At 57.0% G+C, this 56,652-nt stretch carries 49 protein-coding genes, 8 tRNA genes, 3 rRNA genes, 3 pseudogenes and 1 other annotated feature (2 of these 64 running past the window's edge); of the genes and pseudogenes, 42 read left to right on the plus strand and 21 right to left on the minus strand.

Annotation, left to right across the window (positions count from 1 at the left end; all coding sequences use genetic code 11):
* Positions 1 to 650, minus strand: the 5' portion of a protein-coding gene (locus SERRSCBI_RS03825; protein ID WP_042783707.1) for an aldo/keto reductase. 322 nt of this gene lie to the left of the window's left edge; only the first 650 of its 972 coding nucleotides appear in the window; it begins with the start codon at positions 648 to 650; its stop codon lies off the left edge, out of view.
* A gap of 12 nt (positions 651 to 662) precedes the next feature.
* Positions 663 to 1,463: an SDR family NAD(P)-dependent oxidoreductase gene (locus tag SERRSCBI_RS03830; RefSeq protein ID WP_049866646.1), complete on the minus strand. Its 801-nt coding sequence runs from the start codon at positions 1,461 to 1,463 to the stop codon at positions 663 to 665.
* A gap of 106 nt (positions 1,464 to 1,569) precedes the next feature.
* Here SERRSCBI_RS03830 and SERRSCBI_RS03835 point away from each other — a divergent pair, with 106 nt between their 5' ends.
* From SERRSCBI_RS03835 to chbG, 6 genes and pseudogenes are all read left to right on the plus strand, one after another.
* Complete coding sequence (locus SERRSCBI_RS03835) at positions 1,570 to 2,463, plus strand: LysR family transcriptional regulator (RefSeq protein WP_042783708.1); 894 nt, start codon at positions 1,570 to 1,572, stop codon at positions 2,461 to 2,463.
* A gap of 416 nt (positions 2,464 to 2,879) precedes the next feature.
* Positions 2,880 to 3,196 (plus strand): annotated as a pseudogene (locus SERRSCBI_RS03840) (PTS sugar transporter subunit IIB).
* Between the two features lie 12 nt (positions 3,197 to 3,208).
* Entirely contained in the window at positions 3,209 to 4,570 is a 1,362-nt protein-coding gene (chbC, locus tag SERRSCBI_RS03845) for a PTS N,N'-diacetylchitobiose transporter subunit IIC (protein WP_033641899.1), read from the plus strand.
* A gap of 43 nt (positions 4,571 to 4,613) precedes the next feature.
* Entirely contained in the window at positions 4,614 to 5,999 is a 1,386-nt protein-coding gene (locus SERRSCBI_RS03850; protein ID WP_042783709.1) for a glycoside hydrolase family 1 protein, read from the plus strand.
* 15 nt (positions 6,000 to 6,014) lie between these two features.
* The gene (gene chbR / locus SERRSCBI_RS03855; protein WP_042783710.1) at positions 6,015 to 6,863 is read left to right on the plus strand and encodes a transcriptional regulator ChbR; all 849 of its coding nucleotides are present in this window, start codon (positions 6,015 to 6,017) and stop codon (positions 6,861 to 6,863) included.
* Between the two features lie 148 nt (positions 6,864 to 7,011).
* Positions 7,012 to 7,773 (plus strand): chitin disaccharide deacetylase, encoded by a 762-nt coding sequence (gene chbG / locus SERRSCBI_RS03860; RefSeq protein ID WP_042783711.1) that lies wholly within the window; start codon positions 7,012 to 7,014, stop codon positions 7,771 to 7,773.
* Positions 7,774 to 7,782: 9 nt separating this feature from the next.
* On the opposite strand, the gene SERRSCBI_RS03865 is transcribed toward chbG, so the two are convergent.
* On the minus strand, positions 7,783 to 9,162 hold the full coding sequence (locus tag SERRSCBI_RS03865) for an MFS transporter (RefSeq protein ID WP_033641904.1): 1,380 nt from the start codon (positions 9,160 to 9,162) through the stop codon (positions 7,783 to 7,785).
* A 243-nt stretch (positions 9,163 to 9,405) separates the two neighbouring features.
* Between SERRSCBI_RS03865 and pncC the strand changes: the two genes are divergently transcribed.
* The 3 genes from pncC to recX all read left to right on the plus strand — a co-directional run bounded on the left by pncC (position 9,406) and on the right by recX (position 11,646).
* Entirely contained in the window at positions 9,406 to 9,894 is a 489-nt protein-coding gene (pncC, locus tag SERRSCBI_RS03870; protein ID WP_042783712.1) for a nicotinamide-nucleotide amidase, read from the plus strand.
* Positions 9,895 to 10,005: 111 nt separating this feature from the next.
* The gene (gene recA, locus SERRSCBI_RS03875; RefSeq protein WP_004932541.1) at positions 10,006 to 11,070 is read left to right on the plus strand and encodes a recombinase RecA; all 1,065 of its coding nucleotides are present in this window, start codon (positions 10,006 to 10,008) and stop codon (positions 11,068 to 11,070) included.
* Positions 11,071 to 11,130: 60 nt separating this feature from the next.
* A complete protein-coding gene (gene recX / locus SERRSCBI_RS03880; RefSeq protein ID WP_042783713.1) occupies positions 11,131 to 11,646 on the plus strand; it encodes a recombination regulator RecX in 516 nt (171 codons plus the stop codon).
* Between the two features lie 40 nt (positions 11,647 to 11,686).
* On the opposite strand, the gene SERRSCBI_RS24885 is transcribed toward recX, so the two are convergent.
* Positions 11,687 to 11,830, minus strand: coding sequence for a hypothetical protein (locus tag SERRSCBI_RS24885; protein ID WP_162180460.1), 144 nt, complete (start codon positions 11,828 to 11,830; stop codon positions 11,687 to 11,689).
* On the opposite strand from SERRSCBI_RS24885, the gene alaS reads away from it, so the two are divergent.
* The 11 genes from alaS to luxS all read left to right on the plus strand — a co-directional run bounded on the left by alaS (position 11,780) and on the right by luxS (position 19,381).
* The gene (gene alaS / locus SERRSCBI_RS03885) at positions 11,780 to 14,407 is read left to right on the plus strand and encodes an alanine--tRNA ligase (RefSeq protein WP_042783714.1); all 2,628 of its coding nucleotides are present in this window, start codon (positions 11,780 to 11,782) and stop codon (positions 14,405 to 14,407) included. The two genes, SERRSCBI_RS24885 and alaS, sit on opposite strands and share 51 nt — an antisense overlap.
* 252 nt (positions 14,408 to 14,659) lie before the next feature.
* Positions 14,660 to 14,845 (plus strand): carbon storage regulator CsrA, encoded by a 186-nt coding sequence (gene csrA, locus SERRSCBI_RS03890; RefSeq protein ID WP_004091602.1) that lies wholly within the window; start codon positions 14,660 to 14,662, stop codon positions 14,843 to 14,845.
* Positions 14,846 to 15,155: 310 nt separating this feature from the next.
* Positions 15,156 to 15,248, plus strand: a tRNA-Ser gene (locus tag SERRSCBI_RS03895).
* Between the two features lie 3 nt (positions 15,249 to 15,251).
* Positions 15,252 to 15,328, plus strand: a tRNA-Arg gene (locus SERRSCBI_RS03900).
* A 61-nt stretch (positions 15,329 to 15,389) separates the two neighbouring features.
* Positions 15,390 to 15,466: transfer RNA gene (locus SERRSCBI_RS03905), tRNA-Arg, on the plus strand.
* A 52-nt stretch (positions 15,467 to 15,518) separates the two neighbouring features.
* Positions 15,519 to 15,595 (plus strand) — tRNA-Arg (locus SERRSCBI_RS03910).
* A 75-nt stretch (positions 15,596 to 15,670) separates the two neighbouring features.
* A tRNA-Arg gene (locus SERRSCBI_RS03915) sits at positions 15,671 to 15,747 on the plus strand.
* 315 nt (positions 15,748 to 16,062) lie between these two features.
* Positions 16,063 to 16,629: a fructose-1-phosphate/6-phosphogluconate phosphatase gene (gene yqaB, locus SERRSCBI_RS03920; RefSeq protein ID WP_042783715.1), complete on the plus strand. Its 567-nt coding sequence runs from the start codon at positions 16,063 to 16,065 to the stop codon at positions 16,627 to 16,629.
* Positions 16,626 to 17,054: a YqaA family protein gene (locus SERRSCBI_RS03925; RefSeq protein ID WP_004932520.1), complete on the plus strand. Its 429-nt coding sequence runs from the start codon at positions 16,626 to 16,628 to the stop codon at positions 17,052 to 17,054. Before yqaB ends, SERRSCBI_RS03925 begins: the two co-directional genes overlap by 4 nt.
* Before the next feature lie 82 nt (positions 17,055 to 17,136).
* The gene (gshA, locus tag SERRSCBI_RS03930) at positions 17,137 to 18,699 is read left to right on the plus strand and encodes a glutamate--cysteine ligase (RefSeq protein ID WP_033641909.1); all 1,563 of its coding nucleotides are present in this window, start codon (positions 17,137 to 17,139) and stop codon (positions 18,697 to 18,699) included.
* 166 nt (positions 18,700 to 18,865) lie between these two features.
* Entirely contained in the window at positions 18,866 to 19,381 is a 516-nt protein-coding gene (luxS, locus tag SERRSCBI_RS03935) for an S-ribosylhomocysteine lyase (RefSeq protein ID WP_033641910.1), read from the plus strand.
* A gap of 65 nt (positions 19,382 to 19,446) precedes the next feature.
* Here the strand turns inward: luxS and SERRSCBI_RS03940 are convergent, their stop codons facing one another.
* Positions 19,447 to 20,736 (minus strand): HlyC/CorC family transporter, encoded by a 1,290-nt coding sequence (locus SERRSCBI_RS03940; RefSeq protein ID WP_016929024.1) that lies wholly within the window; start codon positions 20,734 to 20,736, stop codon positions 19,447 to 19,449.
* A 42-nt stretch (positions 20,737 to 20,778) separates the two neighbouring features.
* The gene (locus SERRSCBI_RS03945) at positions 20,779 to 21,570 is read right to left on the minus strand and encodes an inner membrane protein YpjD (RefSeq protein ID WP_004932506.1); all 792 of its coding nucleotides are present in this window, start codon (positions 21,568 to 21,570) and stop codon (positions 20,779 to 20,781) included.
* A gap of 169 nt (positions 21,571 to 21,739) precedes the next feature.
* On the opposite strand from SERRSCBI_RS03945, the gene ffh reads away from it, so the two are divergent.
* From ffh to rplS, 5 genes are all read left to right on the plus strand, one after another.
* Positions 21,740 to 23,101 carry a signal recognition particle protein gene (ffh, locus tag SERRSCBI_RS03950; RefSeq protein WP_004932504.1) on the plus strand — a complete coding sequence of 454 codons (1,362 nt, stop codon included), beginning with the start codon at positions 21,740 to 21,742 and terminating at the stop codon, positions 23,099 to 23,101.
* A 214-nt stretch (positions 23,102 to 23,315) separates the two neighbouring features.
* Positions 23,316 to 23,564, plus strand: coding sequence for a 30S ribosomal protein S16 (rpsP, locus tag SERRSCBI_RS03955; RefSeq protein ID WP_004932501.1), 249 nt, complete (start codon positions 23,316 to 23,318; stop codon positions 23,562 to 23,564).
* An 18-nt stretch (positions 23,565 to 23,582) separates the two neighbouring features.
* A complete protein-coding gene (gene rimM / locus SERRSCBI_RS03960; protein WP_019455135.1) occupies positions 23,583 to 24,131 on the plus strand; it encodes a ribosome maturation factor RimM in 549 nt (182 codons plus the stop codon).
* Positions 24,132 to 24,183: 52 nt separating this feature from the next.
* Positions 24,184 to 24,951 (plus strand): tRNA (guanosine(37)-N1)-methyltransferase TrmD, encoded by a 768-nt coding sequence (gene trmD / locus SERRSCBI_RS03965; protein ID WP_033641911.1) that lies wholly within the window; start codon positions 24,184 to 24,186, stop codon positions 24,949 to 24,951.
* Between the two features lie 48 nt (positions 24,952 to 24,999).
* Positions 25,000 to 25,356, plus strand: coding sequence for a 50S ribosomal protein L19 (gene rplS, locus SERRSCBI_RS03970; RefSeq protein ID WP_015376707.1), 357 nt, complete (start codon positions 25,000 to 25,002; stop codon positions 25,354 to 25,356).
* A 143-nt stretch (positions 25,357 to 25,499) separates the two neighbouring features.
* On the opposite strand, the gene SERRSCBI_RS03975 is transcribed toward rplS, so the two are convergent.
* From SERRSCBI_RS03975 to SERRSCBI_RS03990, 4 genes and pseudogenes are all read right to left on the minus strand, one after another.
* Positions 25,500 to 25,727 carry an ogr/Delta-like zinc finger family protein gene (locus SERRSCBI_RS03975; protein ID WP_033641912.1) on the minus strand — a complete coding sequence of 76 codons (228 nt, stop codon included), beginning with the start codon at positions 25,725 to 25,727 and terminating at the stop codon, positions 25,500 to 25,502.
* A gap of 64 nt (positions 25,728 to 25,791) precedes the next feature.
* Positions 25,792 to 26,307 carry a lysozyme gene (locus tag SERRSCBI_RS03980; protein WP_033652733.1) on the minus strand — a complete coding sequence of 172 codons (516 nt, stop codon included), beginning with the start codon at positions 26,305 to 26,307 and terminating at the stop codon, positions 25,792 to 25,794.
* Positions 26,291 to 26,512: a holin gene (locus SERRSCBI_RS03985; RefSeq protein WP_033652732.1), complete on the minus strand. Its 222-nt coding sequence runs from the start codon at positions 26,510 to 26,512 to the stop codon at positions 26,291 to 26,293. Before SERRSCBI_RS03985 ends, SERRSCBI_RS03980 begins: the two co-directional genes overlap by 17 nt.
* Before the next feature lie 244 nt (positions 26,513 to 26,756).
* Positions 26,757 to 27,520, minus strand: a pseudogene (locus SERRSCBI_RS03990) (YdiY family protein).
* A 495-nt stretch (positions 27,521 to 28,015) separates the two neighbouring features.
* Here SERRSCBI_RS03990 and SERRSCBI_RS03995 point away from each other — a divergent pair.
* Both SERRSCBI_RS03995 and tyrA read left to right on the plus strand, forming a co-directional pair.
* Positions 28,016 to 29,092, plus strand: coding sequence for a 3-deoxy-7-phosphoheptulonate synthase (locus tag SERRSCBI_RS03995; RefSeq protein WP_016929016.1), 1,077 nt, complete (start codon positions 28,016 to 28,018; stop codon positions 29,090 to 29,092).
* 3 nt (positions 29,093 to 29,095) lie between these two features.
* Positions 29,096 to 30,217 (plus strand): bifunctional chorismate mutase/prephenate dehydrogenase, encoded by a 1,122-nt coding sequence (gene tyrA, locus SERRSCBI_RS04000; protein WP_033641292.1) that lies wholly within the window; start codon positions 29,096 to 29,098, stop codon positions 30,215 to 30,217.
* 54 nt (positions 30,218 to 30,271) lie between these two features.
* Here tyrA and pheA read toward each other — a convergent pair whose 3' ends face one another.
* The 4 genes from pheA to bamD form a co-directional block, all read right to left on the minus strand.
* On the minus strand, positions 30,272 to 31,429 hold the full coding sequence (gene pheA, locus SERRSCBI_RS04005) for a bifunctional chorismate mutase/prephenate dehydratase (protein ID WP_042783716.1): 1,158 nt from the start codon (positions 31,427 to 31,429) through the stop codon (positions 30,272 to 30,274).
* Positions 31,430 to 31,471: 42 nt separating this feature from the next.
* Positions 31,472 to 31,598: a sequence feature (Phe leader region), on the minus strand.
* Complete coding sequence (locus tag SERRSCBI_RS24655) at positions 31,550 to 31,597, minus strand: hypothetical protein (RefSeq protein ID WP_101428074.1); 48 nt, start codon at positions 31,595 to 31,597, stop codon at positions 31,550 to 31,552. It overlaps the preceding feature by 48 nt.
* A 122-nt stretch (positions 31,599 to 31,720) precedes the next feature.
* On the minus strand, positions 31,721 to 32,062 hold the full coding sequence (gene raiA, locus SERRSCBI_RS04010) for a ribosome-associated translation inhibitor RaiA (RefSeq protein WP_004932457.1): 342 nt from the start codon (positions 32,060 to 32,062) through the stop codon (positions 31,721 to 31,723).
* Between the two features lie 312 nt (positions 32,063 to 32,374).
* Positions 32,375 to 33,106: an outer membrane protein assembly factor BamD gene (bamD, locus tag SERRSCBI_RS04015; RefSeq protein ID WP_004932456.1), complete on the minus strand. Its 732-nt coding sequence runs from the start codon at positions 33,104 to 33,106 to the stop codon at positions 32,375 to 32,377.
* Between the two features lie 131 nt (positions 33,107 to 33,237).
* Here bamD and rluD point away from each other — a divergent pair.
* The 9 genes and pseudogenes from rluD to dkgB all read left to right on the plus strand — a co-directional run bounded on the left by rluD (position 33,238) and on the right by dkgB (position 44,421).
* A pseudogene (gene rluD, locus SERRSCBI_RS04020) lies at positions 33,238 to 34,216 on the plus strand (23S rRNA pseudouridine(1911/1915/1917) synthase RluD).
* Positions 34,216 to 34,947 (plus strand): purine nucleoside phosphorylase YfiH, encoded by a 732-nt coding sequence (gene yfiH / locus SERRSCBI_RS04025; RefSeq protein ID WP_033641938.1) that lies wholly within the window; start codon positions 34,216 to 34,218, stop codon positions 34,945 to 34,947. Before rluD ends, yfiH begins: the two are co-directional and overlap by 1 nt.
* A 130-nt stretch (positions 34,948 to 35,077) precedes the next feature.
* On the plus strand, positions 35,078 to 37,651 hold the full coding sequence (gene clpB, locus SERRSCBI_RS04030) for an ATP-dependent chaperone ClpB (RefSeq protein WP_042783717.1): 2,574 nt from the start codon (positions 35,078 to 35,080) through the stop codon (positions 37,649 to 37,651).
* A 510-nt stretch (positions 37,652 to 38,161) separates the two neighbouring features.
* Positions 38,162 to 39,702 (plus strand): 16S ribosomal RNA (locus SERRSCBI_RS04035).
* Positions 39,703 to 39,790: 88 nt separating this feature from the next.
* A tRNA-Glu gene (locus tag SERRSCBI_RS04040) sits at positions 39,791 to 39,866 on the plus strand.
* Positions 39,867 to 40,105: 239 nt separating this feature from the next.
* Positions 40,106 to 43,012, plus strand: a 23S ribosomal RNA gene (locus tag SERRSCBI_RS04045).
* A 100-nt stretch (positions 43,013 to 43,112) separates the two neighbouring features.
* Positions 43,113 to 43,228: ribosomal RNA gene (rrf, locus tag SERRSCBI_RS04050) — 5S ribosomal RNA — on the plus strand.
* The 16S, 23S and 5S rRNA genes sit together here with 2 tRNA genes alongside, the layout of an rRNA operon.
* A gap of 94 nt (positions 43,229 to 43,322) precedes the next feature.
* Positions 43,323 to 43,399 (plus strand) — tRNA-Asp (locus SERRSCBI_RS04055).
* Positions 43,400 to 43,617: 218 nt separating this feature from the next.
* Entirely contained in the window at positions 43,618 to 44,421 is an 804-nt protein-coding gene (gene dkgB / locus SERRSCBI_RS04060) for a 2,5-didehydrogluconate reductase DkgB (protein WP_033650993.1), read from the plus strand.
* Between the two features lie 47 nt (positions 44,422 to 44,468).
* On the opposite strand, the gene yafC is transcribed toward dkgB, so the two are convergent.
* A complete protein-coding gene (gene yafC, locus SERRSCBI_RS04065) occupies positions 44,469 to 45,356 on the minus strand; it encodes a DNA-binding transcriptional regulator YafC (RefSeq protein ID WP_004930183.1) in 888 nt (295 codons plus the stop codon).
* A gap of 105 nt (positions 45,357 to 45,461) precedes the next feature.
* Here yafC and SERRSCBI_RS04070 point away from each other — a divergent pair, with 105 nt between their 5' ends.
* Positions 45,462 to 46,637, plus strand: a complete 1,176-nt coding sequence (locus tag SERRSCBI_RS04070) for an MFS transporter (protein ID WP_033650994.1) — start codon at positions 45,462 to 45,464, stop codon at positions 46,635 to 46,637.
* A 241-nt stretch (positions 46,638 to 46,878) separates the two neighbouring features.
* On the plus strand, positions 46,879 to 47,673 hold the full coding sequence (locus SERRSCBI_RS04075) for an endonuclease/exonuclease/phosphatase family protein (protein ID WP_025160092.1): 795 nt from the start codon (positions 46,879 to 46,881) through the stop codon (positions 47,671 to 47,673).
* Between the two features lie 52 nt (positions 47,674 to 47,725).
* Here the strand turns inward: SERRSCBI_RS04075 and mltD are convergent, their stop codons facing one another.
* Together mltD and gloB are read right to left on the minus strand one after the other, a co-directional pair.
* Complete coding sequence (gene mltD, locus SERRSCBI_RS04080; protein ID WP_033650995.1) at positions 47,726 to 49,108, minus strand: murein transglycosylase D; 1,383 nt, start codon at positions 49,106 to 49,108, stop codon at positions 47,726 to 47,728.
* Between the two features lie 71 nt (positions 49,109 to 49,179).
* A complete protein-coding gene (gene gloB, locus SERRSCBI_RS04085) occupies positions 49,180 to 49,935 on the minus strand; it encodes a hydroxyacylglutathione hydrolase (protein ID WP_042783718.1) in 756 nt (251 codons plus the stop codon).
* A 44-nt stretch (positions 49,936 to 49,979) separates the two neighbouring features.
* Here gloB and SERRSCBI_RS04090 point away from each other — a divergent pair, with 44 nt between their 5' ends.
* Positions 49,980 to 50,699 (plus strand): class I SAM-dependent methyltransferase, encoded by a 720-nt coding sequence (locus tag SERRSCBI_RS04090; RefSeq protein ID WP_042783719.1) that lies wholly within the window; start codon positions 49,980 to 49,982, stop codon positions 50,697 to 50,699.
* Here the strand turns inward: SERRSCBI_RS04090 and rnhA are convergent.
* The gene (gene rnhA, locus SERRSCBI_RS04095) at positions 50,696 to 51,163 is read right to left on the minus strand and encodes a ribonuclease HI (protein WP_033641944.1); all 468 of its coding nucleotides are present in this window, start codon (positions 51,161 to 51,163) and stop codon (positions 50,696 to 50,698) included. The two genes, SERRSCBI_RS04090 and rnhA, sit on opposite strands and share 4 nt — an antisense overlap.
* A gap of 72 nt (positions 51,164 to 51,235) precedes the next feature.
* On the opposite strand from rnhA, the gene dnaQ reads away from it, so the two are divergent.
* Positions 51,236 to 51,979: a DNA polymerase III subunit epsilon gene (gene dnaQ, locus SERRSCBI_RS04100; RefSeq protein WP_033641945.1), complete on the plus strand. Its 744-nt coding sequence runs from the start codon at positions 51,236 to 51,238 to the stop codon at positions 51,977 to 51,979.
* A 144-nt stretch (positions 51,980 to 52,123) separates the two neighbouring features.
* Positions 52,124 to 52,200: transfer RNA gene (locus tag SERRSCBI_RS04105), tRNA-Asp, on the plus strand.
* A gap of 105 nt (positions 52,201 to 52,305) precedes the next feature.
* Here SERRSCBI_RS04105 and SERRSCBI_RS04110 read toward each other — a convergent pair.
* Positions 52,306 to 54,546, minus strand: a complete 2,241-nt coding sequence (locus SERRSCBI_RS04110; RefSeq protein ID WP_042785643.1) for a TonB-dependent siderophore receptor — start codon at positions 54,544 to 54,546, stop codon at positions 52,306 to 52,308.
* A gap of 227 nt (positions 54,547 to 54,773) precedes the next feature.
* Between SERRSCBI_RS04110 and SERRSCBI_RS04115 the strand changes: the two genes are divergently transcribed.
* Positions 54,774 to 55,652, plus strand: a complete 879-nt coding sequence (locus SERRSCBI_RS04115; RefSeq protein ID WP_042783720.1) for a siderophore-interacting protein — start codon at positions 54,774 to 54,776, stop codon at positions 55,650 to 55,652.
* A 48-nt stretch (positions 55,653 to 55,700) separates the two neighbouring features.
* Here the strand turns inward: SERRSCBI_RS04115 and hpxZ are convergent, their stop codons facing one another.
* Both hpxZ and SERRSCBI_RS04125 read right to left on the minus strand, forming a co-directional pair.
* Positions 55,701 to 56,090: an oxalurate catabolism protein HpxZ gene (hpxZ, locus tag SERRSCBI_RS04120; RefSeq protein WP_042783721.1), complete on the minus strand. Its 390-nt coding sequence runs from the start codon at positions 56,088 to 56,090 to the stop codon at positions 55,701 to 55,703.
* A 3-nt stretch (positions 56,091 to 56,093) separates the two neighbouring features.
* Positions 56,094 to 56,652: the 3' portion of an AtzE family amidohydrolase gene (locus SERRSCBI_RS04125; RefSeq protein WP_042783722.1), read on the minus strand. The gene runs 836 nt beyond the window's last position; 559 of the gene's 1,395 nt are visible here — the last part of the coding sequence; its start codon lies beyond the right edge, outside the window — the gene reads right to left on this strand; its stop codon occupies positions 56,094 to 56,096.

Genomic DNA, 56,652 nt, shown 5'->3' on the forward strand with positions numbered 1-56,652 from the left:
CCGCGAGCCAGCGGCGACCAGGGCGTCAGGCTGAGCCCCTCCTCCAGGCACAGCGGGATCAGCTCCTCTTCATCTTCACGCGTCACCAGGTTGTATTGGCTTTGCAGCGAAATAAACGGCGCCAGGCGGTGCTGACGCTGAAAGGCCAGCATTTTCATCAGGCGCCAGGCGTGCAGCGAGGAGGCGCCTAGATAGCGGATCTTGCCCGCCCGTACCAGGCCGTCGAGGGTGTCGGCGGTTTCTTCGATCGGCGTTTCGGTGTCGAAGCGGTGCAGCACAAACAGATCGAGGTAATCCGTCCCCAACCGCTGCAAAGAGGCGTCGACGCTGTGCAGCAGGTGCTTGCGCGACAGCCCTCGGCTGTTCGGCTGCGCGTCCATCGGAAAGTAGGCCTTGGTGGCGATCACCACGTCTTCGCGGCGGGCGAACGCCTTCAGGGCGCGGCCGAGAATGCGCTCGCTTTCTCCGCCGGAGTAAATGTTGGCGGTATCGAAAAAATTGATGCCCGCTTCCAGCGCTTCGCGGATAAAGGGGCGCGCTTCATCTTCCTTCAGCACCCAGGGGCGCCAGGCCGGATCGCCATAGGTCATGCAGCCCAGGCAGAGACGAGACACTTTCAGGCCGCTGTCGCCAAGCCGAACGTAGTTCATGGCATCGTCTCCTCAGCGCATGCCGGCGATGGTGTAACCGCCGTCCACCAGCAGGCTTTGGCCGGTGATGAAGCGGGCCTCGTCCGTCGCCAACCACAGCGCCACATCGCCGATGTCTTCCGATTCGCCCAGGCGGCCGGCGGGCGTATGGGCGATAAAGGGCGCGAACGCCGCGCTGTCGGCCACGCTGCCGCGTGCCATCGGCGTGTCGATGATGCCGGGGTTGATGTTGTTGACGCGGATGCCCTGGCCGCTGTATTCGAGCGCCACCGCGCGGATCATCGCATCGAGCGCCCCTTTGCTGGCGGAGTAGCTGGATGAGCCGGCCAGCGCGCCGTGGGTCAGCCAGGAGGAGGTGTTGATGATCACGCCGCCCGACCGCTGAGCCAGGAAGGTTTCAATCTCGTATTTCATCGCCAGCCAGACGCCTCTGAGGTTAATGGCAATCACCCGGTCAAAATCCTCGCTGCTCTGTTCGGTGATGGGGGCGAAGTTGCCGATGATGCCGGCGTTGTTGAAAGCGACGTCGAGCCGGCCGTAGTGGGCGGTCACCGCGGCGAGCAGCCGGCGGATATCGTCTTCTTGGGAGACGTCGGTCACGATGGGCAGGGCATCGCCGCCAGCCAGCGCGATATCGCGCGCCGTGGCTTCGATCTCCGCCGCGCGCCGGCCGGCCAGCGCCACGTTGGCGCCTTCGCGGGCATAGGCCAGCGCGGCGGCGCGGCCGATGCCGGTGCCGCCGCCGCTCACCAGTACGACTTTGCCCGCCAGACGGCGCGGCGTTTCATGGGTTGGAGCTGTAGCATTAATCATCGCATCGATACCTGGTAATGGGTTCGATCGCAATGCTATGTTGTTAGATGGTGGATAACTATCCGCTAAAAATTCATCTCACTATTAGATAATTTATATCAATAGCATGAAGAAACCCGAACTGTCCGGCCTGGCGGCCTTCGTGGCTATCGCCAGTGAACGCAGCTTCCGCCGCGCCGCCGCCCGATTGGGCGTGACGCCGCCGACGCTGACCCACACCCTGCGCGAACTTGAAGCGCAGGTGGGCATTCGCCTGCTGAACCGCACCACCCGCAACGTCTCGCCGACGGAGGCCGGAGAGCATCTGCTGGCGCAGCTGGTGCCGGCTTTTACCGACATCGACGCCGCGCTGGAGAGCCTGAATGCGTTTCGCGAAGGGCCACGCGGCCTGGTGCGCATCAACGCGCCGCGTTCGGCGATCGATCTCGCCATCGTGCCGCATCTGGGACGGCTGGCCAGCGAATACCCCGGCATTACGCTGGAAGTGGTGGCGGACGAGGGGTTCGCCAACATCGTCGAGCAGGGCTTTGACGCCGGCATCCGGCTCGGCGAGGATCTGCACAACGATATGCGCGCGGTGCGCCTGACGCCGGATCTGCGTTTTGCCATCGTCGCCACGCCGGATTACTTTCAACGGCACGGTGAACCGACGCACCCGCAGGATTTACTGCAGCATCGCTGCATCGGTTGGCGCAAAGCTTCTTCAGGCGAGCGCTACAAATGGGCTTTTCAGCAGGGGGAGCAGCGATTTTCCGTGGCGGTTAACAGCCCATTGATACTCGATGACGGCAGGATGATGGTGCAGGCGGCGCTGGCGAACGTCGGCATCGCTTTTGCCATCGAGCAGGAGGTGGAAGAATATCTGGCGAGCGGACGGCTGCGGCGGGTGCTGGCCGATTGGTGCGCGCCGTTTCCCGGTTTTTACCTCTATTACCCCAACCGCAGAAACCATTCCGTGGCGCTAGCCACGGTGATTGAGTTGCTGCGTCTGCCCACGTAATCCTCTTCACCTGCCATCGCGTTCGGATGGCAGCAGGCGAATCAAGCTTGAACTATTTTTATTCCCTCGCCGTTTGTTCAGACGCAAATAAACCCTTAAATTCCCAGCGAGTTTATAACTTGCTGTTTATAATTGCTATTTGATTATTTATTACGAATATTCTGAGTTTTTATCGGTTGTTTGAGAGCCCGGTCACACTATTTTTTTGTGCGAAATGTGAAGAGGGTCAATCCATCAGGTCAATGAGAGACGGTTCTGTCTCCTTCTGGCTTACCGATCCTTTTTTCATGCTCCGTATACTGTCTGTAACCAGGGCAACGTGACGGAAATTTTCATAAGGAATGTGCGTGAAGCAATCGTGATTGCATCTGGCATACAAATAACACCGGGTTTTTTGATTATCTGAGGTGCTTGGTATGGAAAAGAAAAAAATCTATCTGTTTTGTTCTGCCGGTATGTCCACTTCCCTGTTGGTATCAAAAATGAAGGCGCAGGCCGAAAAATATGAAGTGCCGGTGATCATCGCCGCCTATCCGGAAGCGCTGGCCGCGGAGAAGGGGTTGAAGCGGATCTGATCCTGCTGGGGCCGCAGATCGCCTACACCCTGCCGGAAGTGCAGAAACAGTTGCCCAATAAACCTGTTGAAGTCATCGATCCGCTGCTGTACGGCAAGGTCGATGGGCTGGGCGTGCTGAAGGCCGCGGTGGCCGCCATCAAGAAAGCCAACCAATAACAGGAGGCCGCCGTGAATACCCTCATTGCCTCGCTCGAGAAGGTTATCCTGCCTTTCGCCGTAAAAATCGGTAAGCAGCCCCACGTCAACGCCATCAAAAACGGCTTTATCCGCCTGATGCCGCTGACCTTGACCGGGGCGATGTTCGTGTTGATCAACAACGTGTTCCTGAGCTTTGGCGAGGGATCGTTCTTCTATTCGCTGGGCGTGCGATTGGACGCCTCCACCATCGAGACGCTCAATAGCCTGAAGAGTATTGGCGGCAGCGTTTACAACGGTACGTTGGGGATCATGTCCCTGATGACGCCGTTCTTTATCAGCATGGCGCTGGCCGAAGAGCGCAAGGTCGATCCGCTCGCTTCAGCGCTGCTGGCGGTGGCGGCCTTCATGACCGTCACGCCGTTCAACGTCGGCGAGGCCTATGCGGTGGGCGCCAATTGGCTGGGCGGCGCCAACATCATTTCCGGTATGGTGATCGGGCTGGCGGTGGCTGAGATGTTTGCCTTCATCGTGCGGCGCAACTGGGTGATCAGCCTGCCGGACAGCGTGCCGGCTTCGGTGTCGCGCTCCTTTTCGGCGCTGATCCCCGGCTTCATCATCCTCTCCATCATGGGGCTGGTGGCGTTCGCGCTGGCGCACTGGGGCACTAACTTCCACCAGATCATCATGGACGGCATTTCGGCACCGCTGGCCAAGATGGGCAGCGTGGTGGGCTGGGTATACGTGCTTTTCTCTTCGCTGCTGTGGTTCTTTGGGGTACACGGTTCCATGGCGCTGGCGGCGCTGGACAGCGGCATCATGACGCCGTTCGCGCTGGAAAACGTGGAGCTGTACAACAAATACGGTTCAGTCGAGGCGGCGGTGGCCGCCGGCAAAGAGTTCCACATGTGGGCGAAACCGTTCGTCGACTCTTATATTTACCTCGGCGGCACCGGTTCGACGCTGGGCCTGATCATCGCCATCTTCATCGCCTCGCGCCGCGAAGATTACCGCCAGGTCGCCAAACTGGCGACGCCATCCGGCATTTTCCAGATCAACGAACCGATCCTGTTCGGTTTGCCGGTGATCATGAACCCGGTGATGTTCATTCCGTTCATCCTGGTGCAGCCGGTGCTGACCCTCATCACCTCGCTGGCTTACTACTCCGGGCTGATCCCGCCGATCACCAACATCGCCCCCTGGACCATGCCGGTCGGCCTGGGAGCGTTCTTCAACACCAACGGCAGCATCATGGCCCTGTTGCTGAGCTTGTTCAACCTGGCGGTCGCCACCGTGATTTATCTGCCGTTCGTGGCGATTTCCAACAAGGCGCAAAGCCAGATCGACGCGGCGACGGAAAGCGAAGAAGACATCGCCAAGGCGCTGAAATTCTAACTGTGGGACGGGGCGGCGCGCTCGCCCCGCGAGGGACGCGAATATGGAATATCAATTTGCCGACGGGTTTTGGTGGGGCAGCGCCACCTCCGCGCCGCAGTCTGAAGGGGCGGCCGCGCGCGATGGCAAGAGCCGCAACATCTTCGACTATTGGTACGAGATCGCGCCCGAGCGCTTTCACGATCGGGTGGGGCCGGCCGAGGCCTCGACCTTTTATGACCATTTCCGCACCGATATCGGGCTGCTCAAAACGCTGGGCCATAATACTTTCAGAACCTCGATCTCGTGGTCGCGGCTGATCCCGGACGGCGACGGTGAAGTGAACCCGCAGGCGGTGGCGTTCTATAACGCGATGATCGACGAGCTGCTGGCGCAGGGCATCACCCCGTTTATCAATCTCTATCACTTCGATATGCCGCTGTGCATGCAACAGCGCGGCGGCTGGGAAAGCCGGGCGGTGGTCGAAGCCTATGCGCGTTACGCCGATACCTGTTTCGGCCTGTTTGGCGATCGGGTCACCCACTGGTTCACCTTCAACGAGCCGATCGTGCCGGTGGAAGCCGGTTACCTGAATGACCTGCACTACCCTTGCGTGGTGGACTTCAAACGGGCGGTCACCGTGGCGTATCACAGCGTACTGGCGCACGCCATGGCGGTGCAGCGTTTCAGAGCGCGGAGGCTGCCGGGGAGCATCGGCATCATTCTGAATCTGAGCCCGACCTATCCGCGCTCCGACGCGCCGGAGGATCGGCAGGCCGCACACGACGCCGATCTGCTGCTCAACCGCAGTTTCCTCGATCCGGTCGCCAAAGGGCGTTACCCGGCCGCATTGCTGCACCTGTTGGAGCGACATGGGCTGATGCCCTACTGCGAACCGCAGGACGCGCAGCTGATCGAAGGCGGCGTGGTGGATATCCTCGGCGTCAACTACTACCAGCCGCGCAGGGTACAGGCGAAAGCGGGGCGCCGCGCCGGGGAGCCGATCGCGCTGCCGGAGGACTTGTTCAGTTACTATGCAATGCCGGGCCGCAAAATCAATCCGCACCGCGGCTGGGAGATCTACGAGAAGGGGCTGTACGACATCCTGATGGATCTGAAAGAGAACTACGGCAATCTGCCCTGTTATATTTCGGAAAATGGCATGGGCGTCGAGGGCGAAGAGGCGTTTATCGGCGCCGATGGACGGGTGGAGGACGATTACCGCATCGACTTTATTCGCGAGCACCTGAAGTGGCTGCACCGCGCGCTGGCGGAAGGCTCGCAGTGCAAAGGCTATCATCTGTGGACCTTTATCGACTGCTGGTCCTGGCTGAACGCCTACAAGAATCGTTATGGGCTGGTGCGGCTGGATCGGGCGGATCAGCGGCGCACCATTAAAAAAAGCGGTTACTGGTTTGCCGAGGCGGCCAGACGCAACGGATTTGACTAACGGGAGGCCGGCGCCGTGTCCGATAACCCAATTTCGCTGAGTGCGAACGACGTGAAGCTGATTCGCGAGCAGGATTTCTTTAACTGCAAAGACTTTCACCTGTTTATCTATAACAAGGTGGAAAGCGCCACCGGGCTGCATCAGCACGACTATTACGAATTCACCATCGTGCTGAGCGGCAAATGCTATCAGGAGATCAACGGCAAGCGGGTGCTGCTGGAACGCGGGGATTTCGTCTTTATCCCCATCGGCTCTTACCACCAGAGCTTTTACGAGTTCGGCGCGACGAAAATCTTCAACGTGGCGGTCAGCAAAGCGTTCTTTGAAGAGCATTACTTGCAACAGCTGCCGCGTTGTTTTGTCGCCTCGCAGGCCTACAGCCTGAGAAGCGAGTTTTTGGCCTATATCGAATCGGTGGTGAGTTCCCCGCAGTTTCGTGAGGACGACTTCGCCGAATTCCTCGAAACATTGACCTTCTACGTGATCAGCCGCATCCGACATTATAAAGAAGAAAACGACGGCGGCGATGATATCCCGCAGTGGCTGAAGAACACTCTGGCCGGCATGCATGACAAGGCGATGTTCGGCGAAAAGGCGTTGGCGAACATGGTGGCGCTGTCGGGGAAAACCCAGGAGTACCTGACCCGGGCGATGCGGCGTTACTACCATAAAACGCCGATGCAGGTGATCAATGAGATCCGCATCAACTTCGCCAAGACGCAGCTGGAGGTCACCAACTATTCGGTTTCCGATATCGCCTTTGATTCCGGCTATGGCGACGTCAGTCTGTTCATTAAAAACTTCAAGCGGCTCACCGACGTGACCCCAGGCAACTACCGAAAAAAGTGTTACGGCCCTCTTTAGGGCCGCTCCCGATCAGTATCAACGCCGATATGCCGATGAGCTTCAGGGCGCCGGTCGGTTAATCATTTGATTTATATCTTAGCGAAGGGGAATGCCGCGCCGGTCGGTCGGCCCTCCCTTGCCAAAAATTCATCCCGCGGGAGCCACAATGGAAAAACTACTGATCGTGAATGCCGACGATTTCGGTCTGAGCAAAGGGCAGAACTATGGCGTTATCGAGGCGTATCAGCATGGCGTCGTTTCCTCCACCACGGCGATGGTGAACGGCGGCGGCGCGGAGCATGCTGCAGCGCTCAGCCGGCAATATCCCGGATTGCCGATCGGGCTGCATTTCGTTTTGACCCATGGCAAGCCGCTGGGCGCCATGCCTTCGTTGGTCAACGAACATGGCGAACTGGGCAAATGGCTGTGGCGCCGCGCCGAGGCCGGCGAGCTGTCGCTGGACGAAATTCACGAGGAGCTGCAGCGCCAGTTCGCGCGGTTTGTGACGCTGTTCGGCAGGCCGCCAACGCACATTGACAGCCATCACCATGTGCATATGCAGCCGCAAATTTATCCGCTGGTGGAGGCGTTCGCGCAAGCGCAGGGTCTGCCGCTGCGCATCGATCGCGAAGAGGCGAAACGGCGTGGCATCACGCTGCATGCCCCCTACAGCACGGACGCTTTCGACGCGGGATTCTACGGTGAGACGATTTCCGAAACGTTGTTCCTGCAAAGGTTGGTGCGCGCCGACGAGCAGGGCGCCGAGTCACTGGAAATGATGTGCCACCCGGCCTTTCTCGACGCGACGATCCTGCAGAGCCAATATTGCCATCCGCGCCTCGCCGAGCTGGATGTGTTGACCGCGCCGACGCTGAAAGCGGCGATCGCCGAACGCGGTTTTCTGCTGGGCTCTTTCCGGGATCTGTAACGCAGCCATTTACAGCATGGCGTGCGCCTTTTTCAGACCGGTGTCTTCTTCCGGATCCGCCCCCTGAGCTGAGGGTTCCGCTTCCTGTTCTTCGGGCTGCGGCTCCTCGACATCGGGCGCCGCTTCCGGCGGCGGCATGGTGTCGTGAATGATCTGCTCATCGAAGGTTGGATTGAGCGCCGGTGACAGCGGCGAGCTGGCGAGACTGTCCGGCAGCGCAATATGCGGCACCGGCGCGTCCTGCGCCAGCTGCGGTTCCTCTGCTTTGGCCGTCCGGCTCAGGGCCGCCAGCAGCACGCCGCACAGGGCGAAGAAGGCGTACAGAATATTGCCGCCAAGCGGCTCGATCAGCGCGCCGACCGCCAACGGCCCGATGCTGGCGCCGACGCCGAACGCCATCAGCAGACAGGCGGCCAGCGAGACGCGGCGCTCCGGCTCGATCAGATCGTTGGCCAGCGCCACCGCGAGCGGGTAGAGCGTAAACTGCAGCATGCTGACGACGAATCCTACCGCCAGCAGCAGCGGAAAATCGATGTGCGGCAGCAGCGCCAGCGGCAGCGCCGCCACGATCAGCAGAATGGCGTTGAGGCGCATCAGCAAGGGGCGGTTATAGCGATCCGACAGCCAACTGAGCGGGAATTGCGCCACCAGCCCGGCGAAGATGGAGAGCGCCATGAACAGGCCGGTTTGCTGAGTGGTTAAGGACTGCAGGCTGGCGTAGACCGGCGCCAGCCCGTAAAACGAGCCCACGACCATGCCGATCACCAGCGTGGTGGCCAGTACCTTGGGAATGGCGCCGACAAAATAACGCAGTTCCATCGGCGCCGGCGACATGTGGCGCGCATTGGTGCGGGTAGTCAGAGCGATCGGCACCAGACAGAGCGCGAAGCACAGCGCGATCACCAGCAGCGTGGCGATGCCCAGATTGCTTTGCAGCATCAGCACGATCTGGCCCAGCGACATGCCGAGATAGGTCGCCGCCATATAGAAGCCGAACACCATGCCGCGCTGGTTGGATTCCGCCTGGTCGTTCAACCAGCTCTCCAGCACCATGTACTGACACATCATGCATAGGCCGATCACCAGGCGCAGCGCGACCCAGGCGGGAATGAACTCCGTCAGGCCGTGGCCCAGCACCGCGGCGGTGATGATGCCGGCGCAGGCCACGTAGGCGCGGATATGCCCGACGCGGGCGATGAGAAAGTGGCCGACCTTGCCGCCGATCACCAGCCCGATGTAGTTGGCGGCGATGATGGCGCCGATCAGCGCGCTGCTGACGTGAATGGAGGTCAGCCGCAGCGAGACGTAGGTAGTGAGCAGGCCTGAGCCCAACAGCAGCAGCAGGGTGGTGGTGTACAACGGCAAAAATACGCCCAACGTTTTTTTCACTCTATCATCCTAATCTCTTCTGGTGCGCCCTGAGGCCGCCGCCGCAGCGTGCCGCCTCCGTGATGTTCCTTGTGCTGGTGCGCCGCCGCTCGATGGGGCGCTTCTTTTGATACTAGCAGCTTGGCCGGGCGCTTAAAACCGCACCTCCTGCGAGGCGCTGCGCATTTCTGCGCGCCAGCCGCCGCGCCGCCTTGATAAATGTTACTATCGGGCGCATATACCTGAATTCGCGAGGGAGGGGTTATGAGTCAAAACCAACTGCGCCGGCTCAGCGTGCTGGCAGGGGAAAAACTGAAGGCGCAGGGCCGCTGGATCACCTGCGCGGAATCCTGCACCGGCGGCGGCATCGCCAAGGCCATTACCGATGTCGCGGGCAGCTCCGCCTATTTTGATCGCGGATTCGTGACCTACAGCAATGCGGCGAAGCATGACCTGCTGGGGGTGAGCGAAGCGACGTTGGCGGCGCATGGCGCGGTCAGCGAAGAGGTGGTGCGCGAGATGGCCATAGGGGCGCTGCGGGCGGCGCAGGCCGATCTGGCGCTGTCGGTGAGCGGCATCGCCGGCCCGGACGGCGGCAGCGCGGAAAAGCCGGTCGGCACCGTGTGGTTCGGCTTCGCCGGCAGCGATGGCCGGGGGCTGTCGCGCAAGATGCAATTCGAGGGCGACCGCGATGCGGTGCGGCTGCAGGCGACGATTTTCGCGCTGCAAACCGCCATCGACGAATTTTTGTAAATTAGGCTTGATACTGTATGACCATACAGTATAATTAGTGACATTTCCTGCACAACATACATTCAGTGGCAGTGTGGGGTAACACCGGCATTGCGAAACGAAGGAGCAAAAATGGCTATTGATGAGAACAAGCAAAAGGCGTTAGCTGCGGCACTGGGCCAGATTGAGAAACAGTTCGGCAAAGGCTCCATCATGCGCCTGGGTGAAGACCGCTCCATGGACGTGGAAACCATCTCCACCGGCTCACTGTCACTCGATATCGCTCTGGGCGCCGGCGGCCTGCCGATGGGCCGCATCGTCGAAATCTACGGTCCGGAATCGTCCGGTAAAACCACCCTGACGCTGCAGGTGATCGCCGCCGCGCAGCGCGAAGGCAAAACCTGTGCGTTCATCGATGCCGAGCACGCGCTGGATCCTATCTATGCGAAGAAGCTGGGCGTCGATATCGACAACCTGCTGTGCTCCCAGCCGGACACCGGCGAGCAGGCTCTGGAAATCTGTGATGCGCTGACCCGCTCCGGCGCGGTTGACGTCATCATCGTCGATTCCGTGGCGGCGTTGACGCCGAAGGCGGAAATCGAAGGTGAAATCGGCGATTCGCACATGGGGTTGGCGGCGCGCATGATGAGCCAGGCGATGCGTAAGCTGGCCGGCAACCTGAAAAATGCCAATACCCTGCTGATCTTCATCAACCAGATCCGTATGAAAATTGGTGTGATGTTCGGCAACCCGGAAACCACTACCGGTGGTAACGCTCTGAAGTTCTATGCTTCGGTGCGTCTGGATATCCGTCGTATCGGTGCCATCAAAGAGGGCGACGAAGTGGTGGGCAGCGAAACCCGCGTGAAAGTGGTGAAGAACAAAATCGCTGCGCCGTTCAAACAGGCTGAGTTCCAAATCATGTACGGCGAAGGCATCAACAGCCGTGGCGAGCTGGTCGATCTGGGCGTGAAGCACAAGATGATCGAAAAAGCCGGCGCCTGGTACAGCTATAACGGCGAGAAGATCGGTCAGGGCAAGGCGAACGCCTGTAACTTCCTGAAAGAAAACCCGGCTATCGCCGCCGAGCTGGATAAGAAACTGCGCGACCTGCTGCTGCACAGCGGCGGTGAGCTGGTGGCTGCCTCCGGTGACGACTTCGAAGATGACGAAGCGGAAACCAGCGAGCAGTTTTAATCGCTGAAGATGTGCGCCGCCGTTTATGTGGCGCACATCCCCTGAATTCAGGCTTGAATGATGAATGACTTGCTAAGCCGCGCCATGCGCCTGCTGTCGCAACGCGATCATAGTGAAGCTGAACTGCGCCGCAAACTTGCGGCGCAGCCGTTTGTGGCGAAAGCCCGGTTTGGCGGCAAGGGGCCGCATGCGCCGACATCGCCGCCGCCGGTAGCCGAAGAGCCGGTAGATCCCGCGCTGATCGAGCAGGTTATCGTCTACTGTTACCAGCACAACTGGCTGGACGATAAGCGTTTCGCCCACAGCTACATCGGCAGCCGCAGCCGCAAAGGTTATGGCGCGCAGCGCATCCGCAGCGAACTGATGCAAAAGGGCGTGGATAAAGCGCTGGTGCAGGACGCGTTGGCGGAATGCGATATCGACTGGTGCGAACAGGCGAAACAGGTGGCGCAGCGAAAATTTGGCGATGCGTTGCCAACCGACTGGAAAGAGAAAGCCAAAGTGCAGCGTTATCTGCTCTATCGCGGCTTCTTCCAAGAAGAAATTCAGTCAATTTACCGTGATTTTGCGCAATGAGCGCACACGGGGTTTTACTTCCCTCTGAAGAAAATTTATCTTATCCCCACTTTTTGTTCGTGAGCTGGTTGTCATCGTCGGGATGACGCGCCACCGGCTCACGTGTCGTTATTCTAGCCTTTCCAGGAAAATTATGAGCAAGAGCACCGCTGAGATCCGTCAAGCGTTTCTCGATTTCTTTCATAGTAAGGGTCATCAGGTTGTAGCAAGCAGCTCCCTGGTGCCTAACAATGATCCGACATTGCTGTTTACCAATGCCGGCATGAACCAATTTAAGGATGTTTTCCTGGGGCTCGACAAACGCGCCTATTCCCGCGCCACCACCTCGCAGCGCTGCGTGCGCGCAGGCGGCAAGCATAACGACCTGGAAAACGTCGGTTATACCGCTCGTCACCACACCTTCTTTGAAATGCTGGGCAACTTCAGCTTCGGCGATTACTTCAAGCACGATGCTATCAGCTACGCGTGGGAACTGCTGACCGGTGAAAACTGGTTCAACCTGCCGAAAGAGAGACTGTGGGTCACCGTGTATGAAACCGATGACGAAGCATTCGACATCTGGCAGAAGCAAATCGGCGTACCGGCCGAGCGCATTATCCGCATCGGCGATAACAAGGGCGCGCCTTTCGCTTCAGATAACTTCTGGCAGATGGGTGATACCGGCCCATGCGGCCCGTGCACCGAGATTTTCTACGATCACGGCGATCACATCTGGGGCGGCCCTCCGGGCAGCCCGGAAGAAGACGGCGACCGCTACATCGAGATCTGGAACATCGTTTTCATGCAGTTCAACCGCCAGTCCGACGGCACCATGCTGCCGCTGCCGAAACCTTCGGTGGATACCGGTATGGGTCTGGAGCGTATCGCGGCGGTGTTGCAGCATGTGAACTCCAACTATGAGATCGACCTGTTCCGCACCCTGATCGCCGCCGTGGCGAAAGTGACCGGCGCGACCGATCTGGATAACAAATCCCTGCGCGTTATCGCCGACCACATTCGTTCCTGCGCCTTCCTTGTGTCGGACGGCGTGATCCCGTCTAACGAAAACCGCGGCTACGTGCTGCGCCGCATCATTCGTCGCGCGATCCGCCATGGCAACATGCTGGGCGCGAAAGACACCTTCTTCTACAAGCTGGTGGCGCCGCTGATCGAAGTGATGGGTCCGGCGGCCGACGAGCTGAAACGCCAGCAATCGCTGGTGGAACAGGTGCTGAAAACCGAAGAGGAGCAGTTTGCCCGCACGCTGGAGCGTGGCCTGGCGCTGTTGGACGAAGAGCTGGCCAAGCTGCAGGGCGATACCCTGGACGGCGAAACCGCTTTCCGTCTGTACGATACCTACGGTTTCCCGGTGGATCTGACCGCTGACGTCTGCCGCGAACGCGGTCTGAAAGTCGACGAAGCGGGCTTTGAAGAAGCGATGGAAGCACAGCGTCGCCGCGCGCGCGAATCCAGCGGCTTCGGCGCCGACTACAACAGCCTGATCCGCGTGGACGGCAGCAGCCAGTTCAGCGGCTACGATCACGACGAGCAGCAGGCGACGGTCATCGCGCTGTTCCGTGACGGCCAGCCGGTCGAGCAGATCAACGCCGGCGAAGAGGCGGTGGTGGTGCTGGACGAGACGCCGTTCTACGGTGAATCCGGCGGCCAGGTCGGCGATAAAGGCGTGCTGAAAGCCGCCGGCGCCGAGTTTGTGGTCAACGACACCCAGAAATACGGTCAGGCTATCGGCCATCAAGGCAAGCTGGCGCAAGGTTCGCTGAAGCTGAACGATCGCGTGGATGCGCAGATCGACGCCGAGCGCCGCAACAGCATCCGTCTGAACCACTCCGCGACCCACCTGCTGCACGCCGCGCTGCGCCAAACGTTGGGCGAGCACGTTGCGCAGAAAGGCTCTCTGGTTAACGACAAATACCTGCGCTTCGACTTCTCGCATTTTGAAGCGATGAAGCCGGAACAAATTCGCGCGGTGGAAGATCTGGTTAACCAGCAGGTGCGTCGTAACCTGCCGGTGCAGACCGAGCTGATGGCGTTGGAAGATGCCAAAGAGAAGGGGGCGATGGCGCTGTTCGGCGAGAAGTACGACGACAACGTGCGCGTGCTGACCATGGGCGACTTCTCCACCGAGCTGTGCGGCGGCACCCACGCCAGCCGCACCGGTGATATCGGCCTGTTCCGCATTCTGAGCGAATCGGGCACCGCGGCGGGTATCCGCCGTATTGAAGCGGTGACCGGCGCTGGCGCTATCGCTACGCTGCATCAGCAAAGCGATTTGTTGCAAGACGTTGCTCAATTGGTGAAGGGCGACAGCAACAACCTGACCGATAAAGTGCGCTCGGTGCTCGATCGCACGCGCGTGCTGGAAAAAGAACTGCAGCAACTGAAAGATCAGCAGGCGGCGCAGGAAAGCGCGTCGCTGTCCAGCCAGGCGAAAGTGGTTAACGGCGTGAAGCTGTTGGTCAGCCAGTTGGACAATGTCGAAGCCAAAATGCTGCGCACCATGGTGGATGACCTGAAAAATCAATTGGGTTCGGCCATTATCGTGTTGGCGACGACGGCTGATGACAAAGTCAGCCTGGTCGCAGGCGTGACCAAGGATCTGACTGACCGCGTGAAAGCCGGCGAGTTGATCGGCAACGTGGCGCAGCAGGTCGGCGGCAAGGGCGGTGGTCGCCCTGATATGGCGATGGCGGGGGGGACGGATATCAACGCCCTGCCAGCGGCGTTAAACAGCGTAGAAGCCTGGGTGGCCTCAAAGCTGTGAACATAAATAAATAGCACGGACAAACGCCATAATACTTTGTTGATTATGGCGTTTTCATACTGTGCTAACACAATTTAGTTACAATTGCGGGAACAAAGTTTTTCTGGTCGGCTAAACTTACCATTATCTGAGGTGGGACCAAGTCTGCTTACACTTATTGTGGATTGCGCGGCTTACGTTTTCACCACATATGATGGATAATGACGGGGAAACTGAGAGACCCGACTCTTTTAATCTTTCAAGGAGCAAAGAATGTTAATTCTGACTCGTCGAGTTGGTGAAACCCTCATGATTGGCGATGAGGTTACGGTCACTGTGCTAGGGGTAAAAGGCAACCAGGTGCGTATTGGTGTGAACGCCCCCAAAGAGGTTTCAGTTCACCGTGAAGAAATCTATCAGCGCATTCAGGCAGAGAAGTCTCAGCAGACGACTTACTGATTCCGAAGCAGCGTCTCGTTGCCAGACGAGACGCTACTGCATCGTTTTACCCACTTCTTTCGTTCTCCCCTCTCTTTTTCGTGATTATTTTCCCGGTTAGTTTCCTGCTTTATTGCTGCAGACGTTGCGGTTGCCTGTTGATAAAACGCCCTTTTTGCCGTGAAATCGCCCATGTTGGGTGTGAATTGTGCAAACGCGCATGAGTTGGGAAAAATTGTTTGACTTAAAAGTCGGAGAAAGTAATATGTGCGCCACGCAGTGCCGATGAGCTTCTCCAAAGCAAGTTAGGCACAATTCGAAAGAAGCGTATGGTGAGGTGGCCGAGAGGCTGAAGGCGCTCCCCTGCTAAGGGAGTATGCGGTCAAAAGCTGCATCCGGGGTTCGAATCCCCGCCTCACCGCCATTTGCATCCGTAGCTCAGCTGGATAGAGTACTCGGCTACGAACCGAGCGGTCGGAGGTTCGAATCCTCCCGGATGCACCATATTTTGCAGTATGGTGGGGTAGTAACAACGTACCATACGGTATCAAAAAAGAATTCCTGTGCATCCGTAGCTCAGCTGGATAGAGTACTCGGCTACGAACCGAGCGGTCGGAGGTTCGAATCCTCCCGGATGCACCATTATTCAAGTCTGGCTTTATTAGCAAAGCCGGCACGCGGTAAAAATAGTAATGCATCCGTAGCTCAGCTGGATAGAGTACTCGGCTACGAACCGAGCGGTCGGAGGTTCGAATCCTCCCGGATGCACCATCTAAGAGAAGCCCGCCTTAGCGGGTTTTTGCTTTTCTGTTATTCGTGAAACAGGCAAGCGGCAAAAACAGTCATGCATCCGTAGCTCAGCTGGATAGAGTACTCGGCTACGAACCGAGCGGTCGGAGGTTCGAATCCTCCCGGATGCACCATGTTTAACCTCCCGTATCGTGAAGAGAAATCGTCATGCGGGTGGTAAAAAGAAAGTGTTACCAGGGAGGATAACGTTGCTTAAGCAACGGCCCGCAGGGTGAGGCGTTGGCGCCGAATCATCCTCCCGGATGCACCATCTAAGAGAAACCCGCTTTGGCGGGTTTTTCGCTTTTCAGCATTTAGCCATTCTCTCTTCACCCCTTTCCTTCTTTGCATCCGGTCGATCACAGCACATTCCGCTATGACGCAGTCAGCGACAACCCAACGGCTTTACGCTAAAGTAGTTTTCTTTCCTCAACGATCATGGAGTAACGATGTACGACCGCTATCAGGGTCTTATTTTCGACATGGACGGCACGATTCTGGACACTGAGTCAACGCACCGTAAAGCGTGGCGCGAAGTGCTGTCCCGTTATGGCATGACGTTTGATGAAGCGGCCATGGTGGCGCTGAGCGGTTCACCGACCTGGCGCATCGCTCAGGCGATTATCGCCAGCCATCAGGCCGATCTCGATCCCCATCACCTGGCGGCGGAGAAAACGCGCGCGGTGGAAGCGATGCTGCTGGATAGCGTGCGTCCATTGCCATTGATCGAGGTGGTGAAGTCCTATCACGGCCGCCGTCCGATGGCGGTCGGCACCGGCAGCGAGCACCGCATGGCGGAAATGCTGCTGCGTCATCTCGGCCTGTTCAACTGCTTCGACGCGATCGTCGGTGCGGACGACGTGCAGCGCCATAAACCGGAGCCGGATACCTTCCTGCGCTGTGCCGAACTGATCGGCGTGCCGCCGGAAAAATGCGTGGTGTTTGAAGACGCCGAGTTTGGCATTCAGGCGGCGAAAAATGCCGGCATGGCTGTGGTAGACGTTCGTACGCTGTGAGTAGTACGCTAGCCGTAATATCGTTATTTGGCAGCAGCTTCCTCAGTGCGACGCTGCTGCCGGGAAATTCAGAAATCGTTCTGGTCGCCTTGCTGACCCAGAGTCGCGTCTCGCCGGAGTTGCTGGTGCTGGCCGCGACCCTGGGCAACACTCTTGGCGGGTTGACCAATGTCATTATCGGGCGCCTGTTACCGGCGTTGAAACCACAGCGAGGGTTGGCAACGGCGCTCGGGTGGCTGCAGCGCTTTGGCCCGGCTGCGCTGTTGCTCAGCTGGGTGCCGGTAGTGGGCGATTTGTTGTGCGTGTTGGCAGGTTGGCTGCGCATGCCCTGGGGCTCTGTCGCGCTGTTTCTGTGTATCGGAAAGGCGCTGCGTTACATCGTTTTGGCTATGATAACGGTACAGGGCATCGCCTGGTGGCAGTAACCAAGTGAATATAACTCAATATTCTCTCGGGTGCGGATTCAGTATGCTTACGAGTTATTGTTTTTAGAAGCGGGAGGTCAATTTGATCCCGGACGTATCACAGGCGCTTTCTTGGTTGGAAGCCCATCCCCAGGCATTAAAAGGCATTCGTCGCGGCATCGAGCGTGAAACGCTGCGAGTCACGCCGAACGGCACCTTGGCGACCACCGGGCATCCGGAAAAGCTGGGGGCGGCATTGACGCACCACTGGATCACCACGGATTTCGCCGAGGCGCTGTTAGAGTTCATTACGCCGGTTGATGACAATATCGATCACTTGCTGACGTTCCTGCGCGATATTCATCGCTACGTGGCGCGCAACATTGGCGATGAGCGCATGTGGCCGCTCAGCATGCCGTGCTTTATCGAAGCCGAGCAGGACATCGAGCTGGCGCAGTTCGGTTCGTCGAACATCGGCCGCATGAAGACGCTGTACCGTGAAGGGCTGAAGAATCGCTATGGCGCGCTGATGCAGACCATTTCCGGCGTGCACTACAACTTCTCGCTGCCGCTGGAATTTTGGCAGGCCTGGGCCGGCGTGCAGGACGCAGAAAGCGGTAAAGAGCAGATCTCGGCCGGTTATTTCCGCCTGATCCGCAACTATTACCGTTTCGGCTGGGTGATCCCGTATCTGTTCGGCGCATCGCCGGCCATTTGTTCTTCGTTCCTCAAAGGGCGCGAGACCAATCTGCCGTTCGAGCGCACCGAGCAGGGTATGTGCTACCTGCCGTACGCCACTTCGCTGCGCCTGAGCGACTTGGGTTATACCAATAAATCGCAGAGTAATCTGGGCATCACCTTCAACGATCTGCACAGCTATGTGGCCGGTTTGAAGCGGGCGATCGCCACGCCTTCCGAAGAGTTCGCCAAGCTGGGCGTGAAAGAGGGCGATCGCTACCTGCAGCTGAACAGCAACGTTCTGCAAATCGAGAATGAGCTGTATGCGCCGATCCGGCCAAAGCGCGTGACCCAAAGCGGCGAGACGCCGTCGGACGCGCTGCTGCGCGGCGGTATCGAATACATTGAAGTGCGTTCGCTGGACATCAATCCATTCTCGCCGATCGGCGTGGATGCGGTGCAGGCGCGTTTCCTTGATCTGTTCCTGGTGTGGTGCGCGCTGGCGGATGCACCGGAGATGAGCAGCGATGAGCTGCTGTGCACGCGCAAGAACTGGAACCGGGTGATCCTCGAAGGGCGCAAGCCGGGCCAGACCATCGGCATCGGCTGTGGCGCCAGCCATGAGCCGCTGGAGAAAGTCGGCAAGGCGCTGTTCGCCGATCTGCGCCGGGTGGCGGAAGTGCTGGACGGCGAAGCCGGCGATCGTCAATACCAGCAGGTGTGCGATGAGCTGGTCGCCGCGTTTGACGATCCTGAACTGACCTTCTCCGCGCGCATTCTCAAGGCAATGAAGGCGGAAGGCACCGGGCGCGTCGGTTTGCAGCTGGCGGAGCAGTATCGCCAGACATTGCTGGAAGAACCGTTGGAAATCCTGAACGAAGCCGAGCTGGATAAAGAGCGGGAAGCCTCGTGGCAGCGCCAACGCGACATAGAAGCCAATGATACGCTAAGCTTTGAAGCGTTCCTGAAGCAAAACGGCGGAAGCTGAAAAAGAAAAAGGCCACATCAATGTGGCCAAATATGCATCTCTGATGACAGGGATGATGATAACAAATGCGCGTCTTTCACATACTCAGACTCGCAGGGTTGGAAAAGGTTTCCCGGTTAGGAAAAAAAGTTTCGAAATAAATGCTCTTTTACGAGGAGGTAGCGAAATGCCATTGCTGGATAGCTTTACCGTCGATCATACCCGTATGGCAGCTCCGGCTGTCCGCGTTGCAAAAACCATGAAAACGCCTCATGGCGATACCATCACGGTGTTTGATCTGCGTTTTTGCCGCCCGAACCTGGAAGTGATGCCCGAGCGCGGCATTCACACGCTGGAGCACTTGTTCGCCGGCTTTATGCGTGACCACCTGAACGGCCAGGGCGTGGAAATTATCGACATCTCCCCGATGGGCTGTCGCACCGGTTTCTACATGAGCCTGATCGGCGTGCCGGAAGAGCAGCGCGTTGCCGATGCCTGGAAAGCGGCGATGGCCGACGTGCTGAAAGTGACCGATCAGCGCAAGATCCCTGAGCTTAACGAGTACCAGTGCGGCACCTACCATATGCACTCGCTGGAAGAAGCGCAGGAAATCGCCAAGCACATTCTGGATCACGGCGTGGTGGTGAACCACAACGACGAGCTGGCGCTGCCGAAAGAGAAGCTGCAGGAACTGCATATCTAGTCGTGCGTGGCCCGCAAAATAAAAAAAGACGCGATTTCGCGTCTTTTTTACGTTCTGGCCGAGGGCTAATGATGGCCGACGCTGGACTGCAGCGAGGTGATCGGCGTGACCCGCACCTGTTTAATCATGTTGCCCTGCACGTCGAGGATGTCGATATCGTAATGACCGATGCGCACCCGGGTGCCGATTTCGGGGATCTCTTCCAGCTCTTCCAGCAGCATGCCGTTGACGGTACGGGCTTCATTGGCCGGCAAGGTCCAGTTGAAGGCCTTGTTCAGCTCGCGCACGTTGGCGGTGCCGTCGATCAAGACCGAACCGTCGCTCTGCGGCGTGACTTCTTCCGCCAGCGTGGGTGACATCGAGGTGGTGAAATCGCCCACGATCTCCTCGAGGATGTCTTCCACCGTGACCAGTCCCTGAATGTCGCCGTACTCGTCGACCACGATGCCGACCTTCTCTTTGTTGCGCTGGAATTTCACCAGCTGCACGTTGAGCGGCGTGCCTTCCGGAACGAAATAGATCTCATCGGCGGCGCGCAGCAGGTTCTCTTTGTTGAACTCTTTTTTCTCGGTCATCAGGCGGTAGGCTTCGCGCACGCGCAGCATGCCGATCGCATCGTCCAGCGAGCTGCGATACAACACGATGCGGCCGTGCGGCGAGTGGGTCAGCTGGCGCATGATCGACTTCCAGTCGTCGTTGACGTCGATGCCGACGATCTCGGTGCGCGGCACCATGATGTCGTTGACCGTCACCTTTTCCAGATCCAGCACCGAGATCAGCATGTCCTGATTGCGGCGGGAGATCTGCGACTGGGATTCGCGCACGATGGTGCGCAGCTCGTCCTTGCTGACGGCGTCGCTGATGCGCACGTTGGTGCGAATGCCGAACAGGCGTAAGGTCAGGCTGGTGATGCCGTTGAGCAGCCAGACCAGCGGGAACATCACCTTTTGCAACGGGGCCAGCAGGACGCTGCTGGGGAAGGCGATACGTTCCGGATAGAGTGCGGCGAAGGTCTTCGGCAGCACTTCGGCGAACAGCAGCACGGCGAAAGTCAGTATGCCGGTCGCAATCGCCACGCCGAGATCGCCATACAGCCGCATGCCGACGATGGTCGCCAGCGCCGAAGCGAGGATGTTGACCAGGTTGTTGCCGATCAGCACCAGGCCGATCAGCCGATCCGGTTTTTGCAGCAGCTTCTCGACCCGACGCGCCGAGCGGTTGCCCTGTTTGGACAGGTGACGCAGGCGATAACGGTTGAGCGTCATCATGCCGGTTTCGGAGGCGGAGAAGTAAGCGGAGACCACGATCATGATCACCAGGATAATGATGAGGGTCCCCGTCGACACATGCTCCAATGCAGTATTCCTTATAGAGAGGGAGAATTGAGCCAGGCTGGCCTAGCGCACCATCACCTGCTGAATCAGACGGCTGCCGAAGTAGGCGAGCGTCAGCAGGAAGGCGCCGGCGAAGCTGAACCAGACGACGCGGCGGCCGCGCCAGCCCTCATGGTAGTGGCCCCACAACAGCACGATATACACGAACCAGGCCATGATCGACAGCACGGCTTTATGCACGTTCTCTTTGCTGAACAGATTATCCATGTACAGCAGGCCGGTGCACAGGGTGAGCGTCAGCAGCACCACGCCGATCTGGGTGATATGGAACATCTTGCGTTCAATGCTCATCAGCGGCGGCATGTCGGCGCTGAAGGTCAGCTTCTTGTTTTTCAACAGGTAGTCGAGCCAGGCGAGCTGCAAGGCATAGAGCGCGGCGATGATCAGGGTGGCGTAAGAGAACAGCGCCAGGCCGATATGCACCATCAGTTCCGGGCTGGCCTCCAGGTGAGTGATGAACTCGCCGGGCATAAAGCTGGCGAAGGCCAGGTTGATCATCGCGAAGCTGTAGACGATTGGCAGCAGGAACCAGCCGCGATCGCGCGAAGCGACGAAGGTCATCACCGAGCAGATGATCAGGCTGACGATGGAACCAATGTTCAGCAGGCTGAGATTCTGCCCGGCGCTGACGTCAAAGATGCGCTGCTGCAGCGCGATGGCGTGGCAAATCAGCGCCACCACCGCCGAGACGAGGGCAAGCCGACGGTATGCGCTGTTCTTCCGCAACAAACTGGGAATGATCAGTCCAAGGCTGAGCAGGTAGGCCATCAAAGCCACAATGGAGAAAACTGGCATAGCGTTTAATTTTGCTTCGGCGTGGTTAATTGGAGTGTCAGTATAACGTTGCGCGCGTTTCACTCCAACCTATCTCCAACGCTGAGGCAGAGATCCTGCTCGCTTCGTGTTATCATCGGCGCAATTGTGTCGCCGGAGCGGCCTGTCATTACACGTTGAGCATGAGACGATGTTTGAAAATTTAACCGATCGATTGTCGCGCACGTTGCGCAATATCAGCGGCCGCGGGCGGCTGACCGAAGAAAATATCAAGGAAACCCTGCGTGAAGTGCGTATGGCATTGCTGGAAGCGGACGTTGCGCTGCCGGTGGTGCGCGACTTCATCAACCGCGTAAAAGAGAGCGCGGTTGGCCATGAAGTCAACAAGAGCCTGACGCCGGGGCAGGAGTTCGTCAAGATCGTCAAGGGCGAGCTGATCGCCGCGATGGGCGAAGTCAACACCGAGCTGAATCTGGCGGCTCAGCCGCCGGCCGTGGTGCTGATGGCGGGCCTGCAGGGCGCCGGTAAAACCACCAGCGTCGGTAAGCTCGGCAAGTTCCTGAAAGAAAAACAGAAGAAGAAAGTGTTGGTGGTTTCCGCGGACGTTTATCGCCCGGCGGCGATCAAACAGCTGGAAACGCTGGCGGAAGGTGTCGGCATCGATTTCTTCCCGTCCGACGTCAAAGAAAAACCGATCGACATCGTCAACCGCGCGTTGCAGCAGGCCAAGCTGAAGTTCTATGACGTACTGATCGTCGATACCGCCGGCCGTCTGCACGTTGACGAAGCGATGATGGACGAGATCAAACAGGTGCACGCGGCCATCAAGCCGGTGGAAACCCTGTTCGTGGTCGACGCCATGACCGGCCAGGACGCCGCCAATACCGCCAAGGCGTTTAACGAAGCGCTGCCGCTGACCGGCGTGGTGCTGACCAAGGTCGACGGCGATGCGCGCGGCGGTGCGGCGTTGTCCATCCGCCACATCACCGGCAAGCCGATCAAGTTCCTCGGCGTCGGCGAGAAGACCGAAGCGCTGGAGCCGTTCTATCCGGATCGCGTGGCGTCACGCATCCTGGGCATGGGCGACGTGCTGTCGCTGATCGAAGATATCGAAAGCAAGGTCGACCGCGAGCAGGCGGAGAAACTGGCCAACAAGCTGAAGAAGGGCGACGGTTTCGATCTGACCGACTTCCTGGAGCAGCTCAAGCAGATGCGCAACATGGGCGGCATGGCCAATATGCTGAGCAAGCTGCCGGGCGCGGGCCAGCTGCCGGATAACGTCAAGTCGCAGATGGACGACAAAGTGTTGGTGCGCATGGAGGCGATCATCAACTCGATGACGCTGAAAGAGCGCGCCAAACCGGAAATCATCAAGGGCTCGCGCAAGCGCCGCATCGCGATGGGGGCCGGCATGCAGGTGCAGGATGTCAACCGCTTGCTGAAGCAGTTCGACGAAATGCAGCGTATGATGAAGAAGATGAAGAAAGGCGGTATGGCGAAGATGATGCGTGGCATGAAAGGTATGATGCCGCCGGGCTTCCCAGGCCGCTGACGGGCCTCCGCACGCCGAGTGCGGGCGCTTTCAGCATTCGCCGTTCGCGGTGAAAACCGCCCGAAATTTGACAGGCTGCAAAAGTTGTCCCCTGCGATCGACGCTTTAGATTGCTTTTTGCGCCAAAATGAGTAAAATTTTCGGGCTTTTTATATTGCAACCGGGCCCCGTCCCTCAATGGGGCCCGGCTGTTTTATTAACTAAAGAGGATGTTATGGTAACAATTCGTTTGGCACGTGGCGGCGCTAAAAAGCGTCCGTTCTATCAAGTAGTAGTGACCGACAGCCGCAACGCTCGTGATGGTCGTTTCATCGAGCGCGTAGGCTTCTTCAACCCGATCGCTTCCGGTCAGGCTGAAGCACTGCGTCTGGACCTGGACCGCATCGAGCACTGGGTTGGTCTGGGTGCAACCGTTTCTGATCGCGTTCACGCGCTGATCAAAGACGCTAAGAAAGCAGCTTAATCTGTCGCGGTGGTGGCAATGAGCAAGCAACTCAAACCGGTAGCGCCTAAGCAGCCGATTGTACTCGGTAAAATGGGGTCCGCTTACGGCATTCGTGGTTGGCTCAGAGTGTTTTCATCCACCGAGAACGCCGAAAGCATTTTTGACTATCAGCCGTGGTTTATCCAGCAGGCGGGTCAGTGGCAGCATATCGAGTTGGAAGACTGGAAGCGCCACAGTCAGGATCTGATCATCAAAGTCAAAGGCATTGACGATCGGGACGCGGCGAATCTGCTGACCAATCGCGAGATTATGGTGGATTCTGAGCAACTTCCTCCGCTGGAGGGTGACGATTACTACTGGAAAGACCTGATGGGCTGCCAGGTAGTCACCACCGCCGGCTACGAGCTGGGTAAAGTCATCGATATGATGGAAACCGGCTCGAACGATGTGATGGTTGTGAAAGCGAACCTGAAAGATGCGTTCGGCATGAAGGAGCGGTTGATTCCGTTTCTTCATGGGCAGGTTATCAAGAAAGTCGATCTCACTGCCCGCGTGATTGAGGCAGATTGGGATCCTGGTTTTTGACCCCCGGATCAAACGGTCGAAGCAAGTGGAATAACGGTAAGGGGATTGGCTTGTGTTCATCGGTATTGTAAGCCTGTTTCCTGAGATGTTCCGCGCTATCACCGATTACGGGGTGACTGGCCGGGCAGTAAAAAATGGCCTGCTGAGCGTGCAGTGTTGGAGTCCTCGCGACTTCACCTACGACCGGCATCGTACCGTGGACGATCGCCCTTACGGCGGCGGCCCGGGAATGCTGATGATGGTGCAACCTTTACGGGAAGCCATTCATGCGGCGAAAGCAGCGGCAGGCGAGGGAGCAAAGGTGATTTATCTGTCACCTCAGGGGCGCAAGCTGGATCAAACCGGCGTGTGCGAACTGGCGGCCAATCAGAAGATGATTCTGGTGTGCGGCCGTTACGAAGGGATAGACGAGCGCGTAATCCAAACCGAAATTGACGAAGAATGGTCAATCGGCGATTACGTTCTCAGCGGCGGGGAACTGCCGGCGATGACCCTGATTGATTCAGTCGCCCGTTTCATACCGGGTGTGCTGGGCCATCAGGCCTCAGCGGAGGAAGACTCTTTCGCCGATGGATTGCTGGACTGCCCGCACTATACCCGCCCCGAGGTGTTGGAAGGAATGGAAGTACCGCCGGTTCTGCTGTCGGGCAACCATGCCGAGATACGTCGCTGGCGCTTAAAGCAGTCGCTGGGCCGAACCTGGCTTAGAAGACCTGAACTTCTAGAAAGCCTAGCTCTGACTGACGAGCAAGCGGTGTTGCTGGCTGAGTTCCAACGGGAACATCAGACCAGGCAACAGGACTATGAAGGAAACGTCTGACATCAGACGGGACCGATATATCAGTTTACCTAGGGTAAGAGACATATTATGAGCAACATTATTAAGCAACTTGAACAAGAGCAGATGAAACAAGACGTACCTGCATTCCGTCCGGGTGATTCCGTGGAAGTGAAGGTATGGGTCGTTGAAGGTAGCAAAAAACGTCTGCAGGCATTCGAGGGCGTGGTTATCGCTATCCGTAACCGCGGTCTGCACTCTGCATTCACTGTTCGTAAGATTTCCAACGGCGAAGGTGTTGAGCGCGTATTCCAGACTCACTCCCCAGTAATCGACAGCATTACTGTTAAACGTCGTGGTGCCGTTCGTAAAGCTAAACTGTACTACCTGCGTGAACGTACTGGTAAGGCTGCTCGTATCAAAGAGCGTCTGAACCGCGTTAACTAACGCTGCATCCAAAAGTTAATAGTTATCAGGGGTTGGCCTATGCCAACCCCTTTTTTTATCTTAAAACCTCGACAGGTTGCATTTGCGAGATTTCATCTGCGCATCGCCAACTTAATAAAGCCTGCATAAGCAGGCTTTTTGCATTACAGCGCCGCGGCGCTTTGTTTCTGCTGACTCTCCGGCGGGTGAGGCTGCGCCGGGATAATGTCATCGCCAGGTTTGACGATCACCCTCGCGACGGATTCGTGCGTGGCGAACGTGCAGCTGCAATTGATGTTGCGGCATTGATGGTAACGCTCTTTGGTCGACTCGCTCAGATAGCGGCTGGAGCGAGTGTGGGCCACGTGACCGCATAATGGACAGTGCATCATAAGAACCCCCTTGAACAAATTAAGTGAAATTGTTGTGGCATCACTACTTAGGCGAGCGAGCCCGTCATGATGAGGCAATACCTTGCAAGCACAGTGCGCGTTCCATGGCGCGTCGCTGTTCCAGCCCCTTGTTTTTCTTTCCATTTACATAAACCCAGCGTGGCAACTGATCGCAGGCCTGCTGCCACTGACCCTGCTGCAGCAGCGCGACCAGCGTGGAATGGCAGGCGGCGCTGATACCCACGTTGAAGGCGAAGGCGATCACCGCATCATAGGTTTCTTGCGAGAGCGTTTGCGGTAGACAGGCGGCCATGCCGCGCTCGGTGCGGCGAACATCGTCTACCAAATCCGCAGCGGCTTTCCGTTCATCTATCGCCTTGCCAGGGATGACGCCGGCGGTGTGCCCAATGCCCTGTGTCCATACCCCGGCGTTGCACTGGTAAGGAGACAGTCGGCAACCTTCGAGATCGGCGATCAGCCTGAGGCCGGTTTCTGAGGTTTGCAGCTCGCCGAACGACGGCAACAACACGGCGATGGCTAAAACGGCGGCGACGCTGCAGCGTTTAACGATTGCACTCATCGAAAATTTTCCTCCGTGATGCCGCATTGCGCTCAATAGCCTTCAAGATCTGCAGGCTTTTACGTCGGTAATACCAGTTCACCAGGAAAGTGCCGATGCCTACTGCGGCGCCGACTAAAAAGGCAATGTCCTGCGGAGACAGTTTGCCCAGCCAGGCGAGGAACAGCGCCATGGCATAGGTGATGAATGAGGTGATTTTCTCCATAGCTTATGCTCGCTTCGTTTACAGAACCTCGGGATCCGAAGGCATCGATGCTTGGCAGCTCGCTATCGATATCCGTCATGCTCCTGACCTGTATAATAATTACTGTATATGCATACAGTATTAAGCTATTTGCTAAAGTCGTCAATGGGTGGGGTGAATATTTTTAGCAGATTGTGCAAAAGGTGACTGCGCGCATAAAAAAAGCCCATCGATGATGGGCTTCGAGAAATCATGGGCGGGCAGGTTACAGGCCGTAGACCAGCGTGACCGAGGTTGTCGTGTCGGTGTTCTTCGGCGCGGAGGCCGGTGGCTTGCTGTTGTAGGTCACGGTGTAAGCTACGCGCAGTGAAAAGCGATCGTTGATCGCCACGTTCAACGCGCTTTCCGAGTTCAGCGTGGTTTCTTCGTTCGCCAGTGCGGAGACGCCCTGAATGAACTTGGTGTTGTCGGTGAGCTGATAGGAATAGTTGGCCGCGCCATAGGCCAGCCCTTTGGTCGAGCGGCCGCCGCCATGGTATTCGTCATGGCGCACGCCGGGACCGAATTCCACCCGCAGGTCGCTGAGCGGCCCGTTGAGGATTTGACGGCCATAGCCGCTGGTCAGCGTGGAGCGTGAGTCGTAACCGTTGAAACGGTCGCTCAGCCAGCTGGCCTGGCCGAACAGGTAGTTGCGATCGGTCAGGTTATAGCGCGTACGGCCGCCGGCCTGATACTTTTCGGACGAGCGCACGTTGGAAGAGGTGGTGTTGTTGGCCGCCCCCACAGGCTGTACGCCGCGTCGGTGTTGAACCAGGTCATGTTGGTATTGGCCAACAGAGTGGAACTCTGCGAGTTGCCGGACTGGGCGTTGTAGCCCGCCTGCACGTTGCCTTCGAACGGTTTCTTGGCGGTGGCCGGATCGTCCATCGCGGTGAAAAGCGTATTGTCGGCAAGGGCTGAAACACTGGTGAAAGTCGTTAAGCAGCAAATATACAGCGGAAAAGCGCGACGAGCGCGGGAAGAGAGCATCTTGGATCCAGTTGTTAAGGGTGATTATTGTTGATGACGGTCACATTATATCGGTTCATTTCGGCGACAAAAATAGCCGCCATTAGCTTAAGTTTTTAATTTTTATCCCTCATTTATTCGCTTTTCTTCTACTTAAATTCATCGCTTTCGACGGCATTCCGTGCTGATCCTGCTTCGCCCGGCCGCCGGTGCCGAGATGGGGCGTGCATCCTCGCTGTAAAATATAATGTACAAATATGTTTACGATAAATGGCTTTGTTAGGCAGGAGGGGTTACAGCGTGATGATGGGCTGTTTAATTGTTTAATATATTGTATTTGTTGAGTTTAAATCTACTTTCGCAACCCTGACTCAAAGGTGGTTTAAGCAAGATAATGACGGTAATCTTTTATTTACGGAAAATGGATTGAAAACTTTACATATCATGATAGGGTAGACCCCTGAAACGCTCAATGTTCCATTTCAACGCATAACGCCAAACGACAGGAATAGCATCATGCAAAAAGACGCGCTCAATAACGTACACATCAGTGCAGAACAGGTTCTCATCACGCCGGAGGAGCTGAAGAACCAGTTCCCGCTCAGCGCCGACGACGAAAATGAAATCGCCACTGCGCGTAACACCATCGCCAACATTTTGCAGGGGCGCGATCATCGCCTGTTGGTGGTGTGTGGGCCTTGTTCGATCCACGATCCGGATGCGGCGCTGGACTACGCCCGTCGTTTGAAAACCCTGGCGGCTGACTTGAGCGATCAGCTGTATATCGTTATGCGCGTCTACTTTGAAAAACCCAGAACCACTGTCGGCTGGAAAGGTTTGATCAACGATCCGTACATGGACGGTTCGTTTGATGTTGAAGCAGGCTTGCATATCGCGCGTCGCCTGTTGCTGGATCTGGTGGGCATGGGCTTGCCGTTGGCTACCGAAGCGTTGGATCCGAACAGCCCGCAGTACCTGGGCGATTTGTTCAGCTGGTCGGCGATCGGCGCGCGTACCACCGAATCTCAGACCCACCGAGAAATGGCATCCGGCCTGTCGATGCCGGTCGGGTTCAAAAACGGCACCGACGGCAGCCTGGGTACCGCCATCAACGCCATGCGCGCCGCTGCCATGCCGCATCGCTTCGTCGGCATTAACCAGGCAGGCCAGGTTTGCCTGCTGCAGACTCAGGGCAACCCGGATGGGCACGTGATCCTGCGCGGCGGCAAAACGCCGAACTACAGCGCTGAGCACGTTGCGGCCTGTGAAAAACAGATGCTTGAGGCGGGACTCCACCCGTCCTTGATGATAGATTGCAGCCATGGCAACTCGAATAAAGACTATCGCCGTCAGCCGGCGGTTGCCGAGTCCGTGGTGGAGCAGATCAAGGCGGGTAACCGCTCAATCACCGGCATTATGCTGGAGAGCCATCTGCATGAGGGCAATCAGTCTTCCGAACAGCCGCGTGCAGACATGCGTTACGGTGTGTCCGTCACCGACGCCTGCATCAACTGGGAGAGTACGGAAACCCTGTTGCGCCATATGCATCAGGAACTCGGCGCTGCGCTGACGGCCCGCACGGGAGAAAAGTAAGTTATGGTGGCAGAACTGACCGCGCTGCGCGATCAAATCGATGAGGTGGATAAAGCGCTGCTGGATCTGCTGGCGAAACGCCTGCATCTGGTAGCGGAAGTGGGCGAAGTCAAAAGCCGTCATGGCCTGCCGGTTTACGTACCGGAGCGCGAAGCCGCGATGCTGGCCTCGCGTCGCCAGGAGGCGGAAAACCTCGGGGTGCCGCCGGATCTGATCGAGGACGTCTTGCGCCGCGTGATGCGCGAATCGTACGTCAGCGAGAATGATAAAGGCTTTAAAACTCTGTGTCCGCAGCTGCGGCCGATCGTCATCATCGGCGGCAACGGCCAGATGGGCCGGCTGTTCAACCGCTTGCTGACGCTGTCGGGTTATCAGGTCAGGGTATTGGATCAGGAAGATTGGCCGCAGGCGGAACAGCTGCTGGCAGACGCCGGCATGGTGATCGTCAGCGTGCCGATCCATGTGACCGAGCAGGTGATAAGCCGCCTGCCGACGCTGCCTGCCGACTGTATTCTGGTGGATTTGGCGTCGGTGAAGAACCGTCCGCTGCATGCGATGTTGGCGGCGCACAGCGGCCCTGTGGTGGGATTGCACCCGATGTTCGGCCCGGACGTGGGCAGCGTGGCGAAGCAGGTAGTGGTTTACTGCGACGGCCGCCAGCCGGAGGCTTACCAATGGTTGCTTGAGCAGCTGCAGGTGTGGGGCGCGCGGCTGCATCGCATCAGCGCGGTCGAACACGATCAGAACATGGCGTTTATTCAGGCGCTGCGGCACTTCGCCACCTTCGCCTACGGGTTGCATCTGGCGGAAGAGAACGTGCAACTGGAGCAGTTGCTGGCGCTCTCCTCGCCGATCTACCGGTTGGAGCTGGCGATGGTTGGCCGCCTGTTTGCGCAGGATCCGCAACTTTACGCCGATATCATCATGTCGTCGGAAGAAAACGTGGCGCTGATTAAGCGTTACTACCAGCGCTTCGGCGAGGCGATAAAGTTGTTGGAGCATGGCGACAAACAGGCGTTTATCGACAGTTTCCGCAAGGTGGAGCACTGGTTCGGCGATTACGCCCAACGCTTCCTGGTGGAGAGCCGCACGCTGTTGCGGCAGGCTAACGACAGCCGACAGTAAAACGCGGGCGGTAAACGTAAAGGGTTCGGCTTGGCCGAACCTTTTTTTATGGTTTCAGGATGGGTTGACCGGCACCACGGTGTCGCTTGGGTAACAGCCCAGTACCTTCAGCGAGCGGGTGATTGGCGCCAGATCGCGCAGCGCTTTTTGCATCGCGTCGGCACGCAGATTGGCTTGCACATCGATATAAAACATCTCTTCCCACGGATTGCCGTTGATCGGGCGTGATTCCAGTTTGGTCATGATGATGCCGTTGTCGCGCAGAACCAGCAGCGCTTCGACCAACGCGCCGGATTGCTGGCCGGTTGCCATGATCAGCGTGGTTTTTGCCGGCACCTGTTCGGAGACATCGATCGCTTTGCGCGCCAGGACGATAAAGCGGGTGATGTTTTGCTGCTGGTTGGCGAGATTGTGTTCCAGCACCTGCAGCCCGTACAGCGCGCCGCCGGCCTCGCTGCCCAGTGCAGCCACCTTCGGTGAATTCAGCTTGGCGACTTTCTCCATCGCGGCCGCCGTGCTTTCGGTGTATTCGATTTTCCAGTGCGGGAAGCGGTTAAGGAACTGGCTGCACTGTTGGAACGGCTGCGGATGGCTGTAGACGGTTTCTATCTGGCTCAGATCGCTGTCGCCGGCGATCAGAACGCAGTGGTTGATAGGGTTAGTCAGTTCGCCGACGATCGACAGGCTGGTGTGTTGCAGCAGATCGTAGACCTCGTTTATCGAACCGGAGCTGGTGTTCTCGATCGGCAAAATCGCGTAGTCCGCCTGGCCGGTTTCCACCTGGGCGAAAATATCTTGAAACTTCTGGCAGCCGCATTCGATCAGCCGATCGAAGTGGCGGGCAGCGTATTGGCGCGCCGCCAGATGTGAATAAGAGCCTTTCGGGCCGAGGAAAGCGATGCGGGCGGAATGCTGGCTGACGGGGTTGAGCTGGTGCTGCAACAGCGCCTGCTGGGTCAGAACGGAGTCTTCAATGATCAGTTGGAACAGGCGGGTGACGTAGAAACCGTCCAGGTCGTAAGGCTTGGCGGCGGCGATCAGCGCATCCAGCAGATCGCGTTCGCGCTCTTTGTCACGGATCGGGCGGTGAGAGTGCAGCTTGGTCTTGCCGACTTCGATCGCCAGCTCACGGCGTTCCGCCAGCAAGGCCAACAGTTTCAAGTCCAGTGCGCTGATGCGCTCGCGCAGCACCAATAACGGGTTGTCAGTCATAATCAGCTTCCGCCTTCAGTTCTTATTCGTTGTAAAACAGCCATAAAAAAAGCCCCCTGTTTCCAGGAGGCCTTGTTGTTCGTCTTCGCATTCTTTCTCACACGACGAAACGCCTCCCAGTCAGGGGAAGGTAAAAAAGAATGCGAAGAAAAACGGTGTGCGTGGCATGGTCTACCTAAGGTTAATGCGAACAGGTTTTAAAGTAACCGCTGGCTTTTACCTCGTCAACAAAAATACCCGACAAAAAACGCGCCCCTGGGCGCGTTTGATGCGGCAATCGCTGTCGGACGGTTATTCCTGCTCTTGCGTGACTTCCGGCACAATGTCTTTCACGCTGGCATTGCAGCGGCGCGCTTCGCCTTTGTGCTGCACTTTGTTCAACTGGCGCTCCAGTTTGGCGATCAGCTCATTAACGGCGGTATACATGTCATCATGTTTGGCGCTGGCGACCAGCGGGCCGTTAGGCGTAGTAATGGTAGCGTCGGCGACAAACCCTTGCGGCTCTTTGGATAAGACGATATGCGGGTTAATCAGCTGGGTCTGCCATTTTTCCAGTTTGGTGAGACGGTCTTCGACGTGATTGCGGATTGCGGGAGTGATATCCATTTGTTTGCTGGTAATGTTCAATGTCATATAACTTACCTCTCTGTCTTTCCGTCTTGGTGAATCCAGCATACCCCGCTTTTTGTTTAAATGCGTGATGTAAATCACGATTTTTTGTCACTTTTTGCAAAGTTAGTTCAATCTGTGATTCAGCATCTGAATTGGCTATCTAATGCTTGAGAGTTGCCGCCGGATGGCGCATTATTGATGAGTTGACCGGTGAGGAGCGCTAGCTAACACCGTGTTTTTACTTGTGTATTTTTCCAGTAAAAACCAGGTCGACGCCAATGAAAACGGCAGCCTTGGCTGCCGTTTGGTTTTTCTGCCGGTGCCGACGCGCGCTTATTGCGGGTTGGCGGCGATCACTTTGGCCACTTTGTCAGCCTGGCCGTTCAGCTGCAGCTGCTTGTAGGCATTTTCCATCAGCGGCAACACGTCATGCGTCGCTTTGGTATCCGGGAATTCACGCAACATCTGCTCGGCGCGATTAACGACCGCGACGTAAGCACCACGTTTAGTGTAGTATTCCGCCACCGAAAGCTCATACTTGGCCAAACGATCTTTCAGATACACCAAACGCTTGTTGGCGTCGGTCGCGTATTGGCTGTTCGGGTATTGCTGAATCAACTGGCTGAAGTCGCGGAACGCAGCGCGAGCGTGCTGAGGATCGCGGTCCGAACGGTCAACCCCGAAGAAGCCCTGCAGCGCGCTGTCATCAAGCGCCATGTCGGTCAGGCCGCGCATGTACATCACGTAATCGATGTTCGGGTGCGTCGGGTTCAGACGCATGAAGCGATCGATGGATGCCTGAGCCATCGGCAAGTCGGCGGCCTTATAGTAGGCGTAAATCAAATCCAGCTGGACCTGCTGGGAATACGGCCCGAAAGGATAGCGGTTATCTAACGCTTCGAGTTGCGTAATCGCGCCCTTGAAGTTACCGTCCTGCAGTTTTTGCTGCGCGGTAGCATAGATTTCCGAAGGTGGGTTGTCGGGAACCGCATCCTTGGATGTGGAGCAACCTGCCAGCGCCAGGCTCAACGTGGCTGCCGCCACCAGATATTTCATACGCGTCATGACGTTTTGATTATCCTCAGGGTGTTATTCCGGGAGACTGTCCGTTAAGCTCCCGACAAAGACCAGGTACAATAGCACATTATATTAAACGGCATCGCCGTGAAAACCCAACGTTAACGAAGAAGCTGCATATGGCACAACAAGTACAACTCACCGCAACGGTGGCCGAATCTCAACTCGGACAACGTTTAGATCAGGCTTTGGCCGAATTGTTCCCTGATTATTCACGATCTCGCATAAAAAGAGTGGATCCTGGGCGATCGGGTGAAGGTCAATGGCAAAACGTCAAATAAACCGAAAGAGAAGGTGCTGGGCGGAGAGACAGTCGCCATCGATGCACAGATTGAAGAAGAGGCGCGTTGGGAGCCACAGGATATCGCGCTGGATATCGTCTATGAAGACAGCGACATCCTGGTGATCAACAAGCCACGCGATTTGGTGGTGCACCCTGGCGCCGGTAACCCGGACGGCACGGTGCTCAATGCGCTGCTGCATCACTACCCGGAAATCGCCGACGTGCCGCGTGCCGGCATCGTGCACCGTCTGGATAAAGACACCACCGGCCTGATGGTGGTGGCGAAAACCGTGCCGGCGCAAACCCGGCTGGTGGAAGCGCTGCAGGCGCGTGAAATCACCCGTGAATACGAAGCGGTGGCGATCGGTACCATGACCGCCGGCGGTACGGTAGAAGAGCCTATCGCGCGCCATTCCACCAAGCGTACCCACATGGCGGTGCACCCGATGGGTAAGCCGGCGGTGACGCACTATCGCATTATGGAGCACTTCCGCACGCACACTCGTCTGCGCCTGCGCCTGGAAACCGGCCGTACTCACCAGATCCGCGTGCACATGGCTTACATTAGCCATCCGCTGGTGGGCGATCCGCTGTACGGCGGCCGTCCGCGTCCGCCGAAAGGCGCTTCGGAGGCCTTCATCAACACGCTGCGCGGCTTTGACCGCCAGGCGCTGCACGCTACCATGCTGCGTTTGTATCACCCGATCAGCGGCATCCAGATGGAGTGGCATGCGCCGCTGCCGCAGGACATGGTTGATCTGATCAACGCGCTGAAGGCGGACACCGAAGAATTCAAAGATCAGATGGACTGGTAATGCGCTCGCTCATTCTGCCCGACTGGCCGTTGCCTCCCGGCGTTAAAGCTTGCAGCACCACGCGCGATGGTGGCGTCAGCCTGCCACCTTATGACTCGCTGAACCTCGGCGCTCACGTGGGTGACGAGGCGCAAGCGGTGAAGCGCAATCGGGAACGGTTGGTTACCGCCGCCGGCTTGCCGCAGATGCCGGTATGGCTCGAGCAGGTGCACGGCACCCGCGTGGTGACGTTGACGGGACAAGCGCCCGCCGATCTGCGGGCGGATGCGGTGTACAGTAACGTGCCGGGTCAGGTGTGCGCAGTGATGACGGCGGATTGTCTGCCGGTGCTGTTCTGCTCGCAGCAAGGCGACGAAGTGGCCGCCGCTCACGCCGGTTGGCGTGGGCTATGCCACGGCGTGCTGGAGCAAACCGTGGCGGCGTTCAGCGCCGCACCGGGCCAAATCAGCGCCTGGCTGGGGCCGGCGATCGGCCCGCAGCAGTTCGAGGTCGGGCCGGAGGTGCGCGCCGCTTTCATGGCGGAAGACGCTGAGGCCGCAGCGGCATTTACCCCGCACGGCGATAAATTTTTGGCTAATATCTACTTGCTGGCTCGCCAACGCTTGTTGCGTGCGGGCGTTCAGGCCATTTATGGCGGCGACCGCTGTACGGTTAACGAAATGAGCCATTTTTTCTCCTATCGACGCGATGGAATAACCGGACGTCTGGCAAGTTTAATCTGGCTGATATAACCTATTGAATTAGGACGATCCAACGACGCATGGCGTTGTACCGAAAATTTAGCGTCGAGATAACCTTGAAAATTTGAGGGATGACCTCATTTAATCTCCAGTAGCAATTTCGACCCATCTTGGAGGTGTTATGCGTCTGGATCGTCTTACCAACAAATTCCAGCTTGCCCTCGCCGATGCCCAGTCACTAGCCCTTGGGCACGACAACCAGTTTATTGAACCGCTACATCTGATGAGCGCCCTGCTCAATCAGGAAGGGGGCACGGTTCGTCCACTATTAACTTCCGCAGGTATCGATGCCGGGCGTGTGCGCACCGAGATCGAACAGGCGCTGTCCCGTTTACCGCAGGTAGAAGGCACCGGTGGCGACGTTCAACCGTCCCACGAGTTGGTGCGCGTTTTGAACCTGTGCGACAAGCTGGCGCAAAAGCGTGCGGACAAATTCATTTCTTCCGAGCTGTTTGTGCTTGCGGTGCTGGAAGACCGCGGCTCGTTGACCGACTTGTTGAAAGCGGCCGGCGCGACGGCCGATAAAATCAGCAAAGCCATTGAACAAATGAGAGGCGGTGACAGCGTGGAAGACCAAGGCGCCGAAGACCAACGGCAGGCATTGAAGAAATACACTATCGATCTGACCGAACGTGCTGAGCAGGGCAAGCTTGACCCGGTGATCGGCCGTGACGAAGAGATCCGTCGCACCATTCAGGTGCTGCAACGCCGTACCAAAAACAACCCGGTGTTGATCGGCGAGCCTGGCGTGGGTAAAACCGCCATCGTCGAAGGTCTGGCGCAGCGCATCATTAACGGCGAAGTGCCGGAAGGACTGAAGCACAAGCGCGTATTGTCCCTCGATATGGGCGCCTTGATCGCCGGCGCCAAATATCGCGGCGAGTTTGAAGAGCGTCTGAAAGGCGTGCTCAACGATCTGGCCAAGCAGGAAGGCAGCGTTATCCTGTTTATCGACGAACTGCACACCATGGTCGGCGCCGGTAAGGCGGATGGCGCGATGGACGCAGGCAACATGCTGAAGCCGGCGCTGGCGCGCGGCGAGCTGCACTGCGTCGGTGCCACTACGCTGGATGAATACCGTCAATATATAGAGAAGGATGCGGCGCTTGAACGTCGTTTCCAGAAAGTGTATGTGGCTGAGCCGAGCGTGGAAGACACCATTGCTATTCTGCGCGGCCTGAAAGAGCGTTACGAACTGCACCACCACGTGCAGATAACCGACCCGGCCATTGTGGCGGCGGCAACGCTTTCGCACCGCTATATCGCCGATCGTCAATTGCCGGACAAGGCTATTGACCTTATCGACGAAGCGGCGTCCAGCATTCGCATGCAGATGGACTCCAAGCCGGAGTCGCTCGACAGGCTTGAGCGCCGCATCATCCAATTGAAACTGGAACAGCAGGCGCTGAATAAAGAGTCTGATGACGCCAGCAAGAAACGCCTGGACATGCTGAGCGATGAGCTGGGGCAGAAAGAGCGCGAATACTCGGAGCTGGAAGAAGAGTGGAAAGCGGAAAAAGCGTCGCTCTCCGGCACCCAGAACATCAAGGCAGAACTCGAGCAGGCCAAAATCACCCTGGAGCAGGCGCGTCGCGTCGGCGATCTGGGGCGGATGTCGGAACTGCAGTACGGCAAAATCCCTGAGCTGGAAAAACAGCTCGCCGCCGCCACGCAGGCCGAAGGCAAGAGCATGAAGCTGCTGCGCAACCGGGTGACCGATGCGGAGATTGCCGAAGTGCTGGCGCGTGCGACCGGGATCCCGGTCGCAAGAATGCTGGAAGGCGAGCGCGACAAGCTGCTGCGCCTGGAACAAGAACTGCATTCGCGAGTGATTGGCCAGGACGAAGCGGTCAGCGCAGTCTCCAATGCGATCCGCCGCAGCCGTGCGGGGCTGTCCGATCCTAACCGACCGATCGGTTCGTTCCTGTTCCTCGGTCCGACCGGGGTAGGGAAAACCGAGCTTTGCAAGGCGCTGGCTTCGTTCCTGTTCGACAGCGACGACGCCATGGTGCGTATCGATATGTCCGAGTTTATGGAGAAACACTCCGTTTCGCGTCTGGTCGGCGCGCCTCCGGGCTATGTCGGTTATGAAGAGGGCGGCTACCTGACGGAAGCCGTACGTCGCCGGCCTTATTCGGTGATTCTGCTGGATGAAGTCGAGAAAGCGCACCCGGACGTGTTCAATATTCTGTTGCAGGTGTTGGATGACGGCCGCCTGACCGATGGTCAAGGCCGCACCGTCGATTTTCGCAATACCGTGGTGATCATGACGTCCAACCTGGGTTCCGATCTGATCCAGGAACATTTCGGTCAGATGAACTACGCGCAGATGAAAGAGTCGGTGATGGAGATGGTGAGTCACCACTTCCGTCCGGAGTTCATCAACCGTATCGACGAAGTGGTGGTGTTCCACCCGCTGGGCGAGAAACACATCGCCGCGATTGCCAAGATTCAGTTGTCGCGTCTGTACAAGCGTTTGGAAGAGCGCGGTTACGAAGTGACCATGACCGAACCGGCCCTGGCGCTGTTAAGCAAAACCGGCTACGACCCTGTATATGGCGCGCGCCCGTTGAAACGCGCTATTCAGCAGGAAATCGAGAACCCGCTGGCACAACAAATCCTGTCCGGCAAGCTGTTACCTGGCAAGCTGGTGACGTTGGATGTGGAAAACGACCATATCGTTGCCCGCCAATAACGGCGATTAAGGATAATAAAGATGAAAGGGAGCGGGGGACCGCTCCCTTTTCTTTATCTTCGTTTGTCCCTATTTACAGGGGTTGCCGCTATTACTGCCCTAAAACTGGTATTTTTTGACTAATAAATATCCTAAAAAGTCGTTTTTGGTGATTAGGGGAACGCTTGAAAAGTTTTTTGCATTTAGGGGTTGCGGCCTGCCGAGAACTCCCTATAATGCGCCTCCACTGACCGGGAACAACGACTGACAAGCCGCCGGGTCAGCGAGAAGAAAGCGAAATAAACGCTTGACTCTCCGGGTGAAAAGCGTAATATACGCAGCCCGCGCCGATGAGTTTCTCGGCACTGCTCTTTAACAATTTATCAGACAATCTGTGTGGGCACTCCACAAGACGATATCCAGCATCTTCGGATGCAAAAAATATCAAGTCTTGAAGAGTGACTAACTGAAGTAAAATTCATGCAGTAAATCTTTGAGCATCGCTTCTCGAGTGGAAGCACATCAAGCTTTTAATTGAAGAGTTTGATCATGGCTCAGATTGAACGCTGGCGGCAGGCTTAACACATGCAAGTCGAGCGGTAGCACAGGGGAGCTTGCTCCCCGGGTGACGAGCGGCGGACGGGTGAGTAATGTCTGGGAAACTGCCTGATGGAGGGGGATAACTACTGGAAACGGTAGCTAATACCGCATAACGTCGCAAGACCAAAGAGGGGGACCTTCGGGCCTCTTGCCATCAGATGTGCCCAGATGGGATTAGCTAGTAGGTGGGGTAATGGCTCACCTAGGCGACGATCCCTAGCTGGTCTGAGAGGATGACCAGCCACACTGGAACTGAGACACGGTCCAGACTCCTACGGGAGGCAGCAGTGGGGAATATTGCACAATGGGCGCAAGCCTGATGCAGCCATGCCGCGTGTGTGAAGAAGGCCTTCGGGTTGTAAAGCACTTTCAGCGAGGAGGAAGGTGGTGAACTTAATACGTTCATCAATTGACGTTACTCGCAGAAGAAGCACCGGCTAACTCCGTGCCAGCAGCCGCGGTAATACGGAGGGTGCAAGCGTTAATCGGAATTACTGGGCGTAAAGCGCACGCAGGCGGTTTGTTAAGTCAGATGTGAAATCCCCGGGCTCAACCTGGGAACTGCATTTGAAACTGGCAAGCTAGAGTCTCGTAGAGGGGGTAGAATTCCAGGTGTAGCGGTGAAATGCGTAGAGATCTGGAGGAATACCGGTGGCGAAGGCGGCCCCCTGGACGAAGACTGACGCTCAGGTGCGAAAGCGTGGGGAGCAAACAGGATTAGATACCCTGGTAGTCCACGCTGTAAACGATGTCGATTTGGAGGTTGTGCCCTTGAGGCGTGGCTTCCGGAGCTAACGCGTTAAATCGACCGCCTGGGGAGTACGGCCGCAAGGTTAAAACTCAAATGAATTGACGGGGGCCCGCACAAGCGGTGGAGCATGTGGTTTAATTCGATGCAACGCGAAGAACCTTACCTACTCTTGACATCCAGAGAACTTAGCAGAGATGCTTTGGTGCCTTCGGGAACTCTGAGACAGGTGCTGCATGGCTGTCGTCAGCTCGTGTTGTGAAATGTTGGGTTAAGTCCCGCAACGAGCGCAACCCTTATCCTTTGTTGCCAGCGGTTCGGCCGGGAACTCAAAGGAGACTGCCAGTGATAAACTGGAGGAAGGTGGGGATGACGTCAAGTCATCATGGCCCTTACGAGTAGGGCTACACACGTGCTACAATGGCGTATACAAAGAGAAGCGACCTCGCGAGAGCAAGCGGACCTCATAAAGTACGTCGTAGTCCGGATTGGAGTCTGCAACTCGACTCCATGAAGTCGGAATCGCTAGTAATCGTAGATCAGAATGCTACGGTGAATACGTTCCCGGGCCTTGTACACACCGCCCGTCACACCATGGGAGTGGGTTGCAAAAGAAGTAGGTAGCTTAACCTTCGGGAGGGCGCTTACCACTTTGTGATTCATGACTGGGGTGAAGTCGTAACAAGGTAACCGTAGGGGAACCTGCGGTTGGATCACCTCCTTACCTAAAGATATTAGTTCGAGTGGCGTGCTCACACAGATTGTCTGATGAAAAAGTAACGAGCAAAAGCGTCATAAAAGTACGGTGTCGTGTCCCCTTCGTCTAGAGGCCTAGGACACCGCCCTTTCACGGCGGTAACAGGGGTTCGAATCCCCTAGGGGACGCCAAGCTTCCGACCCACCCGGTGAAAGCGGCGGTCTCAAGTATCTGACGATACACCATATCTTAAAGATGACTTCCGAGTCATGTTTAAGATATTGCTCTTTAACAATCTGGAACAAGCTGAAAATTGAAACATGACGGCTGAAATTTATCCCTCCGTAGATGTACTGGGATGAAGAGTAACCTGTCATAGAGTCTCTCAAATGTTTGCAGCGCGAACGATGGAAACATCTTCGGGTTGTGAGGTTAAGTGACTAAGCGTACACGGTGGATGCCTAGGCAGTCAGAGGCGATGAAGGGCGTGCTAATCTGCGAAAAGCGTCGGTAAGGTGATATGAACCGTTATAACCGGCGATACCCGAATGGGGAAACCCAGTGTGTTTCGACACACTATCATGTCATGAATACATAGTGGCATGAGGCGAACCGGGGGAACTGAAACATCTAAGTACCCCGAGGAAAAGAAATCAACCGAGATTCCCCCAGTAGCGGCGAGCGAACGGGGAGGAGCCCAGAACCTGAATCGGCTTGTGTGTTAGTGGAAGCGTCTGGAAAGTCGCGCAGCAAAGGGTGATAGCCCCGTACACTAAAATGCACAGGTCGTGAGTTCGATGAGTAGGGCGGGACACGTGACATCCTGTCTGAATATGGGGGGACCATCCTCCAAGGCTAAATACTCCTGACTGACCGATAGTGAACCAGTACCGTGAGGGAAAGGCGAAAAGAACCCCGGCGAGGGGAGTGAAATAGAACCTGAAACCGTGTACGTACAAGCAGTGGGAGCACCTTCGTGGTGTGACTGCGTACCTTTTGTATAATGGGTCAGCGACTTATATTTTGTAGCAAGGTTAACCGTATAGGGGAGCCGTAGGGAAACCGAGTCTTAACTGGGCGATTAGTTGCAAGGTATAGACCCGAAACCCGGTGATCTAGCCATGGGCAGGTTGAAGGTTGGGTAACACTAACTGGAGGACCGAACCGACTAATGTTGAAAAATTAGCGGATGACTTGTGGCTGGGGGTGAAAGGCCAATCAAACCGGGAGATAGCTGGTTCTCCCCGAAAGCTATTTAGGTAGCGCCTCGTGAACTCATCTTCGGGGGTAGAGCACTGTTTCGGCTAGGGGGCCATCCCGGCTTACCAAACCGATGCAAACTCCGAATACCGAAGAATGTTATCACGGGAGACACACGGCGGGTGCTAACGTCCGTCGTGAAGAGGGAAACAACCCAGACCGCCAGCTAAGGTCCCAAAGTCATGGTTAAGTGGGAAACGATGTGGGAAGGCATAGACAGCCAGGATGTTGGCTTAGAAGCAGCCATCATTTAAAGAAAGCGTAATAGCTCACTGGTCGAGTCGGCCTGCGCGGAAGATGTAACGGGGCTAAACCATGCACCGAAGCTGCGGCAGCGACGCTTAGCGTTGTTGGGTAGGGGAGCGTTCTGTAAGCCGTTGAAGGTGGCCTGTGAGGGTTGCTGGAGGTATCAGAAGTGCGAATGCTGACATAAGTAACGATAAAGCGGGTGAAAAGCCCGCTCGCCGGAAGACCAAGGGTTCCTGTCCAACGTTAATCGGGGCAGGGTGAGTCGACCCCTAAGGCGAGGCTGAAAAGCGTAGTCGATGGGAAACAGGTTAATATTCCTGTACTTGGTGTTACTGCGAAGGGGGGACGGAGAAGGCTAGGCTGGCCGGGCGACGGTTGTCCCGGTTTAAGCGTGTAGGGGGTGTGACCTGGTAAATCCGGTTGCATATCAACCCTGAGGCGTGATGACGATGCACTACGGTGCAGAAGTAGTTGATGCCCTGCTTCCAGGAAAATCCTCTAAGCTCCAGGTAACATTAAATCGTACCCCAAACCGACACAGGTGGTCAGGTAGAGAATACCAAGGCGCTTGAGAGAACTCGGGTGAAGGAACTAGGCAAAATGGTGCCGTAACTTCGGGAGAAGGCACGCTGGCATGTAGGTGAAGTCCCTTGCGGATGGAGCTGAAGCCAGTCGAAGATACCAGCTGGCTGCAACTGTTTAATAAAAACACAGCACTGTGCAAACACGAAAGTGGACGTATACGGTGTGACGCCTGCCCGGTGCTGGAAGGTTAATTGATGGGGTCAGCCGCAAGGCGAAGCTCTTGATCGAAGCCCCAGTAAACGGCGGCCGTAACTATAACGGTCCTAAGGTAGCGAAATTCCTTGTCGGGTAAGTTCCGACCTGCACGAATGGCGTAATGATGGCCAGGCTGTCTCCACCCGAGACTCAGTGAAATTGAACTCGCTGTGAAGATGCAGTGTACCCGCGGCAAGACGGAAAGACCCCGTGAACCTTTACTATAGCTTGACACTGAACATTGAGCCTTGATGTGTAGGATAGGTGGGAGGCTTTGAAGCGTGGACGCCAGTCTGCGTGGAGCCATCCTTGAAATACCACCCTTTAATGTTTGATGTTCTAACTCGGCCCCGTAATCCGGGGTGAGGACAGTGTCTGGTGGGTAGTTTGACTGGGGCGGTCTCCTCCCAAAGAGTAACGGAGGAGCACGAAGGTTAGCTAATCACGGTCGGACATCGTGAGGTTAGTGCAAAGGCATAAGCTAGCTTGACTGCGAGAGTGACGGCTCGAGCAGGTACGAAAGTAGGTCTTAGTGATCCGGTGGTTCTGAATGGAAGGGCCATCGCTCAACGGATAAAAGGTACTCCGGGGATAACAGGCTGATACCGCCCAAGAGTTCATATCGACGGCGGTGTTTGGCACCTCGATGTCGGCTCATCACATCCTGGGGCTGAAGTAGGTCCCAAGGGTATGGCTGTTCGCCATTTAAAGTGGTACGCGAGCTGGGTTTAGAACGTCGTGAGACAGTTCGGTCCCTATCTGCCGTGGGCGTTGGAAGATTGAGAGGGGTTGCTCCTAGTACGAGAGGACCGGAGTGAACGCACCACTGGTGTTCGGGTTGTCATGCCAATGGCATTGCCCGGTAGCTAAGTGCGGAAAAGATAAGCGCTGAAAGCATCTAAGCGCGAAACTTGCCTCAAGATGAGTCTTCCCTGGGCCTTTAAGGCCCCTGAAGGAACGTTTAAGACTAAGACGTTGATAGGCTGGGTGTGTAAGTGCAGCGATGCATTGAGCTAACCAGTACTAATGATCCGTGAGGCTTAACCTTACAACACCGAAGGTGTTTTTAGAGAGATTTTCAGCGACGTTCCAAGATTGGTTCTGATGGCTTCATGGAAGTGAGGCGGTTGGAATGAAACAGAATTTGCCCTGGCGGCAATAGCGCGGTGGTCCCACCTGACCCCATGCCGAACTCAGAAGTGAAACGCCGTAGCGCCGATGGTAGTGTGGGGTCTCCCCATGCGAGAGTAGGACACTGCCAGGCATCAAATAAACGTTATCAGTGTGACGACTGGTAATGCGCAAGTCGCAAAGCGCGATATTGCCGGTATCGAAAGATACAACGTAAAAGAATCGGTGGAGCGGTAGTTCAGTTGGTTAGAATACCTGCCTGTCACGCAGGGGGTCGCGGGTTCGAGCCCCGTCCGTTCCGCCACTTAATTGATAAGCCCTGAGTCTCTGACTCAGGGCTTTTTCATATCTATATTTTATTTTGCGCTTTCAAGGCCGGAATTGTCCTTCTTTACAGCCTTATCTCCCGATATTGTTGCCTTTAGATCAAAAGTCTTATGCCGAACCAGGCGTTTTTGATCAATAAAAAAGTTGCCATAATCTTCCTCATACCACATTTACCCGTTAATGAGAGAAAACATTATGAGCATCCCTGCATTTGGTTTAGGTACTTTCCGCCTTCAGGATCAGGTTGTTATCGATTCTGTCAGCACCGCACTTGAGCTGGGCTACCGTACTATCGATACCGCACAGATCTATGAAAACGAAGCGGCTGTTGGCCAGGCTATCGCTGCCAGCGGCGTGAAACGTGAAGATCTGTTCATCACCACCAAGATTTGGATCGCGAACCTGGCGAAAGGCGCACTGATCCCAAGCCTGCAAGAAAGCCTGAAAAAACTGCAAACGTCCTACGTTGATCTGACGTTGATCCACTGGCCGTCACCCCACGACGAAGTGCCGGTTGCCGAATTTATGGCTGAGCTGCTGGAAGCGAAAAAGCTGGGACTGACCCGTCAAATTGGCGTATCTAACTTCACTATCGATTTGATGCAGCAAGCGATTGACGCGATTGGCGCCGATGAAATCGCCACCAACCAAATCGAGCTGTCACCGTTCTTGCAGAACCGCAAGGTGGTCGAATTTGCACAGCAGCACGGCATCGCCATCACCTCTTACATGACGTTGGCCTACGGCAAAGCGCTGCAGGATGAAACGATCAAAAGCATCGCTGCTCGTCACAATGCGACCCCAGCACAGGTGGTCCTGGCTTGGGCATTGAAGCTGGGTTATGCGGTGATCCCTTCCTCGACCAAGCGTGAAAACCTGGCGAGCAACCTATTGGCGCAGCAACTGACGCTGACCGACGAAGATATGGCGCAGATCGCCGCACTGGAGTGCAACGGCCGTCTGGTTAGTCCGGAAGGCCTGGCGCCAAACTGGGATTAATCATTCCTCGCCGTAGTCAGCATAAGGCGTCCATCGGGGCGCCTTTTTTATCGTTTCAGGTATTCACTCACAAAATCAATAAAGCTGCGCAGACGGTTGCTGACGGCGCTGTCGCTGTAGTAAACCGCGTTGATCGGCATGGCGACCGGCAGTGTCGCTTCCACCAGAATCGGGACCAAATCTCCACGTTTGATATCTTCGTCGCTCATAAAGTCCGACAGGCAGGCAATACCGTTGCCATGCAGACAGAGATGGCGCTGGGTTTCTCCACTATTGGTGGTCAAACCGGGGGTGATTTCCAACTGGCTGCCATCTGAGCAAGCCAGTGGCCAGCGGTTCAAGCTGGGCAGGTCGTTAAAACCGATACAGCAGTGATGTGCAAGATCTTCTACCGTTAGTGGCGTGCCGTGCTGAGCCAGATAAGCGGGGGAGGCGAGCACATGTCGGTAGCTGGTCATCAGTTTGCGTGCTTTCAGCGTAGAATCGGTCAGCTCGCCTACGCGGATCGCGATATCCACTTTTCGCTCGATCAGATTGATAAAGTTTTCCGAAGACACCAGCGATAACGACATTTCTGGATAACGTTCGCGGAACTCGGCCACTAAAGGCGTCAGCATATGCAGCACCACCGGCGTTGCCGCATCGACGCGCAGCAGGCCTTGCGGGCGCTGGCGGCTTTCCATCAGCGCATTTTCCGCCGCGGCCATGTCGTTCAGTACCTTCTGCACCTGGCGAAAGTAATTCTCTCCTTCCTGAGTCAGGCTGATTTGGCGCGTGGTGCGGTTGAGCAACGTTACGCCCAGTTTGCTTTCCAGTTTTTTCACCGTTCGGCTGACTACGGAGTTCGCTTGTTCCAGGCGTTCGGCCGCCCGGCTGAAGCTGCCGCTTTCTACGACGGTGACAAAGGTGATCAACTCGTCAGAGTTTGCTTTCATTTTTGCTCCTATAGCAAAGTTAATTTGAAATTTTGAGCATTTTTATCATTTAAGCATAGGCCGATAATAGCCGTCATCAACTTGAATGCTATTTCGGAGTAAAAAATGCCACTCGCATTACTTGCCTTAACCATCAGCGCTTTTGCTATCGGCACGACCGAGTTCGTGATTGTCGGGTTGATCCCGACTATCGCGGAGCAGCTTGGGGTGACCGTACCGTCCGCTGGATTGCTGGTGACTATCTATGCCCTCGGCGTGGCCATTGGCGCGCCGGTGCTGACGGCCCTGACCAGCCGCATACCGCGCAAACTGCTGCTGGTTGGCCTGATGGTGCTGTTCACTCTCGGCAACCTGCTGGCCTGGCAGTCACCCAGCTATGAATCGCTGGTAGTGGCTCGGTTGTTGACCGGTCTGGCGCACGGCGTGTTCTTCTCTATCGGCTCCACTATCGCCACTAGCCTGGTGGCGAAAGAGAAGGCGGCCTCCGCCATCGCCATCATGTTTGGTGGCCTGACGGTGGCGTTGGTGACCGGCGTACCGCTGGGGACGTTCATCGGCCAGCAGTTTGGCTGGCGTGAGACCTTCCTGGCCGTTTCTCTGATTGGCGCTGTCGCCACGCTGGCCAGCGTTATTCTGGTACCGAGCAATATCAAGAACCAGGGCAGCGCCGGCGTGCGTGAACAGCTGAAAGTGCTGACTCATCCTCGTCTGCTGCTGATTTACGCGATTACCGCATTGGGGTACGGCGGGGTCTTCACGACCTTTACCTTCCTTGCGCCGATGATGCAGGAACTGGCCGGCTTCTCTGCTCCGACCGTGAGCTGGATACTGTTGGCTTATGGCGTCGCGGTGGCGGTGGGTAACATCTGGGGAGGCAAGCTGGCCGATCGTCATGGGGCCGTGCGTGCGCTGAGCTTTATCTTTGCCGCGCTGGCCGTTTTGTTGCTGGTGTTCCAGTTTACCGCCAGCCACAGTATTGCCGCTTTGCTGACGGTGATTGTGATGGGCGTGTTCGCTTTCGGCAACGTGCCGGGGCTGCAGGTGTATGTGGTGCAGAAAGCCGCGCAATACACACCAAATGCGGTGGATGTGGCGTCCGGTCTCAACATCGCGGCGTTCAACATCGGCATTGCGCTCGGCTCGGTGATTGGCGGCCAGACCGTTGCCTCACTGGGGCTGGCGCAGACCCCCTGGATTGGCGCGTTGATCGTGGTGGTTGCATTGTTGCTGGTTAGCTTCAGCGGTCGCCTGGATAAAAAGTCTCAGCTGCAAACGGCTTAATACGTAAAACCCTTGCTGCCTGGCCCGCATTTTGCGGGCCTTTTCGCATTTTTCACCTATTACCCCTCACCTTTACACAGCTATACCGTCAGAAGATTGAAATCGCTGCAGGCGGCCCCTATAACTGAAAAGGTGATGCCCGCAAAAGCCATGCCCTCTATGCAGGGTAGGCGTATAATCAATTCATCGTTGGCGAGTGTTCATCGCCAGTTTTCATGTTAATGGGTAATAGGCGAATCGCGTGCCGAAACGAACTTATGCAATGAGGTATGTTGCAGGTCAGCCAGTTGAGCGAATCTTTCCTGGTGCCGTTAACCAGCCGTTGCCGCCAGGGGCGGCGCTGCCGACGACCGGCGCCCTGCGCGTCATGGTATGGAATATTTTCAAACAGCAGCGAGCCGACTGGCTTTCGGTGCTGAAAAACCATGGTAAAGACGCGCAGCTGGTATTATTGCAAGAGGCGCAAACCACGCCAGAGTTGGTGAGCTACGCTACCGCCAACTATCTGGCGGCCGATCAGGTGCCGGCCTTTGTGCTGCCGCAGCACCCTTCCGGCGTGATGACGCTGGCTGCCGCTCATCCTGTTTACTGTTGCCCGCTGCGCGAGCGAGAGCCGCTGCTGCGGCTTTCCAAGTCGGCCTTGATCACCGTTTATCCGCTGTACAACGGCGAACTGTTGATGGTGGTGAACATCCATGCGGTGAACTTTAGCCTGGGTGTCGACGTCTACAGCAAGCAGTTGGGGCCGATAGGCGAACAGATCGCCAGTCACCGGGGGCCGGTGATTATGGCAGGGGATTTCAACGCCTGGAGCCGCAAGCGCATCAATGCGCTGTATGACTTTGCCGGAGAGATGGCGCTGCGCGAGGTGAGTTTCACCGACGACCATCGCCGCAAGGCCTTCGGTCGTCCACTGGATTTCGTATTTTACCGCAATCTGGGAGTGGTGGAGGCGTCGGTGCTGGTGACCAGCGCGTCGGATCACAACCCGCTGTTGGTGGAGTTTCATCCGGAGAAAGACTCGCCGGTATGGTGAATCGCAGCTAATAAAAAAGCACCCCGAAGGGTGCTTTTTTTGTGCCGAACATTTAAGTATCCGGCGTCATCTTGTTGCCGACAAACAGGGTCAGCTTCAGACCTGGCTGCAGGTTGCCTTTGGCGAGCGTTGAATTCCAACGCATCACGTCGTTAATATCGACGCCGTGACGACGTGCGATACTGGCGAGCGAATCACCTTTACGAACCTGGTAGGTGATACTGCTGTTACTGCCAGTATTGCTGGCCACTTGCAGGGTTTGCCCAACTTTTAAGGCGCTCTTGGCGCGTAAGTTGTTCCAACTCTGCAAATCGCTGGTCTTAACGTTCAGCCGCTTGGCTATGGCCGATAAGGTGTCGCCGGAGCGAACTTTATACGAACTGCCACCGGACAAACCGCTGTTCTTCGCCAACTGCGTCGTTGGCTGAGTCACGGCGATCTGGCCATCGGCCAGCGAGTCTTTCAGCTGATCGGCATGCCCTTTGGGAACCATGATGTAATGGGGCCCGTTGGGTGCCGTAACGCCTTTTTTGTAGCCTGGGTTATACGCTTTCATCTTGGTGACTGAAAGCCCAGCCATCTCAGCCGCCTGAGTCAGCTGGATCTGCTGCCCGACATCGATACGAGCCAGCGCACGGGTTTCATCCGTTTTCGGGAGTTTCACGCCGTACTTCTTGCTGTTCTTGATGATGTCGCTCAGCGCCAGCATTTTCGGGACATAGATTGACGTTTCACGCGGAAGCGACAATGCCCAGAAATTGGTTGGCTTACCCTGGCGTTTGTTTGCCTTCACCGCTTGCATCACGCGGCCTTCACCACTGTTATAGGCAGCTACGGTCAGTAACCAGTCGCCGTTAAACATGCGGTTCAAGCGCTGCATCATGTTAAGCGCAGCGGTTGTCGAGGCGACGACATCGCGTCGACCGTCATACCACTGATTGTTTTTCAAACCATAATTGCGACCCGTTTGCGGCACGATTTGCCATAGCCCTGCGGCGTTGGCACTTGACGTGGCGTGTGGGTCAAAAGCGCTCTCCACTATGGGTAGCAGTACCAGTTCCATCGGCATATTACGTTTCTTAATCTGCCCGACTATCCAGTACATGTACGGCTCTGCCCGTAATGTTACATCGTGGAGATAGCTCTTACTTTTTAAGTACTTTCTTTTCTGATCACGGATCCGGGAATTTTCCGGAACCTCCATCTTCAGCTCGTCGCTAATGAAGTTCCACAGGTCCTGTTGCGCGGCGGGACTGTTGTTATCCAACCACCGCGCCGAGCTCGCTCGGCCATTTCCTGTGTACTCTCCTGCTTCACCATCTTGACCAGCCGAAGACAAACTCTGTGCATGCTGTTCTGGCGCCGGTGCGTCCTGCCTGGACGACTGGCAACCCACTAGCAAGACCGAGGCGAGAAATATCGCTTTAGCCTTCATGTGTGTGTCAATGTAGTTGCTTAAAAGACGAGCAATAATACTTTGCTTCGCCAAATAACACAACTAAAAGCTTAGAAGTTATCTTTCCGCAGGCGTAATTCGGAAAAAACTGAATGAAGGCTTTCCGGTGGTGAATTAAAGCCTAATTTCTTTTGTAAATCAGCGTCATGGCAACGTAAAAACAGGTTAATTTTGCGCTCTAATTGCAACGTGGTCGGCACGCTAGCTTGGCCTTTTGCCCTTAACGCTTCAACATGTTGTTGATATGTTTCAATCTCTCGATCTTCCGGCAAAATAGCCCGCGCAAACTTAAGATTTGAAAGAGTATATTCATGCGCGCAGCAAATTAAGGTGTTATCGGGAAGTTGCGCGAGTTGTTGAAATGAGTCGTACATTTGTTTTGCGGTGCCTTCAAACAGCCTGCCGCAGCCGGCGGAGAAAATGGTGTCGCCGCAGAACAGATAAGGGGCACTATAGAATGCCACATGGCCCAGCGTATGGCCGGGAACGGCGATAGTCCTGTACTGGCGGCCATCGATATCAAAGGTGTCGCCGTCGTGGACGATGTGGTTGGCGCCTTTGCCAGCGGTTTCCTGCGGCCCGTAGACCGCCAGGCCCGGGTATTGTGAGACAATCTGCGCCACGCCACCGACGTGATCGTGGTGGTGGTGGGTCAGCAGGATCGCCGACGGCGCCAGCTGCAGGCGCTGCAGCGCCTCGAGCACCGGCCGCGCTTCACCCGGGTCGACGATAATGCAGCGCCCCTGCCGGTCATCCAATAACCAAATGTAATTGTCCTGGAAGGCGGGAATGCTGATAAGATTCATGGTGTACCTCTCGTTGGCAACGGCTTGAAAGAAGATAATAAATCATGAAACCAGCCCATACTCTACAAAAGCTCACCGGCCCGCAGTCCTGGGCTGAGCTGCCGTGGGGGGAGTACTATCGTGAAGCGCTCGAGCGGCAGTTGCAACCCTGGTGGCCCAAGCTGTTCGGTTTCCATCTGCTGAAGATGGGTATGCTCAGCGCCGAGCTGGCCACGGATAAATGCGCAATCTCCCACCAGGTCAACGTAGGGCTGGAGGGGGAAGGGCTGCAGGTGATCGCCGACGCCTATCAACTGCCGTTCGCCGCCAAGTCGGTGGATGCCTGCCTGTTGGCGCATACGCTGTCCTACGCGGACGATCCGCATCGCATGCTGCGTGAGGTGGATAGGGTGTTGATCGACGACGGCTGGCTGGTTATCAGCAGCTTCAATCCGTTCAGCCTGCTGGGATTGGGCAAGCTGGTGCCCGGATTGCGTCATCGTCAGCCCTATGTCAGCCGCATGTTTACCCAGATGCGGTTGTTGGATTGGCTCAGCCTGCTGAATTACGAGGTGTTGCACCAGGCGCGTTTTCACGTGCTGCCGTGGCACCGCAAGGGCGGCAAGTTTTTATGCACCCATTTGCCGGCGCTGGGCTGCATGAGCGTGATTGTGGCGCGCAAGCGCACTTTGCCGCTGACGCCCACGCCGATGAAACTGGGGGCGAGAAAGCCGTCTCTCAGCCGCGCGGTGGGCGCGACCAAGAGTTATCGCAAGCTGCCTTAGGCTTCCGGTTGGTAGCCGACGTCATCTTGCGTCGGTTTACCCGCCGCCTCGCGCGCCAGCTCGTCGCAGCGTTCGTTCTCCGGGTGGCCGGCGTGGCCCTTGACCCACTCCCATTTAACGGTGTGGCGCTGAATGGCCTGATCCAGCCGCTGCCACAGATCGACATTCTTGACCGGTTTTTTGTCGGCGGTTTTCCAACCGCGTTTCTTCCAGTTATGGATCCAGCTGGTAATGCCCTGGCGCACGTACTGGCTGTCGGTGCTGAGCGTCACGGCGCAAGGCACCGTCAGCGCTTCCAGCGCCACGATCGCCGCCATCATTTCCATGCGGTTATTGGTGGTCAGACGAAATCCTTCGCTGAAGGTTTTTTCCGTCTGCTTATAGCGCAGTATCGCGCCGTAGCCACCGGGGCCAGGGTTGCCAAGGCAGGAGCCGTCGGTGAAAATTTCTACCTGTTTGAGCATCTCTGGTAGACTCTTCCTATCAGTTTTATAAAAGCCAAGTCTGACATAAACGAGCGCTGTGAGCACTGCAATATGATCTCTACAACCACCAGACAGATTGTCCTCGATACCGAAACCACCGGTATGAACAAGCTTGGGGTGCACTACGAAGGGCACCGCATCATCGAAATCGGTGCGGTGGAAGTGATTAACCGCCGCCTGACCGGGCGCAACTTCCACGTATACATCAAGCCGGATCGGCTGGTGGATCCGGAAGCGTACGGCGTACACGGCATCAGCGACGACTTCCTGGCCGACAAACCGACCTTCGATCAGGTTGCCGACGAATTCCTCGACTTTATCCGCGGCGGCGAGCTGGTGATCCATAACGCGGCGTTCGATATCGGCTTTATGGATCACGAATTCCGCATGCTGCAGCAGGGGATCCCGAAGACCGAGACCTTCTGCACCATCACCGACAGCCTGATGATGGCGCGCCGCCTGTTCCCGGGCAAGCGCAACAACCTCGATGCCTTGTGCAGCCGCTATGAGATTGACAACAGCAAGCGTACGCTGCACGGCGCATTGCTCGATGCCGAGATCCTGGCGGAAGTCTATCTGGCGATGACCGGCGGTCAGACGTCGATAGCGTTCCAAATGGAAGGCGACACCCAGCAAAACGATGCCGCGCAAGAAATACAGCGTATCGTCCGCCCGGCTACGGCGATGAAAGTGGTCTACGCCAGCGACGAAGAAATAAAGGCGCACGAGGCGCGTCTGGATCTAGTGGCGAAGAAGGGCGGCAGCTGCCTGTGGCGCGGGGCGCCGGCGGAATAACGGCGTTTTTGCACGAAAAAAACGCACCGGGCGACCCTTCGTTGAAAAACTGTGCAAACGGTTCATTTGCGGAGAAAAAGGCGTTGACGGAACCGAGAGGCGTCCGTAATATGCGCCTCGTTCCCCCGCAAGAGGGAATGGCGCGGAGCGGTAGTTCAGTTGGTTAGAATACCTGCCTGTCACGCAGGGGGTCGCGGGTTCGAGCCCCGTCCGTTCCGCCACTATTCAGAAGCCCTGAGTTAGCGATAACTCAGGGCTTCGTCGTTTCCGCTCTCGGCAAAACGGTGCGGCCTAGGGAACGGGGCCGGCAGACCGGCCCCTTATCCTCAGAACAACACCGAGTAATTCAAACCGAAGGTGCGTCCGCGGCCTTTATAGCTGTACAGCTCAGGCGAGCCGTAGGTCGGGCTGTACAGGATCGGCGCGCGTTGGCCCCAAACGGTGGTGTACTCCTTGTCCAACAGGTTTTCCACGCTGAAGCTGACTTTCCCCACCGGCAGGGCATAGCTGCCGAGGAAATCGAGGGTGTTGTAGCCATCTATTTTGCGGCCTTGGGTGGAGTTGGCCTTGGTGTAATCGCCGTCGTCCGACACGTCGAAGGTTTGCTGCGACTGCAAGCGCAGATTCCAGTCGCCCGGCGCCCAGCCGACGTAAGCGGTGACTTTCGATGGGCTGGCGGTATCGACCACCAGCTTCTTCCATTCGCCGTTGACCTTGGTTTCAGAACGAATGAAGTTGAAGTTGGTGCCGGCGCTCCAGTCGCTGTCTTCGAAGAAGTAGTCCACCGCACCTTCCAGCCCATAGATGCGCCGCTTGTCCGCATTGACGTTAATGGTCATGTCGGTTTTGTTGATGGCTATGCTCTTGTCGGACAACGAGTAGTAGGCGGCGATTTGCGTGCGCAGGTTATCGCCGGTATAGCGCCAGCCCAGCTCGTAGGCGTTGACCTTGATGCCTTCCAGCTTGGAATCGCCGACGTTGACGCTCTTCAGCAACTGGTAATGGCCGCCGTTCAACGCGTAGGTGCCGTTGCCGTAATACTTGCCCGGATCCGGGATCTCGAAGCCCTGAGAGAAGTTGAACCAGGTTTGCTGACGCTCGGTCAAGTGCGCCAACAGACCGGCGTTGAACAGCGCATTGTTGTAGTCGGTTTTCCCTCCCGGGATGGCGTCGGCGGAGGCGGCGGCGCCGGTGGCGATCGCCTGCTGCTGGTTATAGCCGACGAAGTCGTCGATCTTGTTTTCGGTGTACTGGTAACGCACGCCGCCGCTCAAGGTGAAGATGGGATTGATGTCGTAACTGGCCTGCAGGAACGACGCCAGGTTGCTGGTGGTATAGCTCGGGTAGCGGCCGGTGCCGTAAGCGTTCTCCAGCGTCATGCCGCCGGACTGTTGGGCCTTCGCCAGGTTGAAGAACTGCTGGTTGGCGTTGAAGCTTTCATGCTCGGCGTCGATGCCGTAAGTCAGCGTCAGCGCGTCGACAGGTTTGCTGTTTAACGTCAGTTTGCCGCCGTAAAAATCGGTTTTTTGCTGCGAAGCGCCAATGCTGCTGACGTAATAGTTCGGCGCTTTGCCCGCCAGCGTTGGGAAGGGGTAGAAGGTCAACGTTTCGTCGCGGTAGTAGACCTGCGCCACCAGATCCTGGCCGAGGAAATCGGTGTTGGAATATTGCAGGTTGATCAGGTGGCGCTCGGTGCCGGGGATGCGATCGGAGTTTAAGTTACCGCTGTTGTACGCCTTGGCGTTGCCGGTCACCGCCGCGAAGTTTTCCCCCAGAAACAGGCCGTGATCGCCGTCGGACTGGCTTTTGTAGTATTGGGTGGTCAGCTGCAGCTGTTGATGATCGTCGATGTTGAGGGTGCCGGTACCCATCACATCGAGGCGATTGGAATACTGCAGGCCGGTTTGAGTATTGTCGATCAGCACCTCGTTGCCTTTGCCGTCGTACCAGCCGCCGTAACGCTGGTAAGAAACGGACAGCCGCCCCGAGGCGTTGTCGTTGCCGCCGCTGACCGCCGCCGCCACGTTCTCGTCGTGATCGTTATGGCCGCCGAAACCGGTTTTGCCGCCGACCTGCAATTCGACCTGCTGCTCTTTCTGTCCTTTCTTGGTCACGATATTGATCAGGCCGCCGGTGCTGCCGCCGCCGTACAGTGCGGTCGCGCCGGAAATCACCTCAATATGGTCGATATTGAACGGGTCGATCGAATCCAACTGGCGGCTGTCGCTGCGCGACGAGTTCAGGCGTACGCCGTCGATCATCACCATCATCGAACGACCGCGCATATTCATGCCGTAGTTGGTGCGGCCCTGGCCGCTGACGTCCATGCCGGGGATCAGCTGCGCCAACATGTCCTTGATCTCTTTGCCGCCCTGGACCTGCTGTTCGATCTCCTGACTTTCGATCACCCATGTCGTCTGCGCCATTTCCGCCGCGCTGCGGTGCGAACGGCTGGCGGAGACCACCACCTGCTCTTCGCTGCCGTTTTTCTGATCTTCTGCCCAGGCCGCCGGCGCAAGCAACGCCAGCAGACATGGGTTTAATACCCAAAGAGGTTTGCGTTTCATCGTTATTTCCCAGGTGATATTGTCGTTACGTTTTTTTGAGAATGCTTCTTTTATCAATAACGTTTCTTGTTATCAATAAAATCATGATATGATTTTTTGCGATGCATTAACGTAATTAATTAGTTTTATTAACATTTATCCGCTGCGCGATCGCGCGGCCACGCCGCCAACACGGCAGCCGATCGGTCATACGTAAAGGCGACAGCCGTTGCCGGAGAGTCGAGAACATGTCCGCCAGCTACAGAATTTTTGATATCACCCTGAAAAGCAAAACGCTGATTTCGCCCTCTTTGCTGCGCTGCGTGTTTGAAGGTGCGGATGTTCATCGCATGAAGCTGGAAGCGCCTGACCAGCGCATCAAACTGCTGTTCCCGGCGGCGGACGGCAAGATCACGCCGTTGGCCAACGGCCCGGACTGGTACGGCGATTACATGGCGCTCCCCAAAGAACAGCGTCCGGTAATGCGCACCTATACGCTGCGTGCGCTGCGCCGCGAGCAGAATCAGATGGACGTCGAGTTCGTGCTGCATGGCGTGAACGGCCCGGCTTCAGCCTGGGCGACCCATGCCGAACCCGGAGACACGATTCAAACGGTCGCCCCCAACGGTGACTTCGACGGCGACAGCGGCGGTTACGAATGGGCGCCGCCGGCGCAGTTGCAACAGGCGTTGCTGATCGCCGATGAGACGGCGGTGCCGGCGGCGATGGCGATTCTGGAACAGCTGGCGCAGCAGGCCAATCCGCCGCGGGTGCAGGCGTTTTTCGAGGTGCCGGTGGCGGCGGATTGCCTGGATTTGGCGCATTTCCCGTTCGCCGACGTTTATTGGCTGCCGCGCGACGTCGGCCGCCAGCTGGCGCACGGCACGCTGCTGGTGGAAGCGGTGCGCCAGCGGGTGGATATCCCCGCATCGGCCTGTGCGCAAGCGCAGTCCCTGGCGGAAAGCAGCCTGAGCGATGAGGTGTTGTGGGAGCGGGCGGCCGGCAGCAACGCTTTCTATGCCTGGGTGGCGGCCGAGTCTTCCGCGGTGAAAACGCTGCGGCGTTACCTGATTGGCGAACGCGATCTGGATCGCTCCACCGTCAACTTCATGGCCTATTGGTGCTGAGTCGGCCGCCGCCGTGCGCCTTCATCATGGGCTCTACCGCCTGGAGGCCTAAGGCGCGTCGAGCAGGCTGACGTGCGCCGCTACGATGCGCCAGCCACAGGGCAGCTTGACCCAGGTTTGCATTTGCCGCCCCCTGCGATTGCTGCCCGGCCGATGAAATTCCGTGCTGGCTACCGCCATATCTTCACCAAAAGTCGTGATTTGGGTGTTTTCCAACAGCCGCTCCAGTCCGTTGGCCGGGCGCCGTTGACGAAAATCGCGGATCTCGTCGATACCGTAGAGGCTTTCGGTGGCGCCATAGCGCACCGTGCGCGCGTCGTGCCAGAACAACTCGTCCAGCACATCGATGTCATTGCTGATTAACGCCTGCTCATAGCGGTAAAAGGCGGCGTTGACCTCCGCCAGCACCGCCGGCCGAGCGATATGTTCACTGTTCATTGATTACTCCTGTTTGCAGACGCAAGTGGCGATGCCGGCGCATTCCAGCGCATAGGCGGCGCGCAGCGCCAAATCTTCGCGCCACGGCGGGGCGATCAGTTGCAGGCCGATCGGCAGACCGGATGCGCTTTTCAAAGGAACCGTCACGACCGGCAGGCCAAGGAAGGAAATCGGCTGCGTCAGCATGCCCATACTGGCGCGGATCGGCAGATCGACGCCGTTGATGCGCATCGTTTCCTGGCCGATCGGCGTGGCGCTGCATGGCGTCGCCGGGGCGATCAAAATGTCCCAGTGCTTGAACAGCGGCGCGGCTTGCCGGCGAAACGCGTGACGAAAGCGCTGTGCCTGCAAATACCAGGTGGCGGGGAGCATGGCGCCGGCCAGCAGTCGTTCTCGCGACAGTGGCTCGAAGCGTTCGGGTTGGCTGCGCAACTGCGGCAGATAGCGATGGCCGCCCTCTGAGGCGCTGAGGATAAAGGCCGCCGATCGGGCCAGCTCGGCCTGCGGCAGCTCGACTTCGGCGCTGGCTGCCAGCGCTTGCGCCACCTGGTTGACTGCGGCT

It is taken from the genome of Serratia sp. SCBI (genome assembly GCF_000747565.1).
Taxonomy (GTDB): Bacteria; Pseudomonadota; Gammaproteobacteria; order Enterobacterales; family Enterobacteriaceae; genus Serratia; species Serratia ureilytica.

Bases quoted from the DNA above. Each gene is read 5' to 3' on its own strand.
- ffh (WP_004932504.1), top strand. From the start codon at position 21,740: ATGTTTGAAAATTTAACCGATCGATTGTCGCGCACGTTGCGCAATATC.
- rnhA (WP_033641944.1), bottom strand. From the start codon at position 51,163: ATGCTCAAACAGGTAGAAATTTTCACCGACGGCTCCTGCCTTGGCAAC.
- alaS (WP_042783714.1), top strand. From the start codon at position 11,780: ATGAGCAAGAGCACCGCTGAGATCCGTCAAGCGTTTCTCGATTTCTTT.
- SERRSCBI_RS04115 (WP_042783720.1), top strand. From the start codon at position 54,774: ATGTCCGCCAGCTACAGAATTTTTGATATCACCCTGAAAAGCAAAACG.
- bamD (WP_004932456.1), bottom strand. From the start codon at position 33,106: ATGACGCGTATGAAATATCTGGTGGCGGCAGCCACGTTGAGCCTGGCG.
- SERRSCBI_RS03995 (WP_016929016.1), top strand. From the start codon at position 28,016: ATGCAAAAAGACGCGCTCAATAACGTACACATCAGTGCAGAACAGGTT.
- SERRSCBI_RS03830 (WP_049866646.1), bottom strand. From the start codon at position 1,463: ATGATTAATGCTACAGCTCCAACCCATGAAACGCCGCGCCGTCTGGCG.
- SERRSCBI_RS24885 (WP_162180460.1), bottom strand. From the start codon at position 11,830: ATGAAAGAAATCGAGAAACGCTTGACGGATCTCAGCGGTGCTCTTGCT.
- yqaB (WP_042783715.1), top strand. From the start codon at position 16,063: ATGTACGACCGCTATCAGGGTCTTATTTTCGACATGGACGGCACGATT.
- SERRSCBI_RS03985 (WP_033652732.1), bottom strand. From the start codon at position 26,512: ATGGAGAAAATCACCTCATTCATCACCTATGCCATGGCGCTGTTCCTC.
- yafC (WP_004930183.1), bottom strand. From the start codon at position 45,356: ATGAAAGCAAACTCTGACGAGTTGATCACCTTTGTCACCGTCGTAGAA.
- SERRSCBI_RS03850 (WP_042783709.1), top strand. From the start codon at position 4,614: ATGGAATATCAATTTGCCGACGGGTTTTGGTGGGGCAGCGCCACCTCC.
- csrA (WP_004091602.1), top strand. From the start codon at position 14,660: ATGTTAATTCTGACTCGTCGAGTTGGTGAAACCCTCATGATTGGCGAT.
- raiA (WP_004932457.1), bottom strand. From the start codon at position 32,062: ATGACATTGAACATTACCAGCAAACAAATGGATATCACTCCCGCAATC.
- SERRSCBI_RS03835 (WP_042783708.1), top strand. From the start codon at position 1,570: ATGAAGAAACCCGAACTGTCCGGCCTGGCGGCCTTCGTGGCTATCGCC.
- pncC (WP_042783712.1), top strand. From the start codon at position 9,406: ATGAGTCAAAACCAACTGCGCCGGCTCAGCGTGCTGGCAGGGGAAAAA.
- SERRSCBI_RS04070 (WP_033650994.1), top strand. From the start codon at position 45,462: ATGCCACTCGCATTACTTGCCTTAACCATCAGCGCTTTTGCTATCGGC.
- clpB (WP_042783717.1), top strand. From the start codon at position 35,078: ATGCGTCTGGATCGTCTTACCAACAAATTCCAGCTTGCCCTCGCCGAT.
- chbG (WP_042783711.1), top strand. From the start codon at position 7,012: ATGGAAAAACTACTGATCGTGAATGCCGACGATTTCGGTCTGAGCAAA.
- tyrA (WP_033641292.1), top strand. From the start codon at position 29,096: ATGGTGGCAGAACTGACCGCGCTGCGCGATCAAATCGATGAGGTGGAT.
- SERRSCBI_RS04090 (WP_042783719.1), top strand. From the start codon at position 49,980: ATGAAACCAGCCCATACTCTACAAAAGCTCACCGGCCCGCAGTCCTGG.
- dnaQ (WP_033641945.1), top strand. From the start codon at position 51,236: ATGATCTCTACAACCACCAGACAGATTGTCCTCGATACCGAAACCACC.
- yfiH (WP_033641938.1), top strand. From the start codon at position 34,216: ATGCGCTCGCTCATTCTGCCCGACTGGCCGTTGCCTCCCGGCGTTAAA.
- rpsP (WP_004932501.1), top strand. From the start codon at position 23,316: ATGGTAACAATTCGTTTGGCACGTGGCGGCGCTAAAAAGCGTCCGTTC.
- mltD (WP_033650995.1), bottom strand. From the start codon at position 49,108: ATGAAGGCTAAAGCGATATTTCTCGCCTCGGTCTTGCTAGTGGGTTGC.
- rplS (WP_015376707.1), top strand. From the start codon at position 25,000: ATGAGCAACATTATTAAGCAACTTGAACAAGAGCAGATGAAACAAGAC.
- hpxZ (WP_042783721.1), bottom strand. From the start codon at position 56,090: ATGAACAGTGAACATATCGCTCGGCCGGCGGTGCTGGCGGAGGTCAAC.
- rimM (WP_019455135.1), top strand. From the start codon at position 23,583: ATGAGCAAGCAACTCAAACCGGTAGCGCCTAAGCAGCCGATTGTACTC.
- recX (WP_042783713.1), top strand. From the start codon at position 11,131: ATGAATGACTTGCTAAGCCGCGCCATGCGCCTGCTGTCGCAACGCGAT.
- SERRSCBI_RS03975 (WP_033641912.1), bottom strand. From the start codon at position 25,727: ATGATGCACTGTCCATTATGCGGTCACGTGGCCCACACTCGCTCCAGC.
- dkgB (WP_033650993.1), top strand. From the start codon at position 43,618: ATGAGCATCCCTGCATTTGGTTTAGGTACTTTCCGCCTTCAGGATCAG.
- recA (WP_004932541.1), top strand. From the start codon at position 10,006: ATGGCTATTGATGAGAACAAGCAAAAGGCGTTAGCTGCGGCACTGGGC.
- gloB (WP_042783718.1), bottom strand. From the start codon at position 49,935: ATGAATCTTATCAGCATTCCCGCCTTCCAGGACAATTACATTTGGTTA.
- pheA (WP_042783716.1), bottom strand. From the start codon at position 31,429: ATGACTGACAACCCGTTATTGGTGCTGCGCGAGCGCATCAGCGCACTG.
- SERRSCBI_RS03980 (WP_033652733.1), bottom strand. From the start codon at position 26,307: ATGAGTGCAATCGTTAAACGCTGCAGCGTCGCCGCCGTTTTAGCCATC.
- SERRSCBI_RS03945 (WP_004932506.1), bottom strand. From the start codon at position 21,570: ATGCCAGTTTTCTCCATTGTGGCTTTGATGGCCTACCTGCTCAGCCTT.
- SERRSCBI_RS04110 (WP_042785643.1), bottom strand. From the start codon at position 54,546: ATGAAACGCAAACCTCTTTGGGTATTAAACCCATGTCTGCTGGCGTTG.
- luxS (WP_033641910.1), top strand. From the start codon at position 18,866: ATGCCATTGCTGGATAGCTTTACCGTCGATCATACCCGTATGGCAGCT.